Raw genomic sequence first — 57671 nt, 5'->3', positions numbered from 1 at the left:
GGGGTGAAGGGCACCACCAGCCGGATGGCTCGGGAGGGGAAGGTGTCCGCCCAAGCCGGCCGCAGCAACGCCGGCGCCGCGAGCGCGCCGAGCAGCAGTCCGCGTCGTCCGATTCCGGACTGCGATGTGTCGAACAAAGTCCTGGTCATCGTCTTATCTCCCTTTTCTTGTTTATGTCCTGTGCGTCCCTGGATCAGCAGGCGCTTGCGAACGCCTTCTCCGCGGCCTTGACGCCGCTGCCCTGGGCCAGCGCCATCAGCTCCGCCGCCCGCGGCAGCGTCTCCAACTGGCTGATCCGCTCCAGCAGACGGGTAACCCCGGCCGCGCCGATGACCGGATCGCCCAGCAGATGCGCCTTGGCCGCGGCCTCCTCGGGCGTCATCGGATTGGCGATGGAGCCCTTGGGGTGGTCCACCTGGGACGAGAAGCTGGCGCCATCCGCCGTCTCGACGGTCATGAGGCAGGAGACGCCGCGCGGCAGGCTGTCGTCCGGCACCACGGTCACCATCTCCGAAAGGCGCAGGATGGCCTCGTCGTGCACCTTCTCCTCGGTGTATTGCGGCAGCAGGGCGGCGCCCTCGCGCAGCGCCACGCCCACGGAGTAGTTCATGCTCACCTGCGCCTCGTGATGCGTCGCGGGGCGCGGGATCTGGTGGTAATGCGCCCAGGCAGAATGCCGCCGGATGGTGATGCTGCGGATGCCATCGACACGATCCGCGCCGATCTGCTTGCGGATGTCGAGCGCGCAATCGATCCCGTTATGGATCGGGCGCGCGCAGGAATAGGCCTTGTACTCGATGTGGATCGGGAATTCGGTGCCGAGCCCGCGCAGCAGCGCCTCCGCGTCGTAATGGTCGCTGAAGGCCCGGCAGAAGCCGCGTGGCCCGTCCAGGATGGTCGCCGCGCCGGTGAAGCCAAGCTGCGCCATCACCGCGGCGGTGACGCCGTTGCGCGCCGCCGGGCCGGGGTTGAAGCGCTTCTGCATGGAGGGCCCGTACATCTCCATCAGCCCCGAGGCCTGCGCCCCGGCGAGGCCGAGGGCGGAGGTCATCGTCGCCTCATCCAGCCGCAGCAGCACCCCCGCCGCGACCGCGGCACCGAAGGCGCCCACGGTCGGCGTGGTGTGATAGCCGCGATCACGCAGCGAGGGGTTGGTGGCATCGCTCAGCCGCGCCATGGCCTCGCAGCCCGCGACGACGGCGGTCAGCAGTTCCGCGCCGGTCGAGCCTGCGCGTTCCGCCACCGCCACCGCCGCCGCGACGACCGGCGGGCTGAAATGGAACAGCGCAAGAATATCCACGTCGTCCAGCTCGACGCTGTGGGAGGCGATGGCGTTGGCGAAGGCGGCATGCACCGCCGGCACGCGCGCGCCGCCGCCATTCACGATGCAGGCTTCCTCGCGCCCGCCGGTCTCGGTCGCGAAGCGCCGCGCGATGGCGCCGCTGTCGGCGCGCGACCCCGCGAGCGCCACGGCGAACCAATCGGCGATCAGTGCCTTGGCATCGGCCAAATGCCTAGCCGGAATCTGGTCGATGGAAAGCTTGGAAAAATGCCGTGCGAGGGTGACGGCGGCGGGCTCGGACATGCGTATTCCTCCAGAAATCAGTGCGTGGTCAGGCGATGGGATCGACATCGAGCCGCACGGCGATGCCGTGCAGTTCCGGCGAGACGGCGGGGTAGCGGCGCATCACCTCGGGGTCGTGGCCCGGCACGATGTGCGCGTCGGAGGGCGCGAGGGCGCGCAACGCCTCGAAGCCCTCCAGCATCTCGCCGACATGGAAGGCGGTCGGGAAAGGGCGGCCCGTTTCCATGTTCTCATAGAAATGCGTGACGTCGGAGGCGATCACCACCGGCCCCCGCCGCGTATTGACCCGCACGCATTGCAGCCCCGCGGAATGCCCCCCCATCCGGTGCAGGGAGACACCGGGCGCGATTACCGCATCGCCATTGTGGAAGCAGACGCGGCCCGCAAAATTCAGCCGCACCATGCCGCAGACATCCTCGACCTCGAAGGAATGCGCGAGGCGCGGGAAGCGCATGTAGCGGCCGGTCGCATACTGCATTTCCGGTTCCTGCAGATGGAAGCGGGCGGCGGGGAAGCGGTCGAAATTCCCGACATGGTCGTAGTGCAGATGCGTCAGCACCACCTCCTGCACCGTGGCCGGATCGACGCCGATCAGCGACAGGCTCTCGACCGGGCAGCGCAGGAAGGTGCGGCCACGCTTGGCCGAGGTTTCCGCATTGAAGCCGGTGTCGATGACGAAGCTGCCGTTGGCGCCGACCGCGGCCCAGAGGAAGTAATCCATCGGCATCGGCGCATCATGCGGATCGCCGCCGATAAAGTGATCTTTCCGCTTCGCGTCCCGCATCGCATAGCGGATCGCGTAAAGCTCGTAGGTGTCGTCCATCGCTGCCCCTGTCATGGCACGGCCAAAGCGGCGGCGTGGGTGCGGGCCTTCGGATGCCGCTCAACGGCCAGCGCCGTCATCCAGGCATCGCGGATGCCATCGAGAAAATCGCTCGGTCGGTTGCAATCGCCGACCAGTACGTAGTCGACGCCGGCCTGCTCCAGCACCGGCAGCACATCGCGGTTCGGCACCGGTCCCACGGCATGGATGACCACATCGCCCGCCGGCATGTTCCAGCGCCGCTCCCCGCTGCGGAGCATCACCTGGTCACCGACAAAGCCCTCGACGAAGGTACCGGTCAGAGTCTTCATGCCGCCGCGTTCCAGCCGCTCCAGCAGGTCGAAGCGGTTGTTGCGGGCCATGCCGGTGGCCACGGTCGGCAGGGCCTCGATGAGGGTGACGTGGCAGCCGGCCTCGCCCACCAGAAGATCCGCCGTCTCCAACCCGACGAGGCCGCCGCCGATGATGGTGACGTGGCTGCCGCGCGGGATGCGGGAGGGCTCGCGGATCACCTCCCAGGCATGCAGCGTTGGGCAGGGCGCCGAGTCCAGGATCGGCAGGTGCCGCGCGCGGGCGCCGGTCGCGACGATCGCGAGGTCCGGGGCGAAATCGCGGATGCGGGCCGGTGTGGCCTCCACCCCGAAGCGGACGGGAACGCCCAATGTTTCCAGCTGCGGCCAGCGATAGCTCCAGATGCCGGCGACATCGGCCTTGTCCGGGCCGGCGATGGCCAGCGGCAACTGCCCGCCCGCCACATCCGCCTTCTCCCAGACCTCCACGACATGGCCGCGCGCCGCGGCGACGCGCGCCGCCTCCACGCCTGCAACGCCCGCGCCGAGCACCAGCACGCGGCGGCGCTGCGCCTCGGGCAGCCGATCGGCGAGCTGCGGCTCCGCCAGCTCCAGCCCTTCGAATTCGGTGCCGACCAGCGGATTGGCGACGCAGGCGACATCCTGCTCCAACGTCAGGCGTTCGAAGCAGACATTGCAGGAAATGCACTTCTTGATCGGCGTCGCGATCCGGCCAAAGGCCTTGCGCGTCCAATAGGGGTCCGCGACCAGGGCGCGGCACACCGCGACGTAGTGCGCGCTGCCCGCCTGCAACACGCCCTCGGCATCCTCGGGGTCGATGATGCGCCCGGCCATGATGACGGGAATGCCCAGCGCCTCGGTGATCGGCCGCGCATAGGGCTCCAGGAAGCGCCGGGGAAAGGACGGCGGCTGGATGCAGTAGCGCGACAGCGCCGGGCTCTCGTTCGAGCCGCCCGAAAGGTCGATGGCGATCACACCCGCACGTTCCAGCGCCTGGGCCAGGGCGATGATCTCCGCCTCGCTGTAGCCGCCCTCGACATATTCCGTGGCGCTGATGCGGATCATCAGCGGCAGCTCCGGGATTTCCGAACGAATCAGCGCCACCGTTTCCAGCAGCAGACGCATCCGATTTTCGAGCGAACCGCCATAGGCGTCGTCGCGCCGATTGATGCGTGCCGTGAAGAATTGCTGGAACAGATAGCCATTCGCCGCATGCAGCTCGACCGCGTCATAGCCCGCGGCCCAGGCCCGCCGCGCCGAGGTCAGGAAATCCTCCTGGATCGCGCGGATTTCCGCGACGGAGAGGCCACGGACCGGCTCGCCTGTCGCCGGGTTGATGCCATCCGATGGCCCCACCGGCTCCATGCCCAGCACCGACCGGCGCAGCAGCCCGCCACGATGGTTCAGCTGTGCCACGGCCAGCGCGCCGCCGTCATGGATCGCATCCACCACCGCCGCGAGGCCGGGGATGAATTTGTCATGGTGGATGCAGAGCGAGTTGCGGTGGTTGCGCGCATTCGCGGCGACGACCATCGCCTCGGTGATGATCATCGCGGCACCGCCCTGCGCCCGCAGCGCGTAGTAGAGCTTGTCGCGTTCGGTCGAGAAGCCGTCACCCGTCCCGTAATTGGTCCCCATCGGGCCCATGATGATGCGGTTGCGCAGCGCCAGCGGCCCCATCATCCCCGGCTGTGCTATGAGCATCGATGCGGCGCTCATTCCGCGGCCTGCGGCAGGCGGTCGGCGGTGAAGACATAGCCTTCCATGATCAGCCGCGCGGTGCGGCCGAGTGTGGCGCGCTGCACGCTGAACTCCGGCCCATTGCCACCCAAAACCTTGACCTCGGTGACGATCACGCCGGCCGGATGGCCGATGCGGCACTCGGCCTGCTCGTTGGGCACGGGGCGCGCGGCCTCATGCACCAGCGTGCCGGGGATGCGGCTGGCGACGCCGGTGCAGACGGTGCTGGTGCCGGCATAGGTCTTGTGGGTGCGCTGCATGAACATCAGCCGCGCCAACACATCCATCTCCTCGGCCGGCACCTCGGTGCCATGCAGGAAGTCGCGATACCCGGCCGGGGCCGCCATCATGCCGAGGATCGGCACCGCCGGCGTCTCCGACCGCGCCGCGGCGGGTGAGGTCGCCAGGCCCAGCCGATGCGCGGCGGCGCCACGGATGCGTTCCAGCCGGTCCAGCAGATCGGCATTGCCGTCGATCTCGGCCGGCGTCTCCCGCCCCGTCAGCCCGACATCGGCGGCGCGGATGAAGACATGCGGATTGCCGATATCGACCAGGCTCACCTGGATGCTGCCGATGCCCTCGACCTCCAGCACATCCATCGGCTGGCCGGTCGGCAGCAGCGCCCCGGTGGTCCCGCCCGCCGTGGCGGCGAAATCCACCAGGATGCGGGCGCCGGTGCCGGGCACGCCGGGGACGGCGAAGGTGCCCTCCTCGACCGGCTGGCCGTCCTCGACCGGCACCTCGATCCGCAGCACGCGCTTGAGGTTGGTGTTCCAGGCCAGGACCGTGGTGATCGGCGAGCGCGGCTCCACCATGCCCTCCCGCACCGCGAAGGCGCCGACGGCGGAGCTGATGTTGCCGCAGAGGCTCAGGTAGTCGATCCCCGGCTCGTCGATCTCCACCTGGCCGAAGGTGTAGGTGAGGTGCGTGCCCGCGGCCTCGGGGATATCGACCCGCGGCGGCCCGATGACGGCGAGCTTGCTGGTCAGCGGATCGGCGCCGCCGAGCCCGTCGATCTGCCGCTTGTCGGGCGAGCCGAAGATGCCGAGGATCAGCGCATCGCGCGCCGCCGCATCCCTCGGCAGATCGGCTTCCTTCAAGAATACCGCCTTGCTGGTACCGCCGCGCATCATCACGCATCGCGTCTGCCGGGCCATGCTGCTCCTCCTGGGCTGCCGGGTTCCTCCCGGCGCTTTCCCGGTATTAAACATACGCTACGTAGCGTTGCAATATGGATTTGCGCAGATCTGAACCTCGCCCGTCGCCGCGTAACCTTTGACCATCCCGGGCGTAGTAGGTCCGAGCGGGCGGAGTTGAGGATGGCGGAGGCGTCGCCCTCCCGCATCGGCATTCACTTCGCGTGCCGCATCCCCAATTATGGGCCACGGCGGCGCCTCCAGGCCCCTGGCGCCGCGCACGAGGATCCAGAGGGTTCCGCCATGCCCGACCAGACACTGCCGCGTTCCGACCCCGCCCAGGCTGAACGCCGCCCGCCCCGGGATGCGGTCGCCCGCTTCCAGAGCCCCTCGCCCGGTCGCAGCATCGGACAACTCGCGGGCAATGCCGTGGCCTACGTCGCCCTGCTTGGCCTGATGTATGCGTCCGTCACGGTGTCCTTCTGGCTGACGCTGGCGCTTGCCATCCCGACCGCGGGCTTCGTCGTGCGGCTGTTCATCATCCAGCATGATTGCGGCCATGCGTCCTACTTCCGCTCCCGCTGGGCCAATGCCGTGACCGGTTGGCTATGCAGCCTGGCCACCTACACACCCTATGCCAGCTGGCGGCGCCAGCACGCGGGGCACCACGCCGTCTGGAACAATCTGGACCAGCGCCATGCGGGGGCGGACATCTATTCGAGTTGCCTGACGCTGCGCGAATACCAGGCCATGACGCCTCGCGGCCGATGGCGTTACCGGCTGGCGCGGCATCCCGTGGTGGCGCAGTTGCTGCTGCCGCCGATCGTGTTCCTCGTGCTCTACCGCCTGCCGTTCGACATGCCGCGCAGCTGGCGGAAGGAGCGGCGCAGCGTGCAGGCCACCAACCTTGCCCTCGGGGCCATGCTCGCTGTGCTCGCCCTCACGCTTGGCCTGGGGCCGGTGCTGCTGGTGCAACTGCCGATCATGGTCCTCGCCTCGATCATCGGCGTCTGGCTGTTCACGGTGCAGCACCGGTTCGAGGAGTCGCAATGGGCGCGCCAGGCCGAATGGACCCATGCCGGCGCGTCAATGCATGGCAGCTCCTGCCTGAGGCTGCCGCGGCTGCTGCAATGGTTCACCGGGAACATCGGCTTCCACCACGTCCACCATCTGCTGCCCCGCGTGCCGAACTACCACCTGGAGGCCTGCCACGACGCCATGCCGACCTTGGCGGAGAGCGTGACGACGCTCACCCTGCGCGAGGCCTTGCGCGCGCCCAGCTACGCTTTGTGGGATGAGGAGCACGGCCGGATGGTGCGCTTTCCCGAATTGGCGCCGTCGCCCTCGCCGTGAGGCTCCGCGGCGGGGCCTGTGTTGCAGCCCGGCACCTGTGCCCCTTCAGCCCCGCCCCGCGCCCGGCTACCCTCGCCCCGGTGAGAATGACCCTCGACCAGCTCCGCGTTTTCGTCGCCGTCGCCGAGCGCCAGCATGTGACGCGCGCGGCCGAGGCGCTGCACATCGCGCAATCCGCCGCCAGCGCAGCGGTGGCCGCACTTGAGGCCGGCCATGGCATCAAGCTGTTCCACCGGGTCGGCCGCGGCATCGAGCTGACCGACGCCGGGCAGCGCTTCCTGGGCGAGGCCCAGGCGGTTCTGGCCCGCGCCGATGCCGCCGAGCTGACCCTGGCCGAACTCGGCGGGCTGGTGCGCGGCGTGCTGTCGGTCCAGGCCAGCCAGACCATCGCCGGCTATTGGCTGCCCCGCCATCTGGTCGCCTTCCGCCGCGCCCATCCCGGCATCGAGATCCGGCTGGCCATCGGCAATACCGCGCAGGTCGCCGCCGCGGTGCATGAGGGGCGGGCGGAACTCGGCTTCGTCGAGGGCGCGGTGGAGGATGGCCAGCTCCGCAGCACGACGGTCGCCACCGACCAGCTCGTGCTGGTGGTCGCCCCGGACCACCCTTGGGCGAGCACCGCCGGGCTCACGCTGGCCCGGGCCGCCGAGCAGGGCGAGTGGGTCCTGCGGGAGCCTGGCTCCGGCACTCGCTCGGCGTTCGAGGCGGCGCTGGCCGCGGCCGGTGTCCCGCCGGGCGGCCTGCAAGTGGCGCTGGAACTGCCCTCCAACGAAGCGGTGCGCGCCGCGGTCGAGGCGGGCATGGGGGCGACGGCGATCTCCGCCTCCGTCGCCGTGCCGAGCCTGGAGGCCGGGCTGTTGCGGCAGGTGAAGCTGGCCCTGCCCGAACGTGCCTTCCACGTGCTGCGGCACCACGAGCGCAGCCCGAGCCGGGCCGCCACGGCGCTGCTCGCGCTGATCGCCGCCGCCTGATCAGGCGACGCCGAGCAGCCGGATCAGCCCCAAAGCGATCGCGCCCAAGGCCAGCAGCGAGAGGCTGACCGCGGCACTCACCCGCCCCCCGGCGCGGGCCACCGTCCGCACATCCACGCCAAGCCCGAGGGCGGCCATCGAGATGACCGTCAAGGCGCTCGCCGCGCCGGCGAGCGGGGCCAGCACCGGCTGCGGGATCAGCCCGAGCGAACGCAGCAGGCTCATGGCGAGGAAACCCAGGATGAACCACGGCACCAACCGATGCAGCGTCGGCCGGTCGCCGGCGGTGACATGCGGCGCCGCCGCGCCGGGGGCCTCGCGCAGCCGCGGCGTCAGCAGCGACAGCACCAGCACCACGGGCCCCAGCATCAGCACCCGCACCAGCTTCACCAGCGTGCCGACCTGGACTGCCAGCACGCCCAGGGGCGCGGTCGCCGCCAGCACCTGCGGCACCGCATAGACGGTCAGCCCGGCCAGCACGCCGAATTGCGTGCCGGACAGCCCCAGCAGCGGCACCAGCAGCGGCAGGCCGAGCACCGCCGCCACCCCCAGCACCGCGGTAAAGGCGATCGAGGCGGCGACCTCATCGCCATCGGCGCCGATCACCGGGGCCACCGCGGCGATCGCGGAATTGCCGCAGATGGCATTGCCGCAGGCGACCAGGATCGCCATCCGGCGCGGCAGGCCCAGCAGCCGGCAAAGCCCATAGCCGCCGAGCACCGCCACCACGACAAAGCCGGTGATCCCGAGCAGCAGCGCCGGCCCGACCGCCAGGATCGTCGCCGCGCTGACCGAGGCACCGAGCAACACCACCGCCAGCTCCAACAGGAATTTGGCGCTGAAGGCGATGCCGGGATGCCAGTGGGCGCCGGGGGTCCAGGCGGTGCGCAGCGCGGCGCCGAGCAGGATCGCCAGCACCAGCGGCTCCAGCCAGGCGCGGCCGAAGACCCAGGTCTCGGCATGCTCCAGCCCCACGGCCGCGACGGTGACGGCGAGGCAGAGCAACAGGCCAGGCAACAGACGCGCCGGACCGCCAGGCCGGGCCGCGAGGGGCAGGATCTGGGCTTGGGTCGCGGCGGACATGGCGGGGCTCCTGGGCTATCGCCCCCAGCTAGGCGCCTTCCAATCATCACTCCATTGGTTATTTTTGATAGATTTAATCTGTAATTCAGATTGATTCTCGGCGATCAGCGCCGCTTCGGGGCCAGATCGGTTGCTTGGCGCAGCGCCTCGACCAGCGAGCCCTCGTCGGCGATGCCCTTGCCGGCGATGTCGAAGGCGGTGCCGTGATCGACCGAGGTCCGCACCACCGGCAGGCCGATAGTGATGTTCACCCCCGCCTCCAGCCCCATCACCTTGACCGGCCCGTGGCCCTGGTCGTGGTACATCGCCACCACGAGGTCGAAATCGCCCCGCGCGGCGCGGAAGAACAGCGTGTCGGCCGGCAGCGGCCCCTCGACCTTCCAGCCCTTGGCCTGGCAGGCGCGCACGGCGGGGATGATCTTCTCCTCCTCCTCACCCTGGCCGAACAGCCCATTCTCCCCCGCATGCGGGTTGATGCCGCAGACGCCGATGCGCGGCTCGGCGATGCCCGACTTCACCAGCGTGGCGCGGCCGCGCGCGATGACGCGCTCGACCAGCGCCGGCTCGATCTTCCGGATCGCATCCATCAGCCCGATATGCGTGGTGACGTGGATCACGCGCAGCTTCGGCGCGACCAGCATCATCGAGACCTCGGGCGTGCCGGTCAGATGCGCCAGCAATTCGGTATGGCCCGGGTATTTGTGGCCGGCGGAATGCAGCGCCTCCTTGCTCAGCGGTGCGGTGCAGATGGCATCGGCGGCCCCGGATTCGACCAGCCGCGTCGCGCGCTCGATGTAGCGATAGGCGGCCTCGCCCGAGACCGGGGACAGGGTGCCGAAGGGGTGCCCCGCCGGGATCAGCCCCAGGTCGATGCACTCGGCGGTGCCGGCGGCGTAGAGCGCCTCCGCCGGCGTCTCCCGCACCACGACGTTGAGGGATGAGCCGACCAGCGCCCCCGCCTCGCGCAGCCGTCCCGCATCGCCGATCACCAGCGGCCGGCACATCGCCAGCACATCGGCGCGGGCGAGCGCCTTCATGATGATCTCGGGTCCGATGCCGGAGGCGTCACCCATGGTGATGGCGATCACCGGGCGGGTATCGGGGGGGACGTTCATGCAGGGCTCTCCGAAATCGGCAGGCGGCGCAGATGGGCCAGGCAGCGCGACAGGGTTCCGGCATCGCCGAACCCGCCCGCCTTGGTGATGATGGGCAGCGCCCGCGTAGCATGGGCGAGGCCGAGCGGCACGCCCGGCTCGATCTCGGCCAGCATGCGGATGCCGGCAATGCCGAAGGCGTCGCAGACCGCCCGCGCGGTCTCCCCGCCCGTCACCACCAGGGCGCCGGCCAAGGATGAGGCGGGCGCGAGCAGGAGGCCAAGCCGGTCGGCCAGCAGCGCGCCGGCCGCCGGCGTCGTACCGGGATCGGCCTGGATCGCGACCAGCACATCGCGGCCGGCGGCCAGCGCCGCCACGGCCGCCGCGGCCTGGGCGCGCCAGTCCGGCCCCCGCGGGCCGCCCCGCAGCGTCGCGGGCGCGATGGTCAGGGTCAGCAGCCCCGGGTCGTCGGCCAGCAGCGCGACGCCGGCGCGCGAGGCTTCGGCCAGGCTGCCGACCACGGTCAGAATGCCACCGGCGGCACGCGACGGCGCCATGGCGCCGTCCGACACGGCCCCAGCCAGCGCCCGCGCCAGCCCGGCCGAGCCCACCCAGAGCAGCGCGCGCGCAAGCGGCCGCCCCGCGCGGACGATGCGGGCCAGATCCTCCTCCAGGACCGCATCGCAGACCACCGCATCGGTGCCATCGGCGAGCGCGTCATGCAGCAGCCGGGCCAGCGCCCCGGCCCCGTCGCGCACGAGGCCGAGCGGCGCATGGCGGGTCCGTAGCCCCTCCCCCGCCAGCACCGCGCAGAGGTCGGCAGTGGGGTAGCTGTGTTCCCGTGCCCAGAGCGGACTCACCTCCAGCGGCTGCCCATTCAGGTGGATGCACCCCGCCACGGTCGTGCGTCCCAGCGCGGGAAAGGCTGCCGCCACCACGGCCAGCGCGCGGTGCCCCTGCCCGCGCAGCGCGTGCAGCACCCCCGCCAACTCCGCCGCCGGATGGCCGCGCAGGGTGGAATCGATCTTCTTGAACAGCGCGCTGCGCCCGCCGCCATGCGCCCGCAGCAGCGCCGCATGGCGGGCCGCGGCCTCCGCCCCCGTCAGGCGCCGGCTATCGGCATCGAACGACAGCACCGCATCCTCCGGCGCGGCGGCGCCCCAGGCGACCGAGGCGGCCCAGCCGGCGCGCGCGAAGGCGATGGCGGTATCGGCGGCGCCGGTCAGATCATCGGCCAGGATCAGCCAGCGCTCCGGCACAAACACTATCCTTCATGACGACTGCGGCACCCGGCCGGAGGGCACCATGCCTGGGCGGCAGCGGCAAATCGGGGAGGGTCAGCGCGTGGCTTTTGCCGCGGTGGCCTCGGGCGCGCCCTGGTCCTCCAAGCCCCGCCAGCCGCTCTCGATGTGGTCCACCATCGCCTGGACGGCGCCTGTCTGGTCGCCCGCCGCGACTCGTTCGAGGAAGCGCGCATGTTCCTGGACCAGCATCTTTTTCCGGCCCGGGCGTTCCTGCATGATGAAGGGATATTTCGCCCAGAGCACGCGGACGAATTGCTGCGTCTGCGGCCGATCGGCCAGTTCGTAGAGGCGGAAGTGGAAGCGGTAATTCTCCGCGCGGAGCGCCTGCGCGTCCTTCCCGCGGGTCAGCGCCACGATGCGCGCCTGGCTCTCCCGCAGTTCCGCCAATGAGGCCGGGGTCATGCGGGCGACGGCATGGGCGGTCAGGTCGCGCTCCAGCATCACCCGCAGTTCGAACACCTCGCGTGCCGCGCCCGGCACGGTTTCGGGGACATGCAGACCCTTGTGCGAGAGGCCGGCGACATAGCCCTCCGCCTCCAGTGTGTGCAGCGCCTCGCGCACCGGGGTGATGGACACACCGAGTTCCTCGGCGATCTGGGATTGCTTCAGCTTCATGCCGCGCGGGTAGGTGCCGGCGATGATCCGCTCCCGGAGGATCTCCGCCACCTGGTCCTGCTTGGTCCTGAACGCCATCGGTTCCCCTTCCTCTCACCGCGAAGCGCCGGATTCGAGGGGCAGACTACCCGCCCCTCCTGCCCCGGGTAAGCACGATGCGCGGAGGGTCAGTGCTGGAAGTTCAGCCGCAGCCCCGGTTCGTCCCAGACCGTCCGCGCCAGATCACCCACAGCCGACAGGGTGATGTAGGCGGTCCGCATATCCGCGCCGCCGAAGCAGATGTTGGTCGGATGCGAGTCGGGCATCTTCACCTCCCGCAGCAGCCGCCCATCCGGCGCGAAGACCGTCACGAAGCCGGTGGTGAGCGTCGCCACCGCGATATTGCCCGCCGCCGTCACCGCCAGGCTGTCGAAGCGGGCCGGGCCCGGCAGGCCGGCGATGCAGCGCCCGCCATGCGGCGCGGGGAACACGCCAGGCTTGAGCACGCCCGGGGATTCGACATCGAAGGCCAAAAGCCGCGCACCCTCGGTATCGGCGACATAGACGGTCTTCTCGTCCGGCGAGAGGCCCACGCCATTGGCGCTGAGGATCGGATAGGCGATCTCGCGGATCGAGGAGCCGTCCGGCAGCGCGTAATACAGCCCGCCATGGTCGCGGGCGCGGGCGTAGCGCTTGCCGAGGTCAGTGAAGTAAAAACCGCCCTGGCGGTCGAAGACGATGTCGTTCGGGGCCGACAGGCGATTGCCGTTGCATTCGGCATAGAGCACGCGCCGCTCGCCGGTCTGCGGATCGACCCGCTGCACCGAACCGCCGGCATAATCCGCCGCCGGCCCCATGCCCATGAAATGCCCGGGCAGATACAGGCTGCCGCCATTGTCGCAGAGATAGAGCGCGCCATCCGGCCCGATCGCCATCCCATTCGGCCCGCCAGCCGGGGCGCCGAGCGGCGTCACCACGCCATCGGCGGTGACCTTGGTGATCTTGCCACCATTGATTTCGGTGAGGATGACGGAACCATCCGCCATCACCACCGGCCCCTCCGGGAAGCCCAGGCCGCGGGCCATGATCTCGATTTCGGGCATGCTGTCCTCCTAGGTGTCGACTGTATTTGCCGCCGCTTGCGCCCGGCCGGCGAGACGCCATCCTGATGGCGGCGCGCCGAGCCAGCGCGGCGCCTCCCCAGGCCAGAGCGTGCTGCCATCGGCCGCCACGCCCCAGCCCGCCGCGACCCCCAGCACCCGCAAGCCATCCGGCGCGACCGAGAGGGTGTTGACGTGGTGGTGCCCATGCACGATCAGCCGCGCGCCGAGGGCGCGGGCCAGATCCTCAAGCGCCGGGGCGCCGGCGGGGTGGCTGGACGGCGCCTCATGCGTCACCAGCACATCGGCGCGCTTGCCAAGCAGCGCCTGCCAATCCTCCGGCCAGATCGCCATGGCCGCGAGGGCGTCGCCCAAGGCGCTGCGTTGCGCGGCGCTCCAACTGGCATCCAGCCTGGCCAGATCCTCGGCCAATTCGGCGCGGGCGCGCAGGCGGGGCGGTTCGGGCGGCTCCCAGACCCGCCGCCGGAATACGCCACCCAGGCCCGCGATCCGCAGGCCGCCGATCTCCGCCACCCGTCCATGCAGGCAGCCCGCGGCGGTCACGGGATTGCGCTCCGGCGCGGCCAGGTTCGCCCACATCTCCGGCCCACCGTCGTAGTCGTGGTTGCCGAATATCCAATGGACGGGGATGCCGCGCCGGAGAAACGGCGCTGCCAGCGCATCCAGCGGCGCATGGCATTCCATGTCGCCAAGCAAGACAGCCGCGCGCGGCGGCGTGGCCATCGCCGCGAGCCCCGCCTCGACATAATTCCAGCGCCGGTGGATATCGCCGATGAAGACGATGCCCTCGGCGCCGTCCATGGCTCAGATCACCCCTTCGGCGGCAAGGTCGGCGACCTCTTGCGCGCTGTAGCCGAGCAGCTCCCGCAACAGGCGCTCATTGTCCTCGCCATAGCCGGGGGCGCCACGATCGGTGATGCCGCCGCTATAGGGCGGCGTCGCCGAGAGCTTCGAGGGCAGTTCGGTGACCGGCCAACGGCCGATCTTGGTGCCCGTCACCTCGGTCATCCAGTCCAGCGCCGCGAGCTGCGGGTCATGGTCGCAGCGGTCCTCGGCATTCTGGCAGACTCCGGCCGGCACGCCCGCCACCTGCAGCGCCGCCATGAGGGTATGCGCCTCCTGCCCCGTGGTCCAGGAGGTCAGGGCGGCCTCCAGCGCATCCTGGTGCGCGAGCCGCGCCGCGAGTGTGGCGAAGCGGGGGTCCGCCGCCCAGGCGGGAGTGCCGGCAATGCGGCACAGCGCCGCCCATTCCTCCTCGGTGAAACAGGCGATGGCGATCCAACGATCCTGCCCCGCGCAGCGATAGGCACCATGCGGCGCCGCCGGCTTGTAAGGGGAGCGATTCCCGATCCGCTCCCAGCTTCGGCCATTCACCGCATGGTCAAGAATCGGGACGCCGCAATGGAAGATGCCGGTTTCGCATTGCGAACTGTCGACCCATTGCCCACGCCCCGTGCGATCCCGGTGGAACAGCGCGCCCATGATCGCCATGGCGAAGCTATAGGCGCCAATCCAGTCCAGATAGGAATAGCCCCAGCCCGCGGGCATCGCCGGCTCCCGCAGGCCCGACATTTCGGCGGCGCCGGCGAAGGCGGCCGCGACCGGGCCGATGGTGCGAAAGCGGCCATAGGTGCCGACGCCGCCCATGCCGGATTGCTGGACGTAGATGATATCAGGCCGGATCTTCGTCAGAGCCTCATAGCCCAGCCCGAGCCGCTTCAGCACACCGGGAGAAAACCCCTCGGCGACGACATCGGATTGCGCGATCATCCGTCGCGCGATCTCCAGCCCCTTGGGGTGCCGGATGTTCAGCGAGAGTCCGCTCTTGCCCGCGTTCTTGTTGTTGAACTGGCCGCCCATGTCGGAATCCGTCACACCCGGCAGCGGCCCGGTCGCGGTGCTGCGCGCCTCGCGCCCACCGACCGGCGCCATGGCGGCGAGGCGGGTGTCGGGGTTCTCCTTCCACTCCACCTTGATCACATCCGCGCCCAGCGCGGCACAAAGCCGCGTGCCACCGGCCGAGGCCAGAAACCAGGAGAAATCGAAGATCCGCACGCCTTGCAGAGGGAAGGCCTTGCCGCGCGCCGACAGCCGGGCGGGGCCGCTGCGCGGCCGTGCCGGCACGCTCGCGACCCGCGGCGCCGGGTCGGCCAGCACCTCCGCGGTGTGTTCGCCGAGCCGGGGCGCGCGGGTGCCGGTCTGCCAGCGTGTCTCGGTGCTCAGCCAGCGGCTGACCGGGTAGGGCAGCGCGCGGCCGAGTTCGGGATGCTCGATCTCGGCGAAGGTCCCGCGTGTCTGCCAATGAACATCCGCGACATTCTCATGCGGCTTGCGCAAGGGGGCCCAGAGTAGCCCCGCCGCCTGCGCCTCGGGCCAGGGCAGATCCTCGTAGGTATAGGCGCGAATGAAGCGCTGGATGACCTCGACGATATGCGCCTTGCCCTCATCCGCCGCCGAGGAGCCGGGCACGTTGCGGGCGCGCAGATCCGCCTCCCGCCCGGGTGCGGCCAGATCCGCCTGCATCCCGTATTTCGAGAGGAAGGGCAGGAGGTTGGCCTGATCGCGCGCCGACAGACCGAGCGCGATGCACCAGCGCCCATCCTTGGTGTGGCCGATGTTCGGCACATGCGTCGGCTGCTCGCCGGCGTGGCGGCAGGTCATGCGATACAGCGGCGCACGTCGCATCACCCAGGACATGACATCCAATTCGGTGTTCTTCGAGACGGCGTCATGCACCGCGACGGACACATCCTGCCCTTCGCCTGTGTGCAACCGATGCAGCACGGCCGCCAGAATGCCGACGAGGAGCTGCTCGCCCGCAATGTGGTAGGCGTGCCAAAGCTGCGGCGCGATCGGTGGCAGATCGTAGTCCCACGGCGGTGCGGCATCATAGCCGCAGTTCATCATCACGCCGCCAAGGGCGAGATGAATGAGGTCGCTGGCCTTGTGGTCCTTCCACGGGCCGGTGTCGCCGAAGGGGGTGATGCGTGCCACGATCAGCCCTGGGAAGCGCCCCGGCAGCGAGGCCAGGGTTTCGCCAAGTGCCGCATGCAGCCCACCACGGGTGGAATCGAGGACAATATCGGCCGAACCGATCAGCGCCACCAAGGCGTCGCGTTGCGCGGGATCGGCGATGTCAAGCGTGACCGAGCGCTTGCCGCGATTGTAGGTCCAGAAATGCAGCGAGCGCTCCGGGTCCGGCATGTCACCGGCGAAGGGGCCGATCTGGCGCGTGGCAGCACCGGCGGGCGGCTCGACCTTGACGACCTCCGCCCCCATCCCGGCGAGAAGCAGGCCCGCATATTCCGCAAGCTCGTCGGCGAACTCGACCACGCGCAACCCTTGCAGCATGCCCGGCGCATCCGCCGCCACCGCACCGGGTTCGAGGGATGCCGCGGCTGTCTGATCCTGTTGCACCGTCACGCTATCCATTCCTTCGTCAACCCTGTTCGACGTGCCCGCACGGGCCTCATGCCGGCGCGCGCAGATGGCAGGCCGCGGCATGGCCCGTGGCATCCGCCACCAGCGGTGGTTCCACCTGCGCGCAAATCGCCACCGCGATCGGGCAGCGCGTATGGAAGCGACAGCCGGAGGGCGGGTGGATCGGGCTCGGCACATCGCCGCGCAGCACCAGCCGTTCCCGCCGCGGCGGCCGCAGCCCACCGACGCGGCGCACCGGGCGCGCGGGCGGCACCGCCGAGAGCAAGGCCTCGGTATAGGGATGGCGTGGATCGGCGAAGAGGGCGGCGCGCGGCGCGATTTCGACGATCTTTCCGAGATACATCACCGCGACGCGATGGCTGATGTGTTCGACCACGCCAAGGTCGTGCGCGATGAACAAATACGACAGGCCAAATTCCTCCTGCAGGTCCATCAGCAGGTTGATGACCTGCGCCTGCACCGAGACATCGAGCGCCGAGACCGGCTCATCCCCGATGATCAGATCCGGCCCCAGCGCCAGCGCGCGGGCAATGCCCAACCGCTGCCGCTGCCCGCCCGAGAACTCATGCGGGTAGCGCGCCATCTGGTCCGGGCGCAGGCCGGTGCGGCGGAACAGCGCCTCGGTGCGGTCGCGCCGCTCGCTGCGGTTGCCGATGCCGTAATTGACGAAGGGTTCGGCGACGATGTCCCCCGCCGTCATGCGAGGGTTCAACGAGGAATAGGGATCCTGGAAGATCACCTGCATCCGCTGCCGGTGCCGGTGCATGGCACCGGGGGCAAGATGCGTGATGTCCTCGCCACCCAGGCGGATGGTGCCGGCGCTCGGCTCCACCAGCTTCAGGATCGCCTTTCCGGCGGTGGATTTGCCGCAACCGCTTTCGCCGACCAGGCCGAGCGTCTCGCCGGCGCCGATCGAGAAACTGATGCCATCCACGGCCCGCACCTCACCCTTCGCCTTGCCGAACAACCCGCCGCGCAGGGGGTAGTGCTTGACCAGCCCCTCAACGCTCAGCAGAGGGATCCGCTCGGGGTTACGCATCGGGGCTCTCCCCAGAATGCCAGCAGGCGACGAGATGGCCGGGCCGGCGCTCCTCCAGCGGCGGCATCGCCGCCCGGCATTCGGCGCTGGCGCGGCCGCAGCGCGCGGCGAAGGGGCAGCCCTCCGGCATGTCGGTCAGCGCCGGCACCACACCCGGGATTTCCGCCAGCCGCATCCGCCCCGCGCCCACCCCGCCGAGATGCGGCATCGCCGCCATCAACCCGCGCGTATAGGGATGCAGGGGTGCATCGAAGAGCTCGTCCACCACGGCTTCCTCGACCTTGCGCCCGGCGTACATGACCAGCACACGGTCGGCCATCTCGGCCACCACGCCAAGGTCGTGGGTGATAAGGATGACGGCCGTCCCGGTCTGCTCCTGCAGGTCGCGGATCAGATCCAGAATCTGCGCCTGGATGGTCACATCGAGTGCTGTGGTCGGCTCATCCGCCAGCAGCAGCCGCGGCCGACAGGCCAGCGCCATGGCGATCATCACGCGCTGACGCATGCCGCCGGAAAGCTGGTGCGGATATTCGTGCAACCGCCGCTCCGGTTCGGGCATGCGCACCGCGCGCAGCATCGCCAGCGCGCGCTCCATGCAGACAGACCATGGCACGTTCTCATGCACCATCACCGTCTCGGCGATCTGCCGGCCGATGGTCAGCACCGGGTTCAGGCTGGTCATCGGCTCCTGGAAGATCATCGCGATCTCGCCACCGCGGACCGCTCGCATCTCGGGCTCCGACAGCGTGAACAGATCGCGCCCGCCGATCATGGCCGTGCCGGCCGCGATCCGCCCGCCGGGCCGCGGCACCAGCCGCAGCAGCGACAGCGCCGTCATGCTCTTGCCGCAGCCGGATTCACCCACGATGCAGAGCGTCTCACCATGGCGCACGGTGAAGGACAGATCGTTGACGGCGACCGCCGGCGGGCCCTCGCCACGGAACTCGGTGCGGAGGCCACGCAGGTCGAGCACCATCTCCCCCGGCATGGCGGAGCTGACCGGGGCGATCGCCCGGGCGGTGCTCACAGCCGCCTCGCCAGGCGCGGGTCGAGCGCATCGCGCAGCCCGTCGCCAAGGACATTCACCGAGAGCACCATCAGCGCCAGAGCGATGCCGGGAAACAGGATGTTCCAGAAGGCGAGCTGCACATATAGCCGCCCCTCGGCGATGATGTTGCCCCAGCTCGGAATCTCGGGCGGCGTGCCGACACCGAGGAAGCTGAGATAGGATTCGGTCAGCACCGCCGAGGCGCAGATATAGGTCGCCTGCACGATCAGCGGCGCGAAGGTGCTCGGCAGGATATGCAGCCGCATCAAGCGCGGGAAACGCGTGCCGATCGCAGTGGCGGCCTGGATGTAGGCCTGCTCCCGCACCGACAGAACCACCGCGCGCACCAGCCGCACGACGCGTGGAATTTCGGGGATGGTGATGGCCACCACCACCACCCAGAGGCTGGCCCGCGTCAGCGACATCAGCGCGATCGCGAGCAGGATGCCGGGGATCGCCATCAACCCATCCATCACCCGCATGATGATGGCGTCGGCGAGGCGAAAATACCCCGCGACCACACCGATCAACAGCCCGATCACGGTGCTCGCGGCCGCGACCGTGAAGCCGATCAGGATCGACACCCGCCCGCCATGCAGCACGCGGGAAAACAGGTCTCGCCCATAGGCATCGGTGCCGAACAGGTAATCACCACCGGGCGGCTGCAACCGGTCGATGATATTCATCTCGATCGGGTCATGTGGGGCAATCCAGGGTGCGGCGAGCGCGCTCAGCACCAGCAACCCCAGCAGCACTCCGCCGACCACCGGGAAGGGATGGCGCTGCAACATACGACCGGGCCGGAAGCGCCGGGAAGCGGTCGGGACGGCCGAAGCCTCCAGTATGGCGCTCATGATTTGCGTCCTCAGAACCGGATGCGCGGATCGAGCGCGGAATAGGTGAGATCGATGGCGAGGTTCACGAGCACATAGACTCCCGCCACCGCGAGGATGACGCCCTGGATCACCGGATAGTCGCGTTGCAGCACCGCCTCGATCGTCAGCCGCCCGATGCCGGGGATCGCGAACACACTCTCGGTCACCACCACACCCCCGATCAGGAGTGCAATGCCGAGACCGATGGTGGTGACGATCGGCACCGAAGCGTTCTTGAGCGCATGCAGGATGAGGACGCGCGGTTCTGCCAACCCCTTGGCGCGGGCCGTACGAATGAAATCTTCATTGAGCACATCAAGCATTGTGGCACGGGTGATGCGCGCAAGAAGCGCCATATAGACCAGGCCCAAGGTCATCGTTGGCAACACCAGATGCCGGGCAAACCCGACGGGATTGTCCCAGAGACTGACAAAGCCCTGCACCGGCAGCAGATCGAGTCGCAGCGCGAAGCCGATCACCAGCCCATAGCCGATGAGGAACACCGGCACCGAAAAGGCGAGCACCGACAACCCCATGATCGTCTGGTCAACCCAGGACCCGGCCCGCCAGGCCGCCACCACGCCCATCGGCACCGCGAACAGGATGGCGAAGATCATTGTGCTGATCGACAGCGCCAGGGTCGGCTCGACGCGCTCCAGGATCAGCCCCGTCACCGGCCGGTTGAGGTAGATAGACTTGCCAAGGTCACCGGTCAGGAGTTCGCCGACCCAGACAACGAACTGATGCAGAAGTGGTTGGTCCAATCCCAGCCGCTCCCGTATCGCGGCGATGTCCGCCATGGTCGCCTGGTCCCCGGCGAGGATCGCCGCCGGATCACCCGGGCTGAGCCGCAGCATGAGGAATACGATCACCGCGACGACGCCCATCACCGGGATGGTCGCAAGAACGCGGCGAAGGATGTAGGGCCCCATGACGCAGCGCTCCACTCAACGCTTCTCAATGTTCCAATAGACGGGTTGCCCGGCAGGCAGCACGCCATGGATGTTGGAGCGCACTGCGACCGGCTGGGTGAACTGCCCGATGCTCAGGTAGGGGAAGGTTTCCCAGGCGCGGCGATGCAGGCGCTCCAGCAGCGGACGGCGCGCGGCCGGGTCCGTTTCGCGCGCCCAGTCCGCGACCATGCCGTCCAGTTCCATGTCGCAGGCCCAGCCGGGATTGGCCCGGTCGCAGCGGCTGTTGAACCAGGTATTGGCGGTCGGGTTCGCGGTGTCGACGCCACCCTGGCCGGTGATGAAGAGGTGGTAGCCACCAGCATCCGGCGGATCGCGCCGCGCGCGGCGTGACAACAGCGTGGACCAGTCCATGGATTGCACATCCACATTCACCCCGGCACGACGCAGGCCCTGGATCAGCACCATGGTGGCGGCATTGTACTGCGGCCGATCGCTTGGCTGCAGAACGACAATCCGCTCACCGTTGTAGCCGGCCTGCCGGAGCAACTCCCGCGCTCGGGCCGTGTTCGGCTGCCGGTAGGGCTCGCTCCCCACATCCGTGTCGTTGCTGGAACCGCATTGGAAGAAGGCCCCGCACCAGGCCTGGTAAAGCCGGGGATTGCCGACAACGACGCGCATATAGTCTTCCTGCCGCGCAACCAGCGCCAGCGCCTGACGCGCACGGACATCGTTGAAGGGTGGATAGAGCCAGTTCGCGCGCAGCAACAGCTGCGAACCGAGCGGATCGATCATCTCAAGCTTGATGTCGGGGTTGCGCTCCATCAGAGGGATGAAATCCAGCGGCGGCGCTTCGTAGTAATCGATCTCGCCCGCGTTCAACGCCGCGAGCGCGGTGTTGTTGTCGGGGATGTAGAGCCACTCGACCCGCTCGACGAGCGCACGCTTGCCGCCGGACAGGAAATCGGCCGGCTCCTCACGTGGCTGATAGGCGGGGTTGCGGCGATAGACGACCCTGCTGCCTGGACGCCACTCGTCGCGCTGGAAGATGAACGGCCCCGATCCGGTCGTATCGGTGATCTGCGTGTTGGACGGCGTGCTGGCCACGCGCTCCGGCATGATGAAGGTGCCGGTGCCCTTGGCCAGGGTTTCGAGCACCAGCCCATAACGCTCGCGCAGCCGGATCGAGAACGTCTTGTCGTCCACGGCCTCGATGGCGCTCGAGAACTCCGACAGCCGCTGCCCCATCGGATCACGCTGCATCCAGCGCCGCAGCGATGCGACGACATCGGCAGCGCGCACCGGCTGCCCGTCGTGGAAGGCCAGACCGTCGCGCAGGGTGAAGGTCCAGAGCAGACGGTCATCGGAGAGCGTGTGGTGGTCAACCATCTGCGGCCGCGGCTCAAACTGCGAATTCATCCCGTAGAGGGTGTCATAGATGAGATAGCCGTGTCGGAGCGTGATCAGACCCGTGGTCCAGACCGGGTCCAGGATCTGGAGATTCGCATGCACCGCGACCCGCAGCGTGTCCCTGCGGCTGGTCTGGGCGGCCACCGGCTGAGCGGCGATCAATCCGAACACTGCCGCGGCCGCGAGGCCGATCCGGCGGGTGATCCTTGACATGGTGCATCTCCCGTTAGGGCGCTTGAGCGCCTCGTGGTGATTCAAACCTTGGATGCGACCGATGCGGCCAACCTCCATTCCCGGAAAGAAACTGTTGTCCTAGTCGCGGACGCGGAACTTCGGCAGGGTCAGATCGCTATCCACTTTCTCGAACACGACTTCGAGCAACGCGCCTATCGTCGGCTCAGCCGGGGCATCTCCGGCAAAGTTGCTGAGCATCAGAGGCCCTTCGTCCAACTTCACGAGGCAGACGGCGTATGGCACATCGGCGCGAAAGCTGTCCCAATAGGCACGGTGGAACCGAACCCAGGAAACCAGGGTGCCGCGCCCGGAAATCGGGGCCCAGGACTGCCGCGACGACAAGCAGGACGGGCACACCGGCGCGCCCGGATAATGCTGATGACCACAATCATCGCAACGCTGCACGGAAAGGATGCCGCGGCGGCAATTTTCCCAAAAGCCACGGCTGATCGCGTTGATATGTGGCCGCGGCTTGGCGGGAAGCGAGGTATCCATCATGTGCCTCCTCAGCCCCTGGTATAGATGATGGAGCGCGAGCACGGCGTAATCGCGCAGAACTGCGCCACTTCCGCCCCCACGACCTGACGGGCGCCGCACTCGCCGCGCAGCTGCCGCACAGCCTCAACATTGAGGGCCCAGCCCTGCATGTAGGAATTCGACAGATGCCCGCCGTCGGTATTCGTGGGCAGGCGGCCGCCGACCTTCAGCGCACCACCTTCGACAAAGCCGCCGGACTCGCCGCGTTCGCAAAAACCCAGACCCTCCAGGCTGAACAGCACGGTGGGGCTGAAGTTGTCGTAGCACATCAACGTATCGATGTCGGATGGACCGACGCCCGCCATGCCATAGACCTGCCGTCCAACATCACGCGCCTGGTGGTACCAGCACTCCGGGTCATAATTGGCGATCGAGGCTGTCTCATAGGCCTCCCGCGCACCGATGCCCGAGATCATGATCGGCCGCTTCTTCAGGTCGCGTGCGCGCTCCTTCGTGGTCATGATCACGCACACCGCGCCATCATTGATCAGGCAGTAGTCGAGCAAGCGCAGCGGTTCCACGATCGGACGCGCCGCCTCATGATCGTCGATGCTGATCGGCTGCTTCATCACGGCATCCGGGTTGAGGCAGGCATGATGACGGAAGGCGACGGAGACCTCGGCCAATTGCCGCGTCGTGGTGCCGTACATCGCCCGGTGCTGTTGGAACATCAACGCATGGGCAGCGCCTGGCGAGGTGAAGCCGAAGGGGTCCCAGACGCCGGGGCTTTCTTCGCCACCATAGTTCACGCGACGTGACCGGCCGATGTTGGCATAGATCAGCGCGGCATAGTCACACAACCCCGCCTCCAGTGCCGCGGCCGCCTCGATGATGCCCATCGCGGACATGCGACCATGCGGTGGCAGCGGCACGGTCCAACGTGGCGAAAGGCCGAGGATCTCCCCCATCCGCGCGTAGTAGGGAATGCGGCAGACGAGGAGCCCATCCACCTTGTTCTTCTCGAGCCCGCAATCCTCAATCGCGTTGCGGAACGCCTCGGCACCCAGGCCGTAGTCGTCATTGTCGGGGAAGTTGCCATAAGCCGTGTTGCCGACCCCGACGATGGCGATGCGATCCTTTAACTTCGCATAATCGTTCATGGAGCTGTACGCCTAGGGCCTGCCGCACGGAGGCGCGACGCGTGAGCCGGCAAAAATGACATCAGCATCTTTGTTCCTCCCGCCGCCCTGTTGTGACGGACCGGTCCGTCTTCGGATCGATGCAGGCCACGTCGAGCATAACGTGGAATATAAAATGCTTTCTTTTGCTGGCAGTCGCAAGCCCCCCGCGCGATGTTTGTGCCCATCTGATTCTGCCAGGTTGGGGGAACGCATGAACAAGTGCCACAGCTGGCTGCGTATACCCGACTTTGACGGAAGAGCCGTGCCTGCCACTGGATCCTCGAGCGGCATCGGCGCTGCATTCGTGCGTGATCTGGGCGCTCAGGGCATGCACAGCGCCGTGCACGGCTCTTCTCATCGCGACCCAGCAGAGGCCGTCGCCTCCGAGACCAGGCGTCACGGGGGCGGTTCGAGAGGCCCATGCTGTGCTCGGGCCGCTGGACGTCCTGGTGAACACTGCAGGCGTCATCGTGGAAGGCCGCCCGATCCGCGATCGCCGATGATGCGGCGCATGGGCACAACTGAAGAGTACGTCGGAGCCTATCTCCACCTTGCGCCGCGGGACCTGTCCGGCTTCGTGACCGGGCAGATCCTGGAGGTGAACGGTGGCCTGCTGATGTCGCGATGCGCCCGTGCCTATGCCGCCAGGGTGAAGCGCGGCAACACCGCGCCATCCGGCATTTCGGCATAGGTCAATGCCACACGCTGCCCGATCCAGTTCCCGGACGGCGTATCGCCTTCAAGGTTGCTGATCATGACGGGACCTTCGTCGATCCGCACCGCAATCACATTGTAGGGCGCTGGATAGGCCGCGAGATACTGCCGGTGGAATATGACCCAGGACAGGATGGTGCCGCCGCCGCCGACCGGTCTCCACACGACATTCTCCGAGAGGCATGCCGTGCAGCCGGGGCCTGGCGGATATTGCCAGGCGCCGCACCCCTGGCAGCATTGCAGATGCATGCCACGCTTGCGGATGCTCTCCCACATTGGCCTGTCATAAAGCCCGAGAACAGGGCTCGGGGTTTGGGCCGTGTCGGTGTTCATGGTGCCCCTCACCGGCTGTAGATGAGCGAGACGGCCTTGCCGGCCACATCGGATGTGTAGTGGACATGGCGGCAATCCGGCACCTGCCGTTCCCCGCAGGTGCCCCGCAGTTGACGGACGCATTCGATCTGATGCGCCCAGCCTTGCATGTAGGTTTCCGACAGATGGCCACCCCCGGTATTGGTCGGCAGCTTACCGCCCGGACCGATCCCCCGTTCGCGCAGGAACTTCCCCGCGTCCCCAACCGCACAATAGCCGTAGCCCTCCAGGGCCAACGGCACATGAACGGAGAAGCTGTCGTAGACTTGCAGCACGTCGATGTCCTCCGGCCCGAAACCAGCCATGGCATAGGAGCGTGCCGCCGCCTGCTGCTGCGCGGGCAGATAGAAATCGGTCAGCCGCGGCTCAAGGCTGGTCGCCCCCCTGTTCAGGTCGGATCGCCCAATGCCCTGGATGAAGACCGGGGTTTCGCAAATCCGCTTGGCGTACTCTGCCTCCGCGATGATCATCGCCACGCCCCCGTCGTTGATCAGGCAATAATCGAATAGATGCAGTGGCTCACAGACATAACGCGAGGCCATATAATCCTCGACGGTGATCCGCTTCCGCATGATGGCGTTGGGGTTCATCGAGGACCAGCCGCGCTGGGCAACCGCGACCTCGCCCAGTTCCGCCTCGGTCATGCCGCGCGCATTCTTGTAAGCCTGGAACGTCAGGGCATAGAGCGCACCCTGAGAGGTCAGCCCCCAGGGCGCATGATAAACATAGGACAGGAACGCGTCGCCCCCCATCGCCTGCGGCCCGCCATACTGCGTACCCGCGGTGCGCTGGTCATTGCCGTAGACTATGGCGACGACATCGGCGAGGCCGGACTCGATCGCCGAGCATGCTTGCACAACCGACAGTACGGCATCGGCCTGATCGCCCCAGCGCGGATTGATACCGAGCACCTCGCCGAGACGCTCATAGGCTGTGGTTGGGCCGGCGATGAGCCCGTCCACATCCTCTCGGCGAAGCCCCGAATCCTTGAGCGCCGCCGAAAAGGCCTGCATTCCGTAGCCATAGGAATCCGCTGGCTTCTCGCCCGCCCTCGCCCGGCTCCAGTCACGAACCCAATCGCTGTGGCCGATGCCGACGACGGCGGCCGCACGCCGCAACCGCGGTGCCTCTGATGGTGTGCTCATGCGCGTATTCCCTGCTTCATCGTCACGCGGACAGCCAGACGTCGCCGAGGTCCTGGTAGATCATATGCGTCGGCGCCATCGTCCAGCCACGCACACGGCGGTTCATCACGACGATGCGCTGCCACCACAGGATCGGCACGGCGTAGCTCTCGTCGAACAGCCGGGTCTCAAACTGTCGGACCAGCGCCTTGCGGGCGACAGGGTCGACCGTCGACGCCTGCTGGTCGAACAGACGGTCCAACTCCCGATCGGTCGAGCCGGACACGTTGATCTCAGCGCGGTCGGAGGAGATGTACTTCACGAGCACATTGGTTGGATCATCGCTGAACTGCGTGAACGAGTCGACCAGCGCCGAGAAGTTGCCACTGCCCTGGGCCGCGTACCAGGCAGACAACTCCGCCTGCTGATGCTCGACGCGTACCCCGATCTGTCGCCACTGATCGATCAGGAAGATGCCCGCGGTGACATAGGGCTGATGGTTACGGTCGAGTAGCGTGAAGGTCAGGTTCTCATGGCCCGCCTCGCGCAGTAAACGCTTGGCCTCAGCGCGATTTGCGACCATGTCGCGCCCGTAGCCAGGCCATTTCTGCATCTCCTCAGGCGTCGCCGACCAACTGCTGCCCGGGCGTACCAAACCGCCGACCTGCCCCAGCTGCGAGATGCGCGACAAGTTCTGTGACCCGCCCCAACGGTCGATCGCCAAAGACAGCGCACGCCTGACCCGCGCATCGTCGAAAGGCTTCTGCTTGGTGTTGAAAGTCAGGATCATATGAAGCATCCAGCTCGATTCCTGAACCAGCGAATCCTCCCCCAACGCGCGGACGATCCGGTCCCGCTCATTCGGCGTGAAGCCGCGGAACTCAGCCATGATCTGTCTGCCCGACAGCGCGTTCACCATCGCCGAGGGAGACATGGTAATCGCGCGAAACCCATCAAGATACGGGTGCCCGTCACGGAAGTATCCGTCAAACCGCTCGCCCGCCCAATGCGACCCCGCGACATGTTCGACAAAGCGGAAGGGGCCGCTGCCCATGACGTTACGGGCGGGAAAATTGGGATCGGCCCGCAGCCGGGCCGCGCTGAAGATGGAATTCCAGGGCGAGGAGAAGGTGTCCATGATGGAAGCATCCACAGCCTTCATCCGGAACACCACCGTCAGGGGATCCGGCGTCTCGATCGCAGCAATCTGTTGAAAGGACGGCAGGCGGTTGGAGACGACGCCCTCCGGCGGTGCGCGCAGCCGGTCGTAGCTGGCCTTGACATCCTCCGAAGTCAGCGGCGTCCCGTCATGGAAGCGGATGTTGCTGTGCAGCTTGAAGGTATAGGAAAGCCGGTCGTCCGCCGCGGTCCAGCTCTCGGCAACATCACCGACGACATTCGGATAGTTGTGGGCCTCGTAGCGCAGCAGCGTGGAATAGTGCGGCGCCACGCGGTGCATCACGGCGAAGGTGCTCGTTGCATGCAGATCATAGGTCGGCGGCTCCGCCGCAACCGCGTAGGTCAGGGTTCCGCCCCGGCGCGGCGGGCCATCTCCCTGGGCTCGCGCATGTCCGGGAAGGCTGAGCGCGGAGAACCCCAGCGCGGGCAGCGCCAGCGCCGTACGCCGGCTGAAGTTTCGGCTGTTGATGTGGTCGGTCATGGTCCGTTCTCCTGGTATTTTTCTTGTTGTGCTTTGCAGGGTCAGGTTCGGAATTTTGGGTCGAGCCAGTCGCGGAGCGAATCGCCGAACAGGTTGAAGGCAAAGACGGCGAGCGAGATCGCAAGCCCGGGAAACAGAATCATCCACGGCGCCTCCTGATAGAAGTTCGAGGAGTCACCTGAGAGCATCAGCCCCCATGCCGGCTTCGGCTCGGAGACGCCGAGCCCAAGGAAGGACAGCGATGCCTCAAGCAAGATCGCCTGCGCGATATAGGCCGTGAGCAGGATGAGATAGGGCGCCAGGACATTCGGGGCCATATGGCGGAGAATGATGTGGCTGTGGGTGTACCCACCCGCCCGCGCCGCATCGACATAGGGCATGGCGCGCACGGCCAGCGCGGCGGAACGTATGACACGCGCTGCACGCGGCATGATCGGGATGGAGATGGCGGCGATAAGGTTGAGATCGATCCCCATGATCGGGCGGTGCCCCACCACCGCCACAACCACCAGCGCCAGGACGATGATCGGGAAGGACAGGACGATATCGACGAAGCGCTGCAGAATCAGATCCACTCGTCCGCCGAAATAGGCCGAGGTCACGCCCAGCAGCCCGCCGATCGTGCAACCCAGGAACGAAGACAAGAAGCCGATCGTCAACGCCGTACGTGCGCCATAGATGATGCGGGTCAGGATATCGCGCCCGAAGGCATCTGCACCCAACGGATGCTCCATCGACGGCGGCGAGAGCATTGCCAGGAAGTCGATCGCCTCGGGGTCATAGGGCGCCACGACATTGGCGAAGATGGCCGCGGCGGCCATCACCAGGATGACAACGAGACCCGCCGCGCCAAGCGGCTGTGCCATGATGAAGCCCAGCACCGGATTGCGCCGCCGCCACGCCATCACCGGCCCATCACGCGTGGATGCGCTCATCGTCGATCCCCTCAGCCGTGCCGGACGCGTGGATCGAGCACGCCATAGAGCATGTCGACGATCAGGTTCATCGACACGAACACCACCGCGAGCAGCATCACCAGCGCCTGGACCAGGATGAAATCGCTGCGCGACACCGCCTCGACGAACAGCCGGCCGATGCCGTTCAGGTTGAAGACCTGCTCGGTCACCACCAGCCCACCGATCAGGAATGCGAATTCCAGGCCGATCACGGTAATCGCCGGTAGCAGCGCGTTGCGCATCGCATGCCGCGCCACGACCATGCGTTCGAAGACGCCCTTGGCCCGTGCGGTGCGGATGTAGTCCTCCTTCATCACCTCGATGATCGAGGACCGCACCATCCGCGCGACCACCGCGGCGTAGCGGTAGCCAACCGCCAATGCCGGCCAGATCAGCTGCGAGATGTTCTTCAACGGCGATTCGAAGAAGGGCGTGTAGGTAACCGGAGGTGACCAGTGAAACACCGTCAACAGCCCAAGGATGATGAGCATCCCCAACCAGAAGGACGGCACCGCCAGGCCGGCTATTGTGAAGATGCGGGCCACGTAATCGATCCAGGTATCGCGAAACAGCGCAGATATGGTGCCCAGCGGCACAGCAATCAGCACCGCGATCACCGCCGCCATCAGCGCCACCTGCACCGTCAACCCGATGCGGACACCGATCTCCTCAGCCACCGGCCGCCCGGTCCACATCGAAGTGCCAAGATCCAGCGTCACCAGCCCCTGCATCCAATCGCCGAATTGGGTCACCAATGGGCGGTCGAGACCGAGCCGGGCGCGTTCGCTCGCCAACAGCTCCTGCGTCACATAGCCGCCGTCGCTCCGCATCTTCACCTCAACGATGTCGCCCGGAACGACGCGGAGCATGAAGAAGGTGATGAGCGCCACGCCGAGCAAGGTGGGAATCATCAAGGCGATGCGGCGTGCGGCATAGGCCAGCATGATGGCTCCTCTCCCCTCAGATCCGGATACATGCGGCGAGATGGCCAGGTCGAATTTCACGAAGCGGCGGTATGATCTCGGCACATTCCCGTATGGCTTTCGGGCAGCGCGTGCGGAACACACAGCCGGAGGGCGGTGCCAAGGGCGATGGGAGTTCCCCACGCAAGGCCCGCGGTGCACGCGCACGCTCCTTCACCGGGTCCGGCACCGGGGCCGAATCCAGCAACGCCTGGGTATAGGGATGCAAGGGTGCGGCGTAGAGTTCGTCGCGATCGGCGACCTCCATCACCCGTCCCAGATACATCACCACCACGCGCTGCGAGAGATGACGCACCACGGCCAGGTCGTGGGCAATGAACAGATAGGCGACGCCGAGCTCGGCTTGCAGTTCGGCAAGCAGGTTGATGATCTGTCCCTGCACCGAGACATCGAGCGCCGAGACGGCCTCATCACAAACAATGAAATCCGGCTCCATCGCCAATGCCCGCGCGATCCCGACCCGCTGCCGCTGCCCACCCGACATCTGGTGCGGATAACGCTCCGCCATCTCCGGCGGCAGCCCGACCTGACGCAACAGCGAAGCGGCACGATCATGCGCCTCGGCCGTTGCCATGTTCAGCCGATACGTCAACGGCTCGCGGATCGTCGCACCCACCGTCATGCGCGGGTTGAGCGAGCTGTAGGGGTCCTGGAAGATCACCTGGATGCGCGTCCGCATCGCCCGCATCTCCGCGGCGCTGGCTTTGGCGATGTCCTTGCCGTCGAACAGGATCTCGCCCCGCGTCGGTTCCTCCAGGCGCAGCACCAGGCGCCCGACGGTCGTCTTGCCGCAGCCGGATTCGCCCACCAGGCCAAGGGTCTCGCCCCGCCCGATCGAGAAGGACACCTCTTCCGCCGCACGGACCGTGGCCATCTTTCCGAAGAGCCCGCGCCCTGGCACGGCGAAGTGCTTGCTCAGGCCGCGCACCTGCAGCAGCGGTGTTACCTCGGCCGCCAACGCGGGCGCTGCCGCGGCCGGCCGGGCCGCCGTCAGCGGCACGGCACCGGGCATCTCCTCCGCACGATGGCACGCGGCACGGCGGGCATCGCCCACGGGGCGCAGCGCAGGATCACTGTCACACACAGGGATCCGGGCAGTGCAACGCGGCGCGAAGCGGCAGCCGGAAGGCGGATCCATCAGGTTCGGCGGCAGGCCCTCGATGGTCTCCAGCGCGCCGCCACGCGCCTGATCCAACCGCGGCACCGAGCGCATCAGCCGCACGGTGTACGGGTGGCGTGGCGCGCGGAAGACCCGGTCGGCCGGCCCTTCCTCCACCACGCGGCCGGCATACATCACCGCCAGCTGGTCGGCATAACGCGCGACGATGCCAAGGTTGTGCGTGATCAGCACGAGCGTAATGCCGAGCCGCCGCGACAGATCCTTCATCAGCTCCAGGATCTGCGCCTGGATGGTGACGTCGAGGGCCGTGGTCGGCTCATCGGCGATGATGAGCTTGGGGTCGCAAGCGAGCCCGATCGCAATCATCACCCGCTGCCGCATGCCGCCGGAGAATTGATGCGGGTACTGCCTGAGCCGCCGCTCCGCATCCGGAATGCCGACCATGCCGAGCAGTTCGACCGACCGGACCCGTGCCTGCGCCTCGGACATGCCGAGGTGTATGATCAGCGGCTCGGCCAGTTGCATCCCGATGGTGAGCACCGGATTCAGGCTGGTCATCGGTTCCTGGAAGATCATCGCGATGTCACGGCCGCGCAGGGCCCGCATCTCGCTCTCCGGCAGGGCGAGCAGATCGCGCCCGCCGAACAGAATCCGCCCGCCGGTGACACGGCCCGCGGGTCTGGCCAGCAGGCGCATGACGGATAGCGCGGTGACCGATTTGCCGCATCCGGATTCGCCGACCAGGGCCAATGTCTCACCGGGGCGCACCGACCAACTGACCCCATCCACCGCGCGCAACGTGCCGGACGCGGTCGTAAATTCGACCGTCAGATTCTCGACCGCGAGAAGGGGAAGCGCGGCGTCGCGCGCCTCCGTATCCTGTCCCACGTCCAGCGCGGACAACGCGGTGATCACGATATCCGGTCCTCCGTCACGATCTTCTTCTTACAACATATAAAATGCGTTATCGGGTGGCGGCGCAACCCGGTTCGTCGGGAAATCGGATCATGCCGGGCGCAGTATGCTCACGCCGATGCTGCGACGGCCCTGAAGGTCACGATGCGCCTCGGCGGCATCGGCCAAATTGTAAACTTTACCGAGTGCGACGCGCAGCGTTCCATCCGCTACCGCCGCGAACACGTCACCGGCCCGCCACAACAATTCGGCACGATCCTGCGTGTGGGTGACGTAGCCCGGGCTGGTCACGTACAGCGAACCGAGTGTGTTGAGCCGGAACAGGTCGAACGGCGGAAGTGGGCCGGAGGCGGTGCCAAAGCTCACCAACATGCCGCGCGGCCGCAGGCAGAGCAGCGAGGCTTCGAAGCTGTCGCGCCCGACCGAATCGAACACCACCGGGACCCCTGCCCCGCCGGTGAGGGCGCGGACCCGTGCGGGCAAATCCTCCCGCGAGTGGACCACGACATGCGCGCAGCCATTGCTCGCCGCAGTTGCCACCTTCTCCTGGCTGCCTACCACGCCGATGACGTCTGCGCCCTTGGCGGACGCCCATTGGCAGAGCAGCGAGCCGACACCGCCCGCCGCGGCATGCACGACGATCGTCTCATCCTTCTGCACGCGGTAGGTTGTATGCAGCAGGTAATGCGCCGTAATTCCCTTGTTGAAGACAGCAGCGGCAATGTCGTCACCGACAGTGTCGGGAATCGGCACCAGATGCTCGGCCTTGACGCAGCGCAGATCGGCATAGGAACCAAACGGCGGGAAGGAATAGACCACCCGCTGCCCCGGCTGCACCGCCTCCACTCCCTCCCCGACCTCCAGCACCACACCGGCTGCCTCGATCCCCAGGGTCGCCGGATAGGCAGCCAAGGGATAGCGGCCGCTGCGGTGCTGAATGTCGATGAAGTTCACGCCGATCGCGGTGTGGCGCAGCAGCACCTCGCCTGCGGACGGCGCCTCGACCATGCGCTCCTCGACGCGCAGCACCTCCGGCCCACCCGGATGGTCAATCAGGACGACGCGCGTCGTTCTTGCCGCCATGCTCAACGCCCCCCGGAGACGGTGACGTTGATGCCGAGCACGTAGGACGCCTCGGGTGAGAGCAGGAAGAGGATCACACGTGCCACCTCCTCCGGTGCCGCGACACGGCCGATCGGGACCGTGGGCACGAGGCGGGCAAGGCGGTCGGCGGGGTTCATCTCCGTCTCGGTCAGGCCGGGGCTGACGGCGTTGACGCGGATGCCGTTGCGCGCGACCTCCTGCGCCAATCCGATGGTCAGGCTGATCACGGCGCCCTTGGAGGCGGCGTAATGCACCCTCTCCCCCGGGCTGCCGCGCACCGCGGCGACGGAGCCGAGGTTCACGATCGCCCCACCCGGCCCACCGCGATCGGTCGCCATGCGCCGCACGGCTTCTCGCGCGCAGAGCATGGGACCGATCACGTTAATGTCGATGAGGCGGCGCAGCTCGGCGACCGGCAGATCCACCAGGCTGGCCGGGCCGCCGTTCATGCCCGCATTGTTGACCAGGCCGGTGACTTTGCCGAAGTGGGCCTCGGCCGTGTCGAACAGGCGCGTCACATCGGCCTCGACCGATGTGTCCGCCTGCACCATCTCAACCTCACCGCCGGCGGCGCGGATTTCCTCCGCTACCGCCTCGGCGGCGTCGCGCCGCTCCAGAAAGCTACCGACGACGCGCCAACCGCGCGCGGCAGCCAGGCGGGCCGTGGCGGCGCCGATACCCCGGCTCGCGCCGGTAACCACCAGGACCCCCGCCATCGCCTAGGTGCTCGGCCAGATGGCCGTATGGGTCGCGACCGAGGGCGGGAAGACCGAAACCGCCCTGCCCGACTGCCACTGGATGATGACCAACTCGGCACCGACCCGTCGGCCCTTTTCGTCGAACTTCAGCCGGCCGCCCGGGGAAAGCAGCGCCACCCCATCGGTCAGGTCGAAGGCCCTGATCTGGTCGGCAACCTTGCGGCGATCGGCCACGCCGGCCCGCTCGGTCGCCTCGCGCAGGATCATCATGTCGGCATAGGTCATCAGCGAATCCTGGTTCAGCCAGGGCTCACCAGTACGGGCGGTGAAACGCTGCGCCAGCTCCTCCTGACCCTTGCCGCCCCAGTTCGCGACAATCCCCATGAGGCCCTGGATGATGTTGGCGCCAACAACCTCGCCGAGTTCCGGCGCACCCAGCGCCCCGCCATTGCCAACCTTGGGCAGGCGGTCGCCGCCCAGCCGGTATTCGGCGAACTTGTCCATCAGCAGTTTGGTGTCGGGCACGTTGGAGGTGATGCAGAGCAGGAACTCCGGGCGGCCGTTCCGCACCCGCTGCACGATGGAGGTCGCGTCCGACAGCGGCGGCGTGTAGGTCTCGTCCACCACCGCGCGCAGGTGATGCTTCGCAAGTTCCGTCTCGCGGATCGGACGCATGAAGCTGACTGCGGAGGCGTCATTGCCGGCGATCAGCCCGATCGTCGTCGGCTGCTTTCCGGTCGCAGCCTTCGCCAGGTTCAGGATGGTCGGCAGGGCCTTGCTCGCCTGGTCATCGGCGGTCGGCGACATCTGGAATACGTAGCGGAAGCCGCGATTGGTGATGGCGTCGGAGTAGGAGAGCGTCATCCAGGGGATTTCCGCGCGCTCCGTCACCTCGGTCACCGCCAAGGTGAAGCTGCTGAGCCAGGCACCGGTGCCGCCGACCAGGTCTGGGTGCTGTGCCACCATGCGCTGCGCGGCATTCTTCGCCTTCTCGGTGGAATCACCGGCGTCGAACACCACCAACTCCATCTGCGCGCCGCCCAAGGCGCGGACGCCGCCCGACTGGTTGATCTCATCGATGGCCATGTCGGCGCCGAGGCGCATCATCTGGCCCTGCCGCGCCCAAGGCCCGGACATCGGCGCCAGCAGCGCGACCTTCACGGTCTGGCCCTGCGCCCGCGCGGGCCTGGCGCCAACCGCCGCGGCCCCGGCGCCAAGGCCCAGTGCCAAGGCCGCGCGACGCGGCATCGCCGGGACGGAGCCGGCGCGGATGATCGTATCCGTCTTCGTGCTATCCTTGGTCATTGCCATATCTCCCAATATTTTCGTTGTGTCGTCAGGCATCATCCAGACCGAGGTAGGACCGGCGCACCCGGTCATCCCCGGCAAGAATTTCGTAGGGACCTTCCAGCACGATCCGGCCGGTCTCCAGCACATAGCCGCGGTCGCAGAGTTCCAACGCCTCGGCGACCCGCTGTTCCACCAGCAGGATGGTCAGCCCATCCTCGCGGTGGATCTGCGAAATCCGGTCGAAGATCAGATCCGCGATGGCGGGGGCGAGCCCCATCGAAGGCTCGTCAAGCATCAGCAGTTTTGGCGCGCAGGCCAAGCCGCGGCCAATCGCCAGCATCTGCTGTTCGCCCCCCGACAGCGTGCCGGCGAACTGCCCGGCCCGCTCCGCGAGAATCGGGAACAAGGTGTGGATGCGGTCGAGCATGCGAACCCAGGCGTGGCGCCCGGCCATGGGATAGGCGCCCATTTCCAGGTTCTCGCGCACCGTCATGGCCTTGAAGACCTGACGGCCCTCCGGGACATGCGCGATGCCGAGATGCGCGCGGCGTGAGGCCGGCATCGCCAGCAGATCCTCGCCTTCGAAGCGGACACTACCCGCAGTCGGCGGAACGATGCCGCTGATGGTTTTGAACAGCGTCGATTTTCCAGCGCCATTCGGACCGACCACCGTGACGAACTGCCCCGCGCCCACCACGAGCGAGACGCCGGCCAACGCCCGCAGGCCGCCATAGGAAACGGCGAGATCGGTTACTTCGAGCATCGCGCGAGCCACTTCCGGCCGAGATACGCCTCGATCACCTTTCGGTCCTCCACCACCTCGCGCGGATGCCCCTGCGCCAGTACCCGGCCGTGGTCGATGACCAGGAGTTCGTCGGCGATGCGCAGCATCGCGTGCATCGTGTGCTCGATGATGATCGTGGTCATGCCCTCCGCGCGCAGCCCCTTCAGCACATCCAGCACCGCGTCGCATTCGTCGCGGCCGAGGCCCGCCAGGGTTTCGTCCAGCAACAGCAACCGCGGCCGTCCGGCCAGGGCGCGCGCCAACTCCATCAGGCGAAGCTCCTTGCTGGTCAGCCCGCCCGCGGGCGCGTCGGTGAGATGCGTGAGCCCGGTGCGGGTGATCGCCTCCCGTGCCGCCGTCACCGCCTCCTCATCGGGCAGGCCGGCGCCATAGGCACCGACCAGCACGTTGTCGAGCAGCGGCAGACGGGGGAAGCTGCGCACCACCTGGAAGGTGCGGCCGACGCCCATCCGGCAGATCTCGAACAGCTTGCGGCCGATGATCTCCTCGCCATCCATCCGCGCCTCGCCGCGATCGGCCGGCAACACGCCGTTGAGGGCGTTGAACATGGTCGTCTTGCCCGCGCCATTGGGCCCGATGATGCCGAGGATGCTGCCCTGTACGACCGAGAAGCTGACGTCATCCACCGCCCGCAGCCCGCCGAAGGATTTGGACAGGCCCCGCACCTCGAGCAGCGTCTTGCCGCTCGGCGGGGGCGACGGCCTGGCCGCGGGGGCGGCAGGCACCCGTGCGGGCGCCTCCGGCACCGGTGACGGCCGGGGGGCCGCCTGCCGCGCCCAGCGGTCGCGGATGGACCAGTAGAGGCCCTCCGGCGCCAGCAGCATGATCAGGATGATCGCCGCGCCATAGACCACGCCCTGGATGCCGGGGATGATCTCGCCCAACTCGGCGTGCAGCGTCTCGGAGAGCGGGATCAGGATCGCCGCGCCGATCAGCGGCCCCCAATAGGTGCCGACGCCGCCGAACAGCGCCACCACCAGCGCCTGGGCCGAGACCAGCATGCCCAGCACCGCCTCCGGCGTCACCACCAGCAGCACACAGGCGTAGAAGCCGCCCGCGGCGCCGGCCATCCCGCCGCTGAGCATCAGCGCGCGCATCTTCCACTGCCGGACATTGAGCCCCGCGGCCTCGGCCGCCAGCTCGTTCTGGCGGATCGCCATCAGCGACAGGCCAAAACGCGAATTCTCCACCACCATACTGATGGCCATCGCCAGGGCCAGCAGCCCGACCGCGAGCACGGTATAGACACGCGGATCGGTGAACTGCATCCAGGTCACCGGCTCGTCCCGCCGCATCGGCAGCGAAACTTCATTGTAGCCCAGATACTGCGCCAGATAGGACATCAGCAGCGGGTAGGCGAGCATCGCCAGCGCGAAGTAGTGCCCGCGGAGGCGGAAGGTCGGCAGCCCGATCAGCAGCGCCGCCGCAGCACCGACCACCGCCGCCAGCGGAATGCCGATCCATGGCGTCAGGTTCAGCATCGTCAGCAACAGCGCGACGGTATAGGCGCCGAGGCCGAAGAAGGCGGCATGGCCGAAGGAGGTCAGGCCGACGTAGCCCGAGAAGACATTCCACGACAGGCCGAGCACCGCCCAGATCGGCACCAGTGTCAGCATCAGCTGGTAATAGCTGTTGGTCACCACGGCGCTGATGGCCAGATAAGCCACCAGCAGCCCGGCCAGGATCATCCCATGCCGTCGCAGGCGGGGAGTCGCGCCGGGCCTCATGCGCGTTCCGCCGAGCGGCCGAAGAAACCTTGCGGCCGCAGGACCAGGATCAGCAGGAAAACGACGAAGATCGCGGCGTTCTGCAGTTGTGGCGGCAGGATCAGGCCCGAGAATTGCTGCACGAAGCCAACCGTCAGCCCGCCCCAGAAGGCGCCCAGGATGCTGCCCATGCCGCCCAGCACGACGCCCGCATACATGATGATGACGAAGTCCAGCCCGGCGAAGGGTGAATAGGAGATGTAGGTCGCGATCAGCCCGCCCGCGACCGCGGTGATGCCGCTGCCAAGGCCGAAGGCGATGCGATGCGCGCGATCGACGTCCACGCCCGCATAGGTCGCCGCGGTGGGATTGTCGGCCGCTGCCCGCAGCGAACGGCCGAGGCGCGTGCGTTCCAGCATCACATACAGGATGATGGCAACGGCGATGGCGACAACGCTCGAAAGCAGTCGCGCCTTGTTCAGGAAGATCAGCGAATCATAGAACGGCGTCTCGATCACCCAGGCCGAGGAGGAGAGCGGTGTCCGCACCGAGCGCGGGGACGAGCCGAACACGATCAACCCGCCATTCTGCAAGATCAGCGACACGCCAAGCGTCACGATCAACTGCCCGAAATGCCCCTCGTCCAGGCTCGCCGTCGTGCGCAGCCCCGAGACGCGCGAGATGATAAAGCGGTGCAGCAGCACCCCACCGGCAAAGACGATCGGCCCGGCCAGCATCGCGGCCAGCAACGGCCCGGCATAGGGGCCGAGGAAGTTCAGCAGGCCCCACCCGGTGAACAGGTAATAGGCGGCATACATGCCGAGCATCAGGAAATCGCCTTGGGCGAAGTTCACGACGCGCATGACGCCGAAGATCAGCCCCAGCCCGACGCACATCAGCCCGTAGATGCAGCCGATCAGGATGCCCGCGGTCAAGGCGTTGAGGATATTCTCAACGAGGATCTGCGGGTCGCTCATGGACCGCCATCTCCACGCGGGTCGCGTGGCGCGGGCGTACTGGCACTCATGTCCCTGTACAACATGGTCCTCCTCGTCGCGCCGTTCGGTGTCCGCCGGCGTCTCTTTTGCTGACCTCCCCGCCTGCCGCGGAGAGGGTCGTCTTACGCCTCGATGGTCCCCGATGCCCGCAAAGCGGCGATGCGCGCCGCGTCGTAGCCGAGGATGCCGGCCAGCACTGCGTCGGTGTGTTCGCCGATCAGTGGCGGTCGGGTCAGTTCCACGCGCTCCCCATCCAGCCGGAAGGGCGGCGAGGTATAGGTTGCCACCTTCAACTCGGGATGATCCAGACGTTGCCAATACCCACGATGGCGAAGTTGCGGGTCCTGCTCTATCAGGCTGCGCGGATCGGCCACCACACCGGCCGGTACGCCCGCTGCCTGCAAGGCTGACATCACGGCCTCGGCCTCGTGCAGGCGGGTCCAGCGGGTCACGGCGGCCTCAAGCTCATCGGCGCGGGCCACGCGCCCGGCCGCTGTCGCAAGCTGCGGATCGGCCGCAAGCGCCTCCGCCCCGATGGTCCGGGCCAGCGCCAGCCATTGCGCGTCGGTCAGCACCGTCACCGCGCACCAGCGATCTTCGCCCTTGCAGCGGAAGACATTGTGCGGCGCATGGCGGGCGGAGCGGTTGCCGACGCGCTGCGGCTCCTGCCCGGTAATCGCCTGATCCAGCACCGCGGGGCCAACGCAGTTGATGGTGGATTCAACCTGCGCGAGATCGATTTTCATGCCCCGGCCCGTGCGCCGCCGATACCGCAGCGCCGCCAGCACCGCAAAGGCGGCGTGATACGGGTTTGCGGCGTGGTCAGGGAAATGCGTGCCAGGCCCGAGCGGCGGCCCATCATGATAGCCGGTCAGCGACATCAGCCCGGTCACCGCGCTGATCGTCATGCCGACACCGAGCAGGTTCGACAGCGGCCCGTCCTCGCCATACATCGGCATCGAGAGGTAGATCACATCCGGCCGTATCCGCCGCACCTCCTCATAGCCGAGCCCGAGCCGCTCCATCGCCCCGGGGCCGAAATTGTTGCTGACGACATCAGCTGTTCGGATGAGGTCGCGCACCACCGCGCGGCCCTCGGCCGCCTTAAGATTCAGCGCGACGCTGCGCTTTCCGGTGTTGCGCGACGCGAAATATCCACTGCGGTTCACGCCAGGAATGCCATCGCGGAACGGACCGCCGAGCCGCACCGGATCGACGCGCGTGGCGCTCTCGACCTTGATGACCTCCGCGCCGAAATCGGCGAAGATCTTGGTCGAGAACGGGCCGGCACCGGCCCAGGTGAGATCCGCGAAGCGGATGCCGCGGAGGAAATCGGCTTTCATCTTCGGTCTCCTCCCGCTCAGCCCGCGATCGAATGCAGGGCGCCGCGGCCGAGCAATTCCTCGCTCTGCTCACCCACCAGCGGCGCCGGCCGGTCCACGCGCCAGACGGGCTCCGACAGGCGATAGGGCGCGCCCGGAAAGCGCAGCGCGCGGCCGGCGGCCGGATGCGGCAGGTCGTGGAAGTAGCGCCGGAACACCAGCTGCGGATCGGCCGCGAGATCGGCGATCCCGCTGACCGGGGCCATGATGATCCGCCGCCGCAGCGCCTGGTTGCGCATCTCCGCCTTGCTCTTGTTGGCGGCGAAGGATTCGAACAGGGCACGGAACTCGTCGCGCAGGGCGCGGGTCGCGCGCTTGCGGCGATCGCTCCAGTCCAACTCGGCCAGGCGTTGCCCGCCGGGATGGCCTTCCTCCGCCATCCAATCCACCAGCGCCTTCCACGACAACGGCATCGAGAGCGGGCTTGCGAGGAACACATGCCCGTCCTGGCAGGCAAAGATCTGTTCCGTCGCGTCGCGCGTGCCTTCGCCGCCGCGCATCGGGATGCGGCCCTCCAGGTCCCAGACCTGCAAGGCGTTCTGAAGCGAATGCGCGATGCATTCCTGCGCAGAGACATCGATCAGATGCGCGCCGCCGCCATTCACCTCGATGTCGTAAAGCGCAAGCGCGGTTGCCGTGGCCGCGTAAAGCGAGGCGACGAAGCCCGCCTGGCCGCCGGCGATGCGCAGCGGCGGCGATCCCGGATCGCCCGACATCCAGGTGATGCCGCCAAGGGATTGCGTCACGAGATCTGAGCCGAGATACCCCGCATAGGGCCCGTCCAGCCCGAAATGCGAGATGAGCGTCACCACCCGCGCCCCGGGCACCGACAGTACGAGCGGCAGCAGAGCCGCCTCCTCGCCATCGATCACCACGGCGCCCGCGCTGGCGATCAGATCCACCAGGACAGCGCGCCCGGCCTCCGACTCAAGATCCAGGGCGATGCTTTTCTTGTTGGCGTTCAAGAAGGCGTAGCTGACGTCACCGCCAAGCCCGGGCAAGGCCGCTTCGCCGCGATCCGCGCGCCCGGAGATCGGCTCCACGCGGATCACCTCCGCACCCAGATCGGCGAACAACCGCGTGGCATAGGCGCTGAGCTCGCGCGTCAGGTCGATGATCCGCAACGCATCATACGGGCGGTCGGCAGGCTGGGACATAGGATCCTCCTTCCGGTTCGGCGCGGGCTTCACGCCGCGTCTCCTCCGGTCAGCACGTCGGTCAGCACGGCCAGGACGGCCTCGGGCGCCTCATAGGCGACCCAATGGCCGGCACCAGGAATGACATGCACCGCGGCATCCGGCCGCGCCCGCCGCAGCGCCGCGACGCGGCCGGCCAGGTCGGGCATGGCGGGCGCGTCATACTCGCCCCAGATCGCGGTGACCGGCGCCGGTACGCGTTGCAGCGCCGTGCTGAGCAGCGCCGTGGTGGCGAAGGGCACGCTGGCGAGCCGCGCATGGCGGCTGTTCCAGTCCTGGATCTCGAGCGCCAAGGCATCGACGCGTGCGGGATCGGCGATCATCAGCCGCTCCAGATTGGTACGGTTCGCAGCCTCCCGCGCCGCTCCGGTCTTGTCGCGCACGCGTTCGAGCCGGATCGAGCCGCGCGGCGTGCCGAGCGCCCCGGCGCCAAGCAACGTCAGCGACCGCACAAGCTCCGGCGCCGCGGCCGCGGCATGGCCGGCGATCAGCGCGCCGAAGGAAAAGCCGATCAGGTCGCATGTCCCACCCGGCGGCAGCATCTCCCGCATGCCAGCGGCGACGATCGCGCCGACACTTTCGGGGCCATAGGGCTCGGGCGGCATGTCTGACTCACCGAGGCCCGGCAGGTCGGGCGCCAGCACCGTCCGGTAGCGGGCCAGGGCCGTGATATTGCGTGCCCAATGCCGCCAGGACCCCGCGCCGCCGTGCAACAGCACGAGGGGCGGCCCCTCACCCCAGATGTGCCAGACCATCGCGCCGGCGCCGCAGGGCGTCGTGGTGCGCCGCGCGCTGCCGGACAGGCGGGCGAGCAGCAGGGAGTCGGGCACGGCATCGCCCGGACGGAGGGTTTGCAGCGTCATGCCGAAAGGTTCGCTCCAGCATGGGCAAGTGCTGCTGCTGCGAAGTGACCGATGATCTCGGGTTCACGTTTCATGCTTCTCGGCGCCTCCGAGCGCAGATTGTGCAGAATGCATTCTACCCGTCAAGCGCCGCCTGTGCTGTTGCCGTGCCGCCTATTGCGGCAGGGGAAATGCCGCGAGATACGGTGCGTAGTCTGGCTCCACTTCGATCTCGAGCGTCGCCAGAAGCCGCACCACGCCGCAGTAGAATGCGACCACCACGGTCAGATCCGTCAGTTGCTCGGCAGTCAGATGCGGGCGCAGCGCATCGAAGGTCGCGGCCGACATGCCGGGGCCTTCCCACATCTCGCGCGCGCCGCGCAGCACCAGCCGTGCGGCCGGTTCCAGCCCGCTCGTCTGCCCGATGGTCTCGGTGGCGATGGCCGCGATATCGGTGTCGGAGACGCCGAAGCCACGGCCGATCTTGACGTGGTGCGACCATTCGTAGGGGCTTCGGGCCAGCCAGCCGATTTGCAGGATCGCCAGCTCCCGCAGGCGTGGATCGAGGCGGCTGTGATGCCGGATGAACATGCCGAGGCCACCGAAGGCCCGCGCGGCGCCTGGGCTATTGGCAAGCACCCGGTGCAGCGCGATGTCGCGCTGCAACAGGTCCTGATGCTCGGGTGGCAGATCTTCGCGTGTCAGGCTGGGGACTCGGGCCAAGGCTGCTGTCTCCTCGTCGCGTCAGGAAAGCTCGCCGAGCCGGTAGAAGCGGGCGGCGGTGTCGTGAAAAAGCGCCGCGCGCTCCGCGGGGCCCCAGTCGGCGGTGATCCGTTTGAAGGCGTTCCACAACGCGGTGTAGCCGCAGCTTGCCTTGTCCACCGGAAAGTTGCTCTCGAACATGCAACGCGCCGGGCCGAAGGCCTCGACCGCCGTCTCGACGTAAGGGCGCCACGCCTCCGCAAGCTGCAGCGAGCTCGGCGGTTCCTCGCCTTCATGGAAGCCAAAGCCGAACAGCCGCATGCCCAGGCCACCGACCTTGAGATGCAGGTTCGGGCACTGCGCCAGTTCGCGGAGCGCGGCGCCCCAGACAGTGGCGACATGCTCGCGGCGATGCTCATACGGGCCGATGCCGATGGCACCGCCGACATGGTTCAGCACGATGGGCGTATCGGGAAAAGCGTCGGCCAGGTCACGCAACTCGGCGAGCTGCGTGTGGTACATCCAGGCATCGAAGCTGAGCCCGAGCGGGCCAAGACAGGCAAAGCCCTGCCGGAACTCCGGATCGAGCAGCAGCCCCGGCGGCGGCATGGCGATGGAGCCCCGGGCCGCCGGGTCGGGATGCCAGGCGGAGATCTGCCGCACCCCGCGAAAGCGCCCCTGCCCGGCGGCGATCTCCGCCTCCAGCACCGGGCGGGCGGCCGCGCCGAGCCTGAGGTCCACAAAGCCGACGATGCCATCGGCGACGCGCGGCCCGCTGGCGCGTGCCGCGGCGCGGGTGGCGGCAGCGGCGACGAAATCCACCTCCCCGACCGGCTGGAAGGCGGGGTCGCCATCGGTACGGTAGGCGGCGCGGCATTCGATGAAGACGCTCGCCCGCACGTCATGGCCCCCGCCGGCATCGGCCAGGAAGTCTTCCAGCAGATAGGGCGCGCCGTCGCGCAATTCCCACAAATGGTGGTGCGCATCCACGATCGGCAGGCCCGGCTCCAGCGCCGGCTCCGCATTGCGGGCCAGCCAGTCGGGGCGAATGGTGGGGTGCCGCACCGCGGCAGGGGGGGCCTCGCTCAGGGGTTTGCTCCGCTTGATTGGGACCGGCGCCGGGCAGCGCCGATCCATGCCTTGTGTCGACACCCAAAAGCCTATGGACGTTTCCGGCGGGTGTCGACCTCTCTGGAATACTTTGTGATGCTTGCCGAATGGCCGCGCGCGGCTTGACGCCAGGAGTGAATTTTCTGAGTGTCGACATAATCGGGAGGAATGGGACGTGCGGCACAGCTCGCCAGCTTACCGTCAGGGCGCGGCATGACGGCGCTGCTGCATCACCAGATACATCGGCATCCGTCCAGCCACGGCCCGGTGCTGCTGCTGATCCACCCGCTCGGCGCCGCCCATGACTTCTGGGACGCCTGCCTGCCCGGCTGGACGCCGCATGTGGGGTGCCTCGCGGTCGATCTGCGCTCGGCGGGGCGCTCCCCTGGCGACGGCGCTCCCCCCGGCCTGGATCGCCATGTCGAGGATCTGGAGGCACTCCGCGCATCACTGGGCCTCGCGCGCCTGATCCCCATCGGCTGTGCCGTCGGCTCGATGGTCGCGGCGGCCTATGCCGCGCGCTACCCGAGCCGCGTCGCCGGGCTGGTGCTGTCGAACCCCACGCCGCGCTCGGCGGAGAGTTCGCGCGCCATGCTCCTGGCCCGGGCCGATGCCGTGCGCGCGGGCGGCATGGGCGCGATCCTGCCCGGCGCCGTCGAGCGCCCCTTCGAGGCGCAGCCGCGCGATGCCCGTTACGCGCACTACCTTGCGGCCTTCGCGACACAGGATGCCGGCGCCTACGCCGATGCGGTCACCGGCTTCGCCACCGCCGATGCAAGCGCCGACCTGCCCCTGGTGCGCTGCCCGGTGCTGCTGCTGGCGGGGCGGCATGATCTGCTGTTGCCGCTGCTCCAGGCCGAGGCGGTGCGCGACCTCCTGCCCCCCGGTGCGCGGCTGGAGGTGGATGAGGCGGGCGCGCATTTCCTGCCCTACCAGCGACCGGACGCCTTCGCACGCCGGGTGATGGACTTCCTGGCCACGCTTCCGGAAAGGTCGGACCCATGACGAACAAAGGCATCCTGCTGGTGCTGATGAACCCGCCCCCGGCCTTCGAGGAGGAGTTCAACGCCTGGTACGACACCGAACACATCCCGGAGCGTCTGGCGGTGCCCGGCTTCGAGACCGGCCTGCGCTACATGGCCCTCGCGGGCGCGCCGCGGTATCTGGCGATCTACGATCTCGCCGCCCTCGCGGTGATGGACTCTCCCGACTACCTCCGTGTCGCGCTTGACCGATCGAGCCCCTGGACCAAACGCGTCACCGCCCGGGCACGGGTGCAGCGCTTCACCGGCGAGCAAATCTATCCGGGCGACCGCGTGACCGGCCGGGCAGCCCGGATCGGGGTGCTGCGCTTCCGCGACCTGACGCCCGATGGGGTAGCGGCGGCTGTGCAGGGGATGCGCCAGACTTATGAAGGCCGCGCCGGGGTCAGCCAGATCCGCGTCTTCGCCGGGGCGGGGACGCGGGGCACCGATGTGTTCGGCGTGGTCGAGGCCCAAGCGCTGCTGCCGGACGCCTTCGATCCTGCCGTCTTCGGGGCCGCCGCGGATGCGCTCGATCTGGTGAATGGCTACACGCCCTTCTGACGCGGGCCGCCGGCCGATCGGAAGGAGTGGCACTTGGCCCTGACCAATCTCGAACGCTTCCGCGCCGTCATCGGGCGCGTGCTGGCCAAGGAGGATGGGCGCCCCTCCCTGGTGGTCGAGATCGCCTGCACCATCGGCGCCGAGATCCTGGACGGGCTGCAGCCACCGGGCAGCGACCTCAACTCGGTCGAGCTGGCGCGCCGGTTCCGCACCAGCCGCACCCCCACGCGCGAGGCGCTGGTGATCCTGGAGAAGGAGGGGCTGGTGGAAATCCCGCCCCGCCGCCGCCCGCGCGTCGCCGACCACGGGCTGAAGGAGGTCGGGGAAATCTATCGTGTCCGCGCCGCCATGCTGGGCCTGGCCGCGACCGAGGCCGCTCGCCATGCCACGGCCGGGGAACTCGCGGAGCTGCGCGCCATCGTCACCGGCATGCAGGAGGCCGCGCGCACCGGTGACAGCGATGGCTATTACTGGGGGAATGTCCGGTTCCACGAACGGTTCGCCGAGCTGTCGCACAACCGCACCCTGCAACGCTCGCTCGACTCGCTGGTCTTGCGCAGCCTGCGCTTCCGCCGGCGCACCTTGTCCAACCCGGAGCGGTTGCAGCGCTCCATCGCCGATCATTCGCGGCTGGTCAGTGCCCTGGAGGACCATGACTCGGAACTGGCCGCGGCACTGGTGAAGGCCAATGTGATGGGCGCGTTGCGGGCGCTGGAGGTGATGCTGGGCGGCGCGGAGGCCGCAGCCTCACTTCAACCGATTGAAATCCTTGGGAAGACCCAAGGAGGGGATGGGATTCGAACCCACGGTAGGGGTTGACCCCCTACAACAGTTTAGCAAACTGCCGCCTTCAGCCACTCGGCCACCCCTCCATAGGGACACGACATATGCGGTGCGGGATGTAGCTTCCCCTGCGGCGCCGGTCAAACGGCCTTAGGAGAGCGGGACCTCCAGCCCCTTGGCGACGCCCGGCCGCGCGGTCAGGGCGGCGTACCAGCGCTTCACTTCGGGGAAATCGGCCAGGTCCACGAGGTGCCGCGCATGACGCCAGGCCCAGCCGAGGATGGCGAAATCGGCGATCGAGGGCTCCCCATCGGTCGCAACCCAGTCACGGCCCTTCAGGCGCTTGTCCAGCACGCCGTAGAGGCGCCGGGTCTCCTTGCCATAGCGGGCGACGCCGTAGTCCTTCGCCGGGCCATCGGGCTGCATCAGGAAGTGATGCATCTGCCCCGGCATCGGGCCGAAGCCGCCCATCTGCCACATCAGCCATTCCCATACGGCGATTTTTTCCCGCGCATTGGCGCCGCCGAAGCGGCCGGTCTTTTCGGCCAGATACAGCAGGATCGCGCCGCTCTCGAACACGCTGATCGGCAGCCCATCCGGGCCTTCGTCATCGGTGATGGCGGGGATGCGGTTGTTCGGGCTGATCGCGAGGAAAGCGGGGGCGAACTGCTCATCCTTGGTGATATTGATGACCTGCACCTTATAGGGCAGCCCCATCTCCTCCAGCGCGACAGTGATCTTGCGGCCGTTCGGGGTCCCAAAGGCGTGAAGGGTGATCATGCGCCGAGCTTCCTTTTCAGAACGTCGTTGACCAGGGCGGGATTCCCGCGGCCCTGCATGGATTTCATGGTCTGCCCAACGAAGAAGCCGAACAGGGTCGCCTTCCCTGCGTGGTACTGCGCGACCTTGTCGGCGTTGGCGGCGAGCATGGCATCGACCGCGGCCTCGATCGCCCCGGTATCGGTGACCTGGCGCAAGCCGCGCGCCTCGACGATGGCGCCGGGCGTCTCGCCGGTCTCGACCATCGCCTCGAACACCTCCTTGGCGAGTTTCCCCGACAAGGTGCTGTCCGCGATCAGGTCCAGCAGCGCGCCGAGGTTCTTCGCGGAGACGGGCGACTCGGTGATGGCCTTGCCGGTGCGGTTCAGCGCGGCGAAGAAATCGCCCATCACCCAGTTCGCCGCCTGCTTCGGATCGCGGCCCTGCGCGACCTCCTCGTAGAAGGCGGCGGTTTCCTTCTCCAGCACCAGCACATGCGCGTCATAGGGCGAGAGGCCGAAATCCTGCACATAGCGGGCACGGCGCGCATCCGGCAGCTCCGGCAGGGCGGCGCGCAGCTCCTCGACCCAGCCCTCGTCCAACACCAGCGGGGGGAGGTCGGGATCGGGGAAGTAGCGGTAGTCATGCGCGTCTTCCTTGGAGCGCATCGACCGCGTCATGCCCCGCGTGGTGTCGAACAGGCGGGTTTCCTGAGTGACCTTCTCACCCGCTTCCCAGACCTCGATCTGGCGCTTCGCCTCGGCCTCGACCGCCTGCATGACGTAGCGGATGGAGTTGACGTTCTTCACCTCGCAGCGCGTGCGAAATTCCTCGCCGGATTTGCGGACCGAGACATTCACATCGGCGCGCAGGGAGCCCTGCTCCATGTTCCCATCGCAGGTGCCGAGGTAGCGCAGGATCTGGCGCAGTTTGGTGAGGTAGGCGCCGGCTTCTTCCGGGGAACGCATGTCGGGTTCCGACACGATTTCCATCAGCGCCACGCCCGACCGGTTCAGGTCGATGTAGGATTTCGTCGCATGCTGGTCATGCAGCGACTTGCCCGCATCCTGCTCCAGATGCAGGCGGGTGATGCCGATGTCCTTGCGCGTGCCATCGGCCAGCTCGATCTCCAGCACGCCCTTGCCGACGATCGGGAATTCGAACTGGCTGATCTGATAGCCCTGCGGCAGATCGGCGTAGAAGTAGTTCTTGCGGTCGAAGCGCGACCACAAATTGATCTCGGCCTTCAGCCCGGCGCCGGTGCGGACCGCCTGGGCCACGCATTCGGCATTGATGACCGGCAACATGCCGGGGAAGCCGGCATCGACGAAGGAGACCTGGCTGTTGGGCTCGGCACCGAATGCGGTGGCGGCGCCGGAAAACAGCTTGGACTCGCTGGTCACCTGGGCATGGACTTCCAGCCCGATGACGACTTCCCAGGGGCCGGTCGCCCCATCAAGCACGTAAGTCACGACCACGCTCCTTGTCGGCCCAGACGAAGACCCGCTCCTGCTCGCCCTGCAGGAATTCGGCCTCGTCGCCACCGGGGAATTTGTCCCGCAGCTCCGCGGATTTGGCAAAGCCCTTCAGCGCCTCTTCCGTCATCCTGCCCTCGGCCACGCCGGCGGCATCGACGACCACGGCCGTCACCATCGGCCAGGCGCGGTCGATCGCGTAATCCATCAGCTCGTGCAGATGCGGCGCCATGCGGACGCGGGACTGCGACAGCGTCGAGCCATTCGCCTTGGCGACGTCGAGGGTGGTCATGAAGTGGCGCTTCTCCGCCGCCGCGCGAATGGCGGCCAGCGTGGTCCACATATTCAGCGGCCCGCCGCGGCGGCGCTCGATCTCGTCGCTCGCGGCACGGCACAGGGGCATGTCGGTGCGGTCCTGGGCGCGGTGGTTGGCAACGATGCGGCGCAGGTCGGGCAGGCTCTTGCCCGAGACATCGACGCTCATGCCATCACCTGCGGCAGGGCCGAGAAGCCGGCGGCGCGCTCGATCGCGGCGCCGACGGTGAAGACGGTTTCCTCGTCGAACCCTCGTCCGATCACCTGCAGGCCAAGCGGCAGCCCCTGGGCGTCGAGCCCCGCGGGGATGCTCATCGCCGGCAGGCCGGAGAGGTTGGCGGTCACGGTGAATACGTCGTTCAAATACATCGCGATGGGGTCATCCTGTTTGTCGCCGCTGGCGAAAGCGGCCGAAGGCGTGGAAGGCGTGAGGATCGCGTCGCAATCGGCAAAGGCCGTTTCGAAATCGCGGCGGATCAGCGCGCGGACCTGCTGCGCCTTCACGTAATAAGCGTCGTAATACCCGGCGGAGAGCACGTAGGTGCCGATCATGATGCGCCGCTTTACCTCGGCGCCAAAACCGGCGGCGCGGGTGCGCTCGTACAGATCCTTCAAATCCTCGCCCGGCACCCGCATGCCGAAGCGGACACCGTCGTAGCGCGCGAGGTTGGAGGAGGCCTCGGCCGGCGCCACGATGTAATAGGTCGGCAGCGCGTATTTGGTGTGCGGCAGCGAGATCGGCACGATCCGCGCGCCCTCCGCCTTCAGCCAGGCGATGCCCTGGTCCCAGAGCGCCTGGATCTCGGCCGGCATCGCATCCAGCCGGTATTCCGCCGGCACGCCGATCCGCAGCCCTTTTACCGAGCGGTGGCAGGCGGCCGCGAAGTCAGGCACCTCGCGCTCGGCGCTGGTGCTGTCCTTGGGGTCGTGCCCGGCCATGCTGCGCAGCAGGATGGCGCTGTCCTCGACCGTGCGGGCGATCGGCCCCGCCTGATCCAGGGAGGAGGCGAAGGCCACGATCCCCCAGCGCGAGCAGCGCCCATAGGTCGGCTTGATCCCGACGATCCCGCAGAAGGCCGCGGGCTGGCGGATCGAGCCGCCGGTATCGGTCGCGGTCGCGCCCAGCGCCAGCCGCGCGGCCACCGCCGCCGCCGACCCGCCCGAGGAGCCGCCCGGCACCAAAGCGACGCCCTGGTTGTCGCGCCGGCGCCAGGGGTTCTGCACGCCGCCGAAGGCCGAGGTCTCGTTGGACGAGCCCATGGCGAATTCGTCGAGATTGGCCTTGCCCAGGAACACCGCGCCGTCGCGCAGCAGGTTCTTGGTGACCGTGCTCTCATAGGGCGGCACGAAATCGCCGAGGATGCGGCTGCCGGCCGTGGTCCGCACACCTTGCGTGCAGAACAGATCCTTGATCGCCAAGGGAATACCGTTCAGCGGCCCGGCCTCCCCCTGCGCGCGCCGGTCATCGGCGGCACGGGCGGCGGCCAGCGCTGCCTCGGCGGTCACGGTGATGAAGGCGTTGATCTGCGGGTTCACCGCCTCGATCGCCTTCAGATGCGCTTCTGTCAGCTCAACGGCCGAAATCAGGCCTTCCTCCAGCGCGCTCAGCGCGCCGGCGAGGGAAAAATGCGTGGCTTCCATCACTCGACAACCTTCGGCACGGCGAAAAACACACCCGCGCGGTCCGGGGCATTGGCGAGCACCGCCTCGGCCTGGCCGCCATCGGTCACCACATCGGGGCGCAGCGGCAGGATGGCGTCGCCGCCGCCGGACATGGCCTCGACCCCGGTCGTGTCCACGGCCTGCAATTGCTCGATCCAGCCCAGGATGCCGTTCAGCTCGGCTTGCAGGCGCGGAACCTCGTCGTCCTCGACGCGAAGGCGGGCCAGATTGGCAACGCGGCGGATGGTGGCGGCATCAAGCGACATGGGGTGGGAAAAATCCTGTGGCTGCGGCCTGATCCCTACCAGCGGCTACCCCTCCCCACAACTTGCGTGCGCGGCGGCGCTGCCCCACACCCCCGCGCATGGCCCTCCTCCCCCTCCCCGAATTGCGTGCCAGGCTGACGCGGCACGCCTGCCTGATCGGGATCGATCCTGGATCGGTGCGGATCGGCCTCGCGGTCAGCGATATCGGGCTGATGCTCGCCACCCCCGCCGGCACCATCCTGCGCGGCAAGCTGGCGGCCAATGCCAAGGAACTGGCGGCGCTGGTGAAAAAAACCGGGGCCGGAGGGCTGGTGGTCGGCCTGCCCTTGGAAATGGACGGCCGGTTCGGCCCCGCCGCCCAGGCCGCCAAGGATTGGGCGCGCGCCATCGCCGAGGCGGTCGGCCTGCCGGTCGCGACCTGGGATGAGCGCCTGTCCTCGGCCGCGGTGAACCGGATGCTGATCTCGGAGGGCGACCTGACCCGCGCCAAGCGCGCCCGCGCCGTCGATGGCGCCGCCGCCGCCTATATGTTGCAGTCGGCCTTGGATGCATCCCGGCCCGCCGCTACCCTGCCGCCGCCTGCTTCGGAGTCGTGATGCTCGCCTATCCTCATAAGCATCTGCTGGCGATCGAGGGGCTGGAACAGCCCTATATCGTGGACCTGCTGGATCTGGCCGAGTCCTATGTGCTGCTGAACCGCAGCGGGAAAACCCAGCGCGACCTGCTCAAGGGCCGCACCCTGATCAATCTGTTCTTCGAGGACAGCACCCGGACCCGGACCTCCTTCGAACTGGCCGGCAAGCGGCTGGGGGCGGATGTGATCAACATGGCGGTCTCGACCAGCAGCGTGAACAAGGGCGAGACCCTGCTGGACACCGCCAGCACGCTGAACGCCATGAACACCGACCTGCTGGTCATCCGCCACGCCCAGTCCGGCGCGCCCGCCCTGCTGGCGCAGAAGGTGTCGGCGGCCGTCATCAATGCCGGCGACGGCACCCATGAACACCCGACCCAGGCGCTGCTGGACGCGCTGACCATCCGCCGCCGGAAGGGCCGGATCGAGGGGCTGACCGTCGCCATCTGCGGCGATGTGCTGCACAGCCGGGTCGCGCGCAGCAACATCCATCTGCTGCTGGCGCTGAACGCCAAGGTCCGCATCATCGGCCCGCCCACGTTGATCCCGGCCGAGGCCGCCCGCCTGGGGGTCGAGGTGTTCCACGACATGCGCGCGGGGCTGGCCGGGGCGGATGTCGTGATGATGCTGCGCCTGCAGCGGGAACGCATGTCGGGCGGCCAGGTGCCCTCGGCGCGCGAATTCTTCCGCTTCTACGGGCTGGATGCGGCGAAACTGGCCCATGCCGCCCCGGATGCCATCGTCATGCACCCGGGCCCGATGAACCGTGGCGTGGAGATCGACAGCGCCATCGCCGACGATCCGATCCGCAGCGTGATCGGCGAGCAGGTGGAGATGGGCGTCGCCTGCCGCATGGCGGTGCTCGACGTGCTGGCCCGCCGCCTGCCCCGGAATCACTGATGACCGACCTCCTCATCACCGACGCCCGGCTGCTCGACCCTGCCACCGGGCTGGATGCGCGCGGCGACCTGCTGGTGCGCGACGGGCGGATCCTCGACCACGGCACCAACCTCGGCCGGCCGGAGGGGGTCACGGTGCTGGCCGCCCTCGGTGCCTGCCTCGCACCCGGGCTGGTGGACATGCGCGCGAGCCTGGGCGAGCCCGGCGCCGAGCATTGCGAGACCATCTCCAGCGCCGCCCAGGCGGCCGCGGCGGGGGGCATCACCACCCTTTGCGCGCTGCCCGAGCACCCGCTGCACGACCCCGCGCTGATCGAATTCATGATCCGCCGCGGCGAGGCGACCCGCAGCCTGACCATCCTGCCCTATGCCGCCGCCACCCGGGGGCCGCGCGAGATCGCCGAATACGGGCTGCTGCGGGAGGCCGGGGCCGTGGCCTTCTCCGACGGCACGCAGACCATCGCCGAGGCGCGGACCATGCGCCTGGCCCTCTCCTACGCCCGCGCCTTCGGCTGCTTCGTGGCCCAGCATCCGGAGGACCCTTCGCTGGCCGCCGGCGGGGCCGCAACCGAGGGCGAGCGTGCCTCCCGCATGGGCCTGCCCGGCATTCCGGCCGCCGCCGAGGCGATCCAGGTCGCCCGCGACATCGCTCTGGCCCGGCTGACCGGCGGGCATGTCCACTTCTCCAACATCTCGACCGCCGCCGCCCTGGGGCTCATCCGCGCCGCCAAGGATGCGGGACTGGCCGTCACCGCCGATACCGCCCCGCCCTATTTCGACCTGAACGAGACCGCGATCGGCGACTACCGCACCTATGCCAAGCTGACCCCGCCCCTGCGGGAGGACTCCGACCGGCTGGCCGTGGTGGCGGCGCTGGCGGATGGCACGCTGGATGCCATCGCCTCCGACCACACCCCGCGCGACCCGGATGACAAGCGCCTGCCCTTCGCCCAGGCCCAGGCCGGTGGCACCGGGCTCGCGACGCTGCTGGCCGTGACCCTGGCGCGGGTGCATGCGGGGGATCTGTCGCTGCTGGCGGCGGTGGGGCTGCTGACGGCGCGGCCGGCGGCGCTGCTGGGGATTGCCGCGGGCGGCCTTGCGCGCGGCGCCGCCGCCGATCTGGTGCTGTTCGATCCGGAGAGCGCCTGGCAGATCACCTCGGGGAAATTGTCGGGCAAGGCGCAGAACACGCCCTTCGACGGCCGCCCGGTGGAGGGCCGCGTGATCGCGACGTTCAAATCCGGGCGGAGGGTCTTCGGATGAACCCCGCCTTCCCGGCGATCGGCGCGGCGCTGATCGGCCTCGCCCTCGGTTCGATCCCTTTCGGGCTGCTGCTGACCCGGATGGCCGGCTTGGGCGATATCCGCAATATCGGCAGCGGCAATATCGGCGCGACCAATGTGCTGCGCACGGGCCGAAAAGGCATCGCCGCGGCAACCCTGCTGCTGGATGGGTTGAAGGGTGCGGTCGCGGTCTGGCTGGTGGTCTGGCTCTGGGGCCCGGTATTCGGCGGCGTGGCGGCGGTGGGGGCGGTGGTCGGGCATTGCCACCCGCCCTGGCTCGGCTTTCGCGGCGGCAAGGGGGTGGCGACGGCGCTCGGCACCTGGCTGGCGCTGGCCTGGCCAGTCTTTGCCATCGCCGCGACCGCCTGGCTGCTGGTGGCGCGGCTCACGCGCATCTCCTCCGCCGGCGCGCTGGGGGCCATGCTGGCCGGGACGGTGGCGGCGGCGGTGCTGGATGCCCAGGCGCTGGTGCTGCCGGTGGGGGCCATCGCGCTTTATGTCGCGGCGCGGCACCGGGAGAATATCGAGCGGCTGATGCTGGGCACCGAGCCGAAGATCGGCGAGGGGCACTGATTTCCGCCGCGCCTGAGTAGACAGGATCTGTTACGCCCCCGCATGGTAGCGGGGCCGCATGCCCCATACCAACCTCCCCCGCCTCCGCCTCGCCCGCAGCGAGGGCGTCGGGGCGCTGACTTGGCGCCGCCTGATGGGGCGCTTCGGGGGCGATGCCGCCGCAGCACTGGACGCCCTGCCCGGCCTTGCCGAAGCCGGGCGCCGTCTCGCCCCCGCCCCGGCCGGACCCGTGCTGCGGGAGATCGAGGCCCTGGCCGCGATGGGGGCCAGGCTGCTGTTCGTGGACGACCCGTCCTACCCCGCCCTGCTCGCCCGCCTGCCCAATGCGCCTGCCATGCTCGCCGTGCTCGGCGCCCGCGACCGGCTTGGCCCGCGGGCCGTGGCCCTGGTCGGCGCCCGTGCCGCCTCGACCGGCGGGCGCCGCATCGCCGAGGCGCTGGCCGAGGATCTGGCCAAGGCCGGCATTGTGGTCGTCTCCGGCCTCGCACGCGGGATCGATGCCGCGGCCCATACCGGCGCTCTGCGTGGGGCGGGGCGGACCGTCGCCGTGGTGCCTGGGGGACTCGACATCCCCTACCCGCGGGAAAATGCCTATCTCCAGGACCGGATCATCGCCGAAGGCGGCGCCGTGGTGGCCGAGGCCCCGCTCGGCATGGCCCCTCTCTCCCGCCATTTTCCCGCTCGCAACCGGATCGTCGCGGGGCTCAGCCTCGGCGTGGTGGTGGTGGAGGCGGCGCGGAACTCCGGCACGCTGATCACGGCGCGCATGGGGCTGGAGGCCGGTCGGGAGATTTTCGCCGTCCCGGGCAGCCCGCTCGACCCCCGCTCGGCGGGCGCCAATGATTTGATTCGACAGGGCGCGCATCTGACCGAGACGGCCGAGGATGTGCTCGATCTGCTGCCCGAGGCGCCGCACGACCTGCCGCTCGCCCCGGCCCGCCCCATGCCCATGGCACGGGTGTCGCCGGCCCCTTCGGCCCCTTTCGGGCAAGGGGCACAACTCCTTGAGCTTCTTGGCGTTGAAGCGATGCCGGTTGACGAGGTGCTGCGGCGCTGCCACCTCTCGGCCGCGGAAGCAAGGGCGGTCCTGCTTGATCTGGAGCTGGAAGGCCTGATCGAACACCTACCCGGCAACCGAATATCGCGCAAAAACCCAGGTTGACGCTGTGCCGGGGTGCCGCCGTAAGGATCAGACCGCTTCCATGACCTCTGTCCTCGTTGTCGAGAGCCCGGCCAAAGCCAAGACGATCGAAAAATACCTGGGGAGCGGATTCCGCGTCCTGGCCTCCTTCGGCCACGTCCGCGATCTGCCGTCCAAGGATGGCAGCGTCCGCCCGGACCAGGATTTCGCCATGGACTGGGAGGCGGATGAGCGCGGCGAGAAGCAGGTCAAGGCGATCGCCTTGGCGCTCAAGGGCGCCGACACACTGTATCTCGCAACCGATCCGGATCGCGAAGGCGAGGCGATTTCCTGGCACGTCAAGGACATGCTGGCCCGGAAGGGGGCGCTGAAGGGCCTCACGGTCCATCGCATCACCTTCAACGAGATCACCAAGCGCGCCGTCCAGCACGCCGTCGCCAACCCTCGCCAGCTCGATACCCCGCTGATCGACGCCTATCTGGCGCGCCGGGCGCTCGACTATCTGGTCGGCTTCACCCTCTCCCCCGTGCTCTGGCGCAAGCTGCCGGGAAGCCGCAGCGCCGGACGCGTGCAATCGGTCGCACTCCGCCTGATCTGCGAGCGCGAAGCCGAGATCGAAGTCTTCAAGCCCCGCGAATACTGGACGGTGGACGCGAAGTTCCTGACGCCGGCCGGCGCGCCCTTCTCGGCGCGGCTCACGCATCTGGATGGCAAGCGGCTCGACCAGTTCGACCTGAACGACGAGGCCAAGGCGCTTGCCGCCAAGGCGGTGGTCGAGGCCGGCGCCTTCTCGGTCGCCAATGTCGAGAAGAAGCGCACCCGGCGGAACCCGCCCGCCCCCTTCACCACCAGCACCATCCAGCAGGAAGCCAGCCGCAAGTTGGGGTTCGGCGCGCAGCGGACGATGCGGGTGGCCCAGGGCCTCTATGAAGGTGTGGCGATCGGCGGCGAGACCGTCGGCCTCATCACTTATATGCGAACCGATGGCGTGCAGATGGGCCGCGAGGCCATCCTCTCCATCCGCGACCATGTGAAGGGCGATTACGGCCCTGACTATCTGCCGGCCCAGCCGCGCGAATACACCGCCAAGGCCAAGAACGCCCAGGAAGCGCATGAGGCGATCCGCCCGACCGATGTCGAGCGCACCCCCGAAGCGGTCGCGCATTACCTGAACGACGACCAGCGGCGGCTCTATGAGCTGGTGTGGAAGCGCGCCGTCGCCTCGCAGATGGCCTCGGCCGAGATCGACCAGACCGCCGTCGAGATCACCGAGCCAGGCGGCAGCGCCGCGCTGCGCGCCACCGGCAGCGTCATCGCCTTCGACGGCTTCCTCAAGCTGTACCGCGAGGACACCGACGACAGCGACAGGCCAGCGGATGACGAGCACCGCACCCTGCCGCCGATGAACGCCAAGGATGCGCTCCGCCGCACCGGCGCTGCCGCCGACCAGCATTTCACCCAGCCGCCGCCGCGGTTTTCCGAGGCCTCGCTGGTCAAGAAGATGGAGGAGCTGGGCATCGGTCGCCCCTCCACCTACGCCTCCATCCTCCAGGTGCTGCAGGACCGCGAGTATGTGACGCTGGATGCCAAGCGCTTCGTGCCGCAGGACCGGGGCCGGCTGGTGACGGCCTTCCTCGTCTCCTTCTTCGAACGCTATGTGGACACCGGCTTCACGGCCGCGCTGGAGGAACAGCTCGACACCATCAGCGACGGCCGGGCCGATTGGCGCGCGGTGATGCGCGCCTTCTGGGAAGAGTTCTCGGCCGCGGTCGATCAGACCAAGGACCTCAAGATCAGCGACGTCATCGACGTGCTGGATGAGGAGCTGGGGCCCCATTTCTTCCCCGTGCGGGCCGATGGCACCGATCCCCGGGTCTGCCCCTCCTGCTCGGCCGGCAGGCTCGGGCTGCGGCTCGGGCGGACAGGCGCCTTCATCGGCTGCTCGAACTACCCCGAATGCCGCTACACCCGCCCGCTCGCGGTGCCGGGGGCGGAGGGCGAGGATCAGTCCGGCGGCTTCAAGGTCCTGGGCAGCGATCCGGTCTCGGGCCAGGAGGTGACGCTGCGGCGCGGGCCCTATGGGCTGTACGTACAGCTTGGCGAGGCCGGCACCGACGACAAGGGCAAGCCGGTCAAGCCGCGCCGCTCCAGCCTCAGCAAGGGCATGGACCCGGATACGCTGGATCTGGACCGCGCCTTGGCGCTGCTGTCGCTGCCCCGCATCATCGGGGTCGATCCCGAGACCAAGGAGGAGATCTCCGGCGGGATCGGGCGCTTCGGCCCCTATATCCGCGCCGGCAGCATCTTCCAGTCGTTGGAGGCGGGGGATGACATCCTGGCCCTCGGCATGAACCGCGCCATGGAATTGCTGGCCAAGGGGCGGGCCAAGATCCGTCCGCTCGGGCTGCATCCCAAGGATGGCGTCAGCGTCGACGTGCGGAAGGGCCGGTTCGGCCCCTATGCCCAGCATGGCAGCACCGTCGCCAACCTGCCGCGCGGGGTGGAGATGGAAAGCATCACCCTCGATGAGGCGGTGACCCTGCTGGCCGAGAAGGGCAAGGTCCTGGCGCCGAAGAAGGGCGCCAAGGGCAAGAAGGCCCCGGCGAAGAAGGCGGCACCCAAGGCCGCCGCCGCGCCGAAGCCCGCCAAGGCGGCGGCGGTGAAGGCCCCCGCCACCAAAAAGCCGGCAGCCAAGAAGCCTGCCGCGAAGAAGCCGGCGGCGAAAAAGCCCGCCGCGAAGAAGGCCACGGCACCCGACGGCAAGGTGGTCTGAGATGGCGCGCCGGCCCACACGTGCCGGACCTGCGGCGAAGGCGGGCGCGACCAAGCCGCGCGGCGCCAAGACCGCGATCAAGGCCTGGCGCCACCGTACCCCGGCACCTCCTGC

Annotated in this window: 53 protein-coding genes, 1 tRNA gene and 1 pseudogene (2 of these 55 cut by a window edge); 12 read left to right on the top strand and 43 right to left on the bottom strand. The window is 68.3% G+C overall.

Going from position 1 to position 57671, the window contains the following annotated elements; all coding sequences use genetic code 11:
* The 5 genes in view from C8P66_RS06835 to C8P66_RS06815 are tightly spaced (at most 44 nt apart) and all read right to left on the bottom strand, a layout consistent with a single transcriptional unit that may run on beyond the window.
* Positions 1–149, bottom strand: the 5' end (the start) of a protein-coding gene (locus tag C8P66_RS06835) for a Bug family tripartite tricarboxylate transporter substrate binding protein (RefSeq protein ID WP_111397470.1). The gene continues 874 nt to the left of window position 1, outside the view; 149 of the gene's 1023 nt are visible here — the first part of the coding sequence; the start codon lies at positions 147–149; its stop codon lies beyond the left edge, outside the window.
* 44 nt (positions 150–193) lie between these two features.
* Positions 194–1585: an MmgE/PrpD family protein gene (locus tag C8P66_RS06830; RefSeq protein ID WP_158537124.1), complete on the bottom strand. Its 1392-nt coding sequence runs from the start codon at positions 1583–1585 to the stop codon at positions 194–196.
* Positions 1586–1613: 28 nt separating this feature from the next.
* On the bottom strand, positions 1614–2408 hold the full coding sequence (locus C8P66_RS06825) for an N-acyl homoserine lactonase family protein (protein WP_211314059.1): 795 nt from the start codon (positions 2406–2408) through the stop codon (positions 1614–1616).
* 11 nt (positions 2409–2419) lie between these two features.
* Entirely contained in the window at positions 2420–4438 is a 2019-nt protein-coding gene (locus C8P66_RS06820; RefSeq protein WP_111397466.1) for an oxidoreductase, read from the bottom strand.
* The gene (locus tag C8P66_RS06815; protein WP_111397464.1) at positions 4435–5616 is read right to left on the bottom strand and encodes a 2-methylaconitate cis-trans isomerase PrpF family protein; all 1182 of its coding nucleotides are present in this window, start codon (positions 5614–5616) and stop codon (positions 4435–4437) included. The genes C8P66_RS06820 and C8P66_RS06815 overlap by 4 nt, the downstream gene beginning before the upstream one ends.
* Before the next feature lie 282 nt (positions 5617–5898).
* On the opposite strand from C8P66_RS06815, the gene C8P66_RS06810 reads away from it, so the two are divergent.
* Both C8P66_RS06810 and C8P66_RS06805 read left to right on the top strand, forming a co-directional pair.
* Entirely contained in the window at positions 5899–6948 is a 1050-nt protein-coding gene (locus C8P66_RS06810) for a fatty acid desaturase family protein (protein WP_111397568.1), read from the top strand.
* Positions 6949–7034: 86 nt separating this feature from the next.
* The gene (locus C8P66_RS06805) at positions 7035–7919 is read left to right on the top strand and encodes a LysR substrate-binding domain-containing protein (protein WP_111397462.1); all 885 of its coding nucleotides are present in this window, start codon (positions 7035–7037) and stop codon (positions 7917–7919) included.
* Here the strand turns inward: C8P66_RS06805 and C8P66_RS06800 are convergent, their stop codons facing one another.
* The 32 genes and pseudogenes from C8P66_RS06800 to C8P66_RS06645 form a co-directional block, all read right to left on the bottom strand.
* Positions 7920–9002 (bottom strand): YeiH family protein, encoded by a 1083-nt coding sequence (locus C8P66_RS06800; RefSeq protein ID WP_111397460.1) that lies wholly within the window; start codon positions 9000–9002, stop codon positions 7920–7922. It abuts the gene before it with no gap.
* A gap of 104 nt (positions 9003–9106) precedes the next feature.
* Positions 9107–10117 carry a 4-hydroxythreonine-4-phosphate dehydrogenase PdxA gene (gene pdxA, locus C8P66_RS06795; protein ID WP_111397459.1) on the bottom strand — a complete coding sequence of 337 codons (1011 nt, stop codon included), beginning with the start codon at positions 10115–10117 and terminating at the stop codon, positions 9107–9109.
* Entirely contained in the window at positions 10114–11355 is a 1242-nt protein-coding gene (locus C8P66_RS06790) for a four-carbon acid sugar kinase family protein (protein WP_111397567.1), read from the bottom strand. Before C8P66_RS06790 ends, pdxA begins: the two co-directional genes overlap by 4 nt.
* Positions 11356–11433: 78 nt before the next feature.
* Positions 11434–12093 carry a GntR family transcriptional regulator gene (locus C8P66_RS06785; protein WP_111397457.1) on the bottom strand — a complete coding sequence of 220 codons (660 nt, stop codon included), beginning with the start codon at positions 12091–12093 and terminating at the stop codon, positions 11434–11436.
* Between the two features lie 89 nt (positions 12094–12182).
* A complete protein-coding gene (locus tag C8P66_RS06780) occupies positions 12183–13097 on the bottom strand; it encodes an SMP-30/gluconolactonase/LRE family protein (RefSeq protein ID WP_111397456.1) in 915 nt (304 codons plus the stop codon).
* Between the two features lie 9 nt (positions 13098–13106).
* Positions 13107–13916, bottom strand: a complete 810-nt coding sequence (locus C8P66_RS06775) for a metallophosphoesterase family protein (RefSeq protein ID WP_111397454.1) — start codon at positions 13914–13916, stop codon at positions 13107–13109.
* Between the two features lie 3 nt (positions 13917–13919).
* Complete coding sequence (locus C8P66_RS06770) at positions 13920–16538, bottom strand: CaiB/BaiF CoA transferase family protein (RefSeq protein ID WP_211314058.1); 2619 nt, start codon at positions 16536–16538, stop codon at positions 13920–13922.
* Between the two features lie 46 nt (positions 16539–16584).
* The gene (locus C8P66_RS06765; RefSeq protein ID WP_111397453.1) at positions 16585–17595 is read right to left on the bottom strand and encodes an ABC transporter ATP-binding protein; all 1011 of its coding nucleotides are present in this window, start codon (positions 17593–17595) and stop codon (positions 16585–16587) included.
* The gene (locus C8P66_RS06760) at positions 17588–18583 is read right to left on the bottom strand and encodes an ABC transporter ATP-binding protein (protein WP_111397565.1); all 996 of its coding nucleotides are present in this window, start codon (positions 18581–18583) and stop codon (positions 17588–17590) included. Before C8P66_RS06760 ends, C8P66_RS06765 begins: the two co-directional genes overlap by 8 nt.
* 35 nt (positions 18584–18618) lie before the next feature.
* Complete coding sequence (locus C8P66_RS06755; protein ID WP_111397452.1) at positions 18619–19497, bottom strand: ABC transporter permease; 879 nt, start codon at positions 19495–19497, stop codon at positions 18619–18621.
* 11 nt (positions 19498–19508) lie between these two features.
* Positions 19509–20450 (bottom strand): ABC transporter permease, encoded by a 942-nt coding sequence (locus C8P66_RS06750; protein WP_111397450.1) that lies wholly within the window; start codon positions 20448–20450, stop codon positions 19509–19511.
* A 15-nt stretch (positions 20451–20465) separates the two neighbouring features.
* Positions 20466–22052, bottom strand: a complete 1587-nt coding sequence (locus tag C8P66_RS06745; protein ID WP_158537123.1) for an ABC transporter substrate-binding protein — start codon at positions 22050–22052, stop codon at positions 20466–20468.
* A gap of 99 nt (positions 22053–22151) precedes the next feature.
* The gene (locus C8P66_RS06740; protein WP_211314057.1) at positions 22152–22571 is read right to left on the bottom strand and encodes a Zn-ribbon domain-containing OB-fold protein; all 420 of its coding nucleotides are present in this window, start codon (positions 22569–22571) and stop codon (positions 22152–22154) included.
* 8 nt (positions 22572–22579) lie between these two features.
* Entirely contained in the window at positions 22580–23710 is a 1131-nt protein-coding gene (locus C8P66_RS06735) for a thiolase family protein (RefSeq protein WP_111397448.1), read from the bottom strand.
* Between the two features lie 657 nt (positions 23711–24367).
* Positions 24368–24610, bottom strand: a complete 243-nt coding sequence (locus tag C8P66_RS24305) for a Zn-ribbon domain-containing OB-fold protein (RefSeq protein WP_245903277.1) — start codon at positions 24608–24610, stop codon at positions 24368–24370.
* Positions 24611–24619: 9 nt separating this feature from the next.
* A pseudogene (locus C8P66_RS24805) lies at positions 24620–24694 on the bottom strand (zinc ribbon domain-containing protein); the annotation flags it as partial.
* 92 nt (positions 24695–24786) lie between these two features.
* Positions 24787–25962: a thiolase family protein gene (locus tag C8P66_RS06720; RefSeq protein WP_111397445.1), complete on the bottom strand. Its 1176-nt coding sequence runs from the start codon at positions 25960–25962 to the stop codon at positions 24787–24789.
* A 22-nt stretch (positions 25963–25984) separates the two neighbouring features.
* On the bottom strand, positions 25985–27601 hold the full coding sequence (locus C8P66_RS06715) for an ABC transporter substrate-binding protein (protein ID WP_111397444.1): 1617 nt from the start codon (positions 27599–27601) through the stop codon (positions 25985–25987).
* Between the two features lie 41 nt (positions 27602–27642).
* Positions 27643–28482 carry an ABC transporter permease gene (locus C8P66_RS06710; RefSeq protein WP_211314056.1) on the bottom strand — a complete coding sequence of 280 codons (840 nt, stop codon included), beginning with the start codon at positions 28480–28482 and terminating at the stop codon, positions 27643–27645.
* A gap of 65 nt (positions 28483–28547) precedes the next feature.
* On the bottom strand, positions 28548–29501 hold the full coding sequence (locus C8P66_RS06705) for an ABC transporter permease (protein ID WP_111397441.1): 954 nt from the start codon (positions 29499–29501) through the stop codon (positions 28548–28550).
* 16 nt (positions 29502–29517) lie between these two features.
* Positions 29518–31575 (bottom strand): ABC transporter ATP-binding protein, encoded by a 2058-nt coding sequence (locus C8P66_RS06700; protein WP_211314055.1) that lies wholly within the window; start codon positions 31573–31575, stop codon positions 29518–29520.
* 90 nt (positions 31576–31665) lie between these two features.
* Complete coding sequence (locus tag C8P66_RS06695) at positions 31666–32658, bottom strand: quinone oxidoreductase family protein (protein ID WP_111397439.1); 993 nt, start codon at positions 32656–32658, stop codon at positions 31666–31668.
* A gap of 2 nt (positions 32659–32660) precedes the next feature.
* Entirely contained in the window at positions 32661–33395 is a 735-nt protein-coding gene (locus tag C8P66_RS06690) for an SDR family oxidoreductase (protein ID WP_111397437.1), read from the bottom strand.
* A gap of 3 nt (positions 33396–33398) precedes the next feature.
* Complete coding sequence (locus tag C8P66_RS06685) at positions 33399–34682, bottom strand: ABC transporter substrate-binding protein (protein ID WP_211314054.1); 1284 nt, start codon at positions 34680–34682, stop codon at positions 33399–33401.
* Between the two features lie 31 nt (positions 34683–34713).
* Positions 34714–35430, bottom strand: a complete 717-nt coding sequence (locus C8P66_RS06680; protein WP_111397435.1) for an ABC transporter ATP-binding protein — start codon at positions 35428–35430, stop codon at positions 34714–34716.
* On the bottom strand, positions 35418–37199 hold the full coding sequence (locus C8P66_RS06675; RefSeq protein ID WP_211314053.1) for a branched-chain amino acid ABC transporter ATP-binding protein/permease: 1782 nt from the start codon (positions 37197–37199) through the stop codon (positions 35418–35420). Before C8P66_RS06675 ends, C8P66_RS06680 begins: the two co-directional genes overlap by 13 nt.
* Complete coding sequence (locus tag C8P66_RS06670) at positions 37196–38155, bottom strand: branched-chain amino acid ABC transporter permease (RefSeq protein ID WP_111397431.1); 960 nt, start codon at positions 38153–38155, stop codon at positions 37196–37198. The genes C8P66_RS06675 and C8P66_RS06670 overlap by 4 nt, the downstream gene beginning before the upstream one ends.
* Positions 38156–38298: 143 nt before the next feature.
* Complete coding sequence (locus C8P66_RS06665) at positions 38299–39519, bottom strand: CaiB/BaiF CoA transferase family protein (protein WP_111397430.1); 1221 nt, start codon at positions 39517–39519, stop codon at positions 38299–38301.
* 17 nt (positions 39520–39536) lie between these two features.
* Positions 39537–40715 carry a CoA transferase gene (locus tag C8P66_RS06660; RefSeq protein ID WP_111397428.1) on the bottom strand — a complete coding sequence of 393 codons (1179 nt, stop codon included), beginning with the start codon at positions 40713–40715 and terminating at the stop codon, positions 39537–39539.
* A 29-nt stretch (positions 40716–40744) separates the two neighbouring features.
* Positions 40745–41617 (bottom strand): alpha/beta fold hydrolase, encoded by an 873-nt coding sequence (locus C8P66_RS06655; RefSeq protein WP_111397426.1) that lies wholly within the window; start codon positions 41615–41617, stop codon positions 40745–40747.
* A gap of 153 nt (positions 41618–41770) precedes the next feature.
* On the bottom strand, positions 41771–42319 hold the full coding sequence (locus tag C8P66_RS06650) for a carboxymuconolactone decarboxylase family protein (protein ID WP_111397425.1): 549 nt from the start codon (positions 42317–42319) through the stop codon (positions 41771–41773).
* A gap of 21 nt (positions 42320–42340) precedes the next feature.
* Positions 42341–43363 carry an amidohydrolase family protein gene (locus C8P66_RS06645; RefSeq protein ID WP_245903276.1) on the bottom strand — a complete coding sequence of 341 codons (1023 nt, stop codon included), beginning with the start codon at positions 43361–43363 and terminating at the stop codon, positions 42341–42343.
* 258 nt (positions 43364–43621) lie between these two features.
* On the opposite strand from C8P66_RS06645, the gene C8P66_RS06640 reads away from it, so the two are divergent.
* Genes C8P66_RS06640 through C8P66_RS06630 form a run of 3 tightly spaced genes read left to right on the top strand, consistent with a single transcriptional unit; the run spans position 43622 to position 45813 of the window.
* A complete protein-coding gene (locus tag C8P66_RS06640) occupies positions 43622–44413 on the top strand; it encodes an alpha/beta fold hydrolase (RefSeq protein ID WP_158537122.1) in 792 nt (263 codons plus the stop codon).
* Entirely contained in the window at positions 44410–44994 is a 585-nt protein-coding gene (locus C8P66_RS06635; RefSeq protein WP_111397421.1) for a DUF4286 family protein, read from the top strand. Before C8P66_RS06640 ends, C8P66_RS06635 begins: the two co-directional genes overlap by 4 nt.
* A gap of 33 nt (positions 44995–45027) precedes the next feature.
* Positions 45028–45813 (top strand): GntR family transcriptional regulator, encoded by a 786-nt coding sequence (locus C8P66_RS06630; RefSeq protein WP_111397419.1) that lies wholly within the window; start codon positions 45028–45030, stop codon positions 45811–45813.
* Here the strand turns inward: C8P66_RS06630 and C8P66_RS06625 are convergent.
* The 6 genes from C8P66_RS06625 to gatC all read right to left on the bottom strand — a co-directional run bounded on the left by C8P66_RS06625 (position 45777) and on the right by gatC (position 50254).
* Positions 45777–45866: transfer RNA gene (locus tag C8P66_RS06625), tRNA-Ser, on the bottom strand. The two genes, C8P66_RS06630 and C8P66_RS06625, sit on opposite strands and share 37 nt — an antisense overlap.
* A gap of 61 nt (positions 45867–45927) precedes the next feature.
* Positions 45928–46557, bottom strand: a complete 630-nt coding sequence (locus tag C8P66_RS06620) for a glutathione S-transferase family protein (RefSeq protein WP_111397417.1) — start codon at positions 46555–46557, stop codon at positions 45928–45930.
* On the bottom strand, positions 46554–48008 hold the full coding sequence (gatB, locus tag C8P66_RS06615) for an Asp-tRNA(Asn)/Glu-tRNA(Gln) amidotransferase subunit GatB (RefSeq protein ID WP_111397416.1): 1455 nt from the start codon (positions 48006–48008) through the stop codon (positions 46554–46556). The genes C8P66_RS06620 and gatB overlap by 4 nt, the downstream gene beginning before the upstream one ends.
* Entirely contained in the window at positions 47992–48495 is a 504-nt protein-coding gene (locus C8P66_RS06610; RefSeq protein WP_111397413.1) for a hypothetical protein, read from the bottom strand. Before C8P66_RS06610 ends, gatB begins: the two co-directional genes overlap by 17 nt.
* Positions 48492–49967 carry an Asp-tRNA(Asn)/Glu-tRNA(Gln) amidotransferase subunit GatA gene (gene gatA / locus C8P66_RS06605; protein WP_211314052.1) on the bottom strand — a complete coding sequence of 492 codons (1476 nt, stop codon included), beginning with the start codon at positions 49965–49967 and terminating at the stop codon, positions 48492–48494. The genes C8P66_RS06610 and gatA overlap by 4 nt, the downstream gene beginning before the upstream one ends.
* On the bottom strand, positions 49967–50254 hold the full coding sequence (gene gatC, locus C8P66_RS06600) for an Asp-tRNA(Asn)/Glu-tRNA(Gln) amidotransferase subunit GatC (protein ID WP_111397409.1): 288 nt from the start codon (positions 50252–50254) through the stop codon (positions 49967–49969). The genes gatA and gatC overlap by 1 nt, the downstream gene beginning before the upstream one ends.
* A gap of 98 nt (positions 50255–50352) precedes the next feature.
* Between gatC and ruvX the strand changes: the two genes are divergently transcribed.
* The 7 genes in view from ruvX to C8P66_RS06565 are tightly spaced (at most 58 nt apart) and all read left to right on the top strand, a layout consistent with a single transcriptional unit that may run on beyond the window.
* Entirely contained in the window at positions 50353–50850 is a 498-nt protein-coding gene (gene ruvX / locus C8P66_RS06595) for a Holliday junction resolvase RuvX (RefSeq protein ID WP_111397408.1), read from the top strand.
* On the top strand, positions 50850–51788 hold the full coding sequence (locus C8P66_RS06590; RefSeq protein WP_111397407.1) for an aspartate carbamoyltransferase catalytic subunit: 939 nt from the start codon (positions 50850–50852) through the stop codon (positions 51786–51788). Before ruvX ends, C8P66_RS06590 begins: the two co-directional genes overlap by 1 nt.
* Positions 51788–53050 carry a dihydroorotase gene (locus C8P66_RS06585; RefSeq protein ID WP_111397406.1) on the top strand — a complete coding sequence of 421 codons (1263 nt, stop codon included), beginning with the start codon at positions 51788–51790 and terminating at the stop codon, positions 53048–53050. The genes C8P66_RS06590 and C8P66_RS06585 overlap by 1 nt, the downstream gene beginning before the upstream one ends.
* Complete coding sequence (gene plsY, locus C8P66_RS06580; protein WP_111397405.1) at positions 53047–53643, top strand: glycerol-3-phosphate 1-O-acyltransferase PlsY; 597 nt, start codon at positions 53047–53049, stop codon at positions 53641–53643. Before C8P66_RS06585 ends, plsY begins: the two co-directional genes overlap by 4 nt.
* Before the next feature lie 58 nt (positions 53644–53701).
* Positions 53702–54805: a DNA-processing protein DprA gene (gene dprA / locus C8P66_RS06575; RefSeq protein WP_111397404.1), complete on the top strand. Its 1104-nt coding sequence runs from the start codon at positions 53702–53704 to the stop codon at positions 54803–54805.
* A 40-nt stretch (positions 54806–54845) separates the two neighbouring features.
* Positions 54846–57557 (top strand): type I DNA topoisomerase, encoded by a 2712-nt coding sequence (topA, locus tag C8P66_RS06570; protein WP_111397402.1) that lies wholly within the window; start codon positions 54846–54848, stop codon positions 57555–57557.
* Position 57558: 1 nt separating this feature from the next.
* Positions 57559–57671: the 5' end (the start) of a ribonuclease R family protein gene (locus C8P66_RS06565; RefSeq protein WP_111397401.1), read on the top strand. Its footprint extends 2395 nt past the window's final position; only the first 113 of its 2508 coding nucleotides appear in the window; the start codon lies at positions 57559–57561; the stop codon falls past the right edge of the window.

It is taken from the genome of Humitalea rosea (genome assembly GCF_003253705.1).
Classification (GTDB): domain Bacteria; phylum Pseudomonadota; class Alphaproteobacteria; order Acetobacterales; family Acetobacteraceae; genus Humitalea; species Humitalea rosea.
Note: the sequence above shows the minus strand (reverse complement) of the source record. Positions and strands in the feature narration are given on the sequence as shown.

Coding starts and splice junctions, on each gene's coding strand:
- C8P66_RS06745 (WP_158537123.1), bottom strand. CDS start 22,052: ATGTCAAGGATCACCCGCCGGATCGGCCTCGCGGCCGCGGCAGTGTTC.
- C8P66_RS06830 (WP_158537124.1), bottom strand. CDS start 1,585: ATGTCCGAGCCCGCCGCCGTCACCCTCGCACGGCATTTTTCCAAGCTT.
- C8P66_RS06610 (WP_111397413.1), bottom strand. CDS start 48,495: ATGAGCGTCGATGTCTCGGGCAAGAGCCTGCCCGACCTGCGCCGCATC.
- C8P66_RS06620 (WP_111397417.1), bottom strand. CDS start 46,557: ATGATCACCCTTCACGCCTTTGGGACCCCGAACGGCCGCAAGATCACT.
- C8P66_RS06670 (WP_111397431.1), bottom strand. CDS start 38,155: ATGAGCGACCCGCAGATCCTCGTTGAGAATATCCTCAACGCCTTGACC.
- C8P66_RS06810 (WP_111397568.1), top strand. CDS start 5,899: ATGCCCGACCAGACACTGCCGCGTTCCGACCCCGCCCAGGCTGAACGC.
- C8P66_RS06815 (WP_111397464.1), bottom strand. CDS start 5,616: ATGGCCCGGCAGACGCGATGCGTGATGATGCGCGGCGGTACCAGCAAG.
- C8P66_RS06635 (WP_111397421.1), top strand. CDS start 44,410: ATGACGAACAAAGGCATCCTGCTGGTGCTGATGAACCCGCCCCCGGCC.
- C8P66_RS06775 (WP_111397454.1), bottom strand. CDS start 13,916: ATGGACGGCGCCGAGGGCATCGTCTTCATCGGCGATATCCACCGGCGC.
- topA (WP_111397402.1), top strand. CDS start 54,846: ATGACCTCTGTCCTCGTTGTCGAGAGCCCGGCCAAAGCCAAGACGATC.
- ruvX (WP_111397408.1), top strand. CDS start 50,353: ATGGCCCTCCTCCCCCTCCCCGAATTGCGTGCCAGGCTGACGCGGCAC.
- C8P66_RS06590 (WP_111397407.1), top strand. CDS start 50,850: ATGCTCGCCTATCCTCATAAGCATCTGCTGGCGATCGAGGGGCTGGAA.
- C8P66_RS06720 (WP_111397445.1), bottom strand. CDS start 25,962: ATGAGCACACCATCAGAGGCACCGCGGTTGCGGCGTGCGGCCGCCGTC.
- C8P66_RS06765 (WP_111397453.1), bottom strand. CDS start 17,595: ATGCGTAACCCCGAGCGGATCCCTCTGCTGAGCGTTGAGGGGCTGGTC.
- C8P66_RS06640 (WP_158537122.1), top strand. CDS start 43,622: ATGACGGCGCTGCTGCATCACCAGATACATCGGCATCCGTCCAGCCAC.
- gatA (WP_211314052.1), bottom strand. CDS start 49,967: ATGGAAGCCACGCATTTTTCCCTCGCCGGCGCGCTGAGCGCGCTGGAG.
- C8P66_RS06660 (WP_111397428.1), bottom strand. CDS start 40,715: ATGTCCCAGCCTGCCGACCGCCCGTATGATGCGTTGCGGATCATCGAC.
- plsY (WP_111397405.1), top strand. CDS start 53,047: ATGAACCCCGCCTTCCCGGCGATCGGCGCGGCGCTGATCGGCCTCGCC.
- C8P66_RS06665 (WP_111397430.1), bottom strand. CDS start 39,519: ATGAAAGCCGATTTCCTCCGCGGCATCCGCTTCGCGGATCTCACCTGG.
- C8P66_RS06695 (WP_111397439.1), bottom strand. CDS start 32,658: ATGGCGGCAAGAACGACGCGCGTCGTCCTGATTGACCATCCGGGTGGG.
- C8P66_RS06680 (WP_111397435.1), bottom strand. CDS start 35,430: ATGCTCGAAGTAACCGATCTCGCCGTTTCCTATGGCGGCCTGCGGGCG.
- C8P66_RS06760 (WP_111397565.1), bottom strand. CDS start 18,583: ATGCCGGGGGAGATGGTGCTCGACCTGCGTGGCCTCCGCACCGAGTTC.
- C8P66_RS06735 (WP_111397448.1), bottom strand. CDS start 23,710: ATGAACGATTATGCGAAGTTAAAGGATCGCATCGCCATCGTCGGGGTC.
- C8P66_RS06780 (WP_111397456.1), bottom strand. CDS start 13,097: ATGCCCGAAATCGAGATCATGGCCCGCGGCCTGGGCTTCCCGGAGGGG.
- C8P66_RS06750 (WP_111397450.1), bottom strand. CDS start 20,450: ATGGGGCCCTACATCCTTCGCCGCGTTCTTGCGACCATCCCGGTGATG.
- C8P66_RS06820 (WP_111397466.1), bottom strand. CDS start 4,438: ATGAGCGCCGCATCGATGCTCATAGCACAGCCGGGGATGATGGGGCCG.
- C8P66_RS06585 (WP_111397406.1), top strand. CDS start 51,788: ATGACCGACCTCCTCATCACCGACGCCCGGCTGCTCGACCCTGCCACC.
- C8P66_RS06805 (WP_111397462.1), top strand. CDS start 7,035: ATGACCCTCGACCAGCTCCGCGTTTTCGTCGCCGTCGCCGAGCGCCAG.
- pdxA (WP_111397459.1), bottom strand. CDS start 10,117: ATGAACGTCCCCCCCGATACCCGCCCGGTGATCGCCATCACCATGGGT.
- C8P66_RS06715 (WP_111397444.1), bottom strand. CDS start 27,601: ATGACCGACCACATCAACAGCCGAAACTTCAGCCGGCGTACGGCGCTG.
- C8P66_RS06705 (WP_111397441.1), bottom strand. CDS start 29,501: ATGCTGGCCTATGCCGCACGCCGCATCGCCTTGATGATTCCCACCTTG.
- C8P66_RS06685 (WP_211314054.1), bottom strand. CDS start 34,682: ATGACCAAGGATAGCACGAAGACGGATACGATCATCCGCGCCGGCTCC.
- C8P66_RS06755 (WP_111397452.1), bottom strand. CDS start 19,497: ATGAGCGCCATACTGGAGGCTTCGGCCGTCCCGACCGCTTCCCGGCGC.
- gatC (WP_111397409.1), bottom strand. CDS start 50,254: ATGTCGCTTGATGCCGCCACCATCCGCCGCGTTGCCAATCTGGCCCGC.
- C8P66_RS06675 (WP_211314053.1), bottom strand. CDS start 37,199: ATGAGGCCCGGCGCGACTCCCCGCCTGCGACGGCATGGGATGATCCTG.
- C8P66_RS06800 (WP_111397460.1), bottom strand. CDS start 9,002: ATGTCCGCCGCGACCCAAGCCCAGATCCTGCCCCTCGCGGCCCGGCCT.
- C8P66_RS06825 (WP_211314059.1), bottom strand. CDS start 2,408: ATGGACGACACCTACGAGCTTTACGCGATCCGCTATGCGATGCGGGAC.
- C8P66_RS06655 (WP_111397426.1), bottom strand. CDS start 41,617: ATGACGCTGCAAACCCTCCGTCCGGGCGATGCCGTGCCCGACTCCCTG.
- C8P66_RS06690 (WP_111397437.1), bottom strand. CDS start 33,395: ATGGCGGGGGTCCTGGTGGTTACCGGCGCGAGCCGGGGTATCGGCGCC.
- C8P66_RS06740 (WP_211314057.1), bottom strand. CDS start 22,571: ATGATGGATACCTCGCTTCCCGCCAAGCCGCGGCCACATATCAACGCG.
- dprA (WP_111397404.1), top strand. CDS start 53,702: ATGCCCCATACCAACCTCCCCCGCCTCCGCCTCGCCCGCAGCGAGGGC.
- C8P66_RS06785 (WP_111397457.1), bottom strand. CDS start 12,093: ATGGCGTTCAGGACCAAGCAGGACCAGGTGGCGGAGATCCTCCGGGAG.